This is a genomic window from Escherichia sp. E14S1 (genome assembly GCF_004211995.1).
Lineage (GTDB): Bacteria > Pseudomonadota > Gammaproteobacteria > Enterobacterales > Enterobacteriaceae > Escherichia.
Genome location: NZ_RHJQ01000032.1, coordinates 1 through 56,047 on the forward strand (window position 1 = coordinate 1; position 56,047 = coordinate 56,047).

Here is a 56,047-nt window from a genome sequence, read left to right on the forward strand (position 1 = left end):
CGAGTTCTCTTAAACCAAGGTTTAAGATTAAAAGGATGATGCCGGAAACTTTTTATAAAGCGTGGATACAGCAACATCATAGATAATTGCAATCTGCTTACGTGAGATGCCATTTTCCAGTAAACGGCGCATTTGCTGCCATGTTTCCTCTGGATATTTAGGCCGACGGCCTCCTATTCGGCCCTCTGCGCGAGCTGCATCAAGCCCGGCGCGAGTGCGCTCAATGATTAGTTCGCGCTCCATTTCAGCCAAGGCACCCATAACATGGAAGAAAAAACGCCCCATTGGTGTGCTGGTATCGATGGAATCAGTGAGACTACGGAAATTAATGCCTCTGTCACGCAACTCTTCAACCAGCACAACCAGGTGGCGCATACTGCGCCCAAGCCTATCCAGCTTCCAGACAACCAAAGTATCTCCTTCCGATAGTGTGCGTAGAACCTTTTTTAAACCAGGTCGATCGGCATTTTTCCCACTCGCCTTGTCCTCGAAAATTAGCTCACATCCTGCGCATTCAAGCGCATTTCTCTGTAAGGCGGTGTTTTGGTCATTTGTTGATACGCGGATGTAACCAATAAGCATGTGCCTCCCCTTATATATGAACGGCATTTTAGTTGGGAAATAACAAACTGGATAAGTTTAAGCGGCGTTAAACGTCATTTCTGGAGGGGTATGTTTGCAGATTATGAAAATCTGGCTGTAGCAGTCATAACATCCCTGCTAAGTGGAACCGGTGTATTCCTTCTCGGGGTTAGGGACGGACGTATTTCTGCGTCACTGCTCAATCTCGCGAGTGAATTGTTTACTGCGGTGACTGCCGGGCTTGCGGGGTTTTGGGTGGCGGATAGCTATGAATGGCCTGAAGGCATCATTTACTGCGTTGTTCTGATTGCCAGTAACAACGGTAGTGAAATTTTACAGGGCTTGAAGTCCAGAGCTAGCAACGTTTTGAATCTCTTAAGCGTAATAGCGAATGGGGGAAAAGGTGGAGAGAAATAATGGGTAACTTTGGGAATTATTTCATTTTTATCATGGCGTTTGTTGCCATCATTGACCGTTTCATTTTTCGTCGCAAGAGTGTTGAAATTTTGAGTATTGGTGACGCTGTAGTGAAAGAATCTGCTATCGCATTTCCTGTTTCGCTACGTGTTAAGCGAAGCTGGGTTAGCAATGCTCAAATCGAATATTGGCTGCAAGACCTGAAAAATCCATCTGTGGTTATTTCAGGGAAAACGCGACCAGTTGACGCTTCAAAACGCGGGGAGAGAGAAGAGTATTTGCTCATTGATACGAAATATCTTGAGCCAACGAAGTGGGATCTGAAAGTCACATTGACTAACGGTAACTGCCGACTGAATCCGCTTTATCGCATTTTCCCTATCAATGACTGCATAGAGCGCCAGTTTACGATCGAAAAACGTGAAGGAGACTGGAATGTCGAATAAGGCTAATTATGTTCTTCTTAATTATGATGAGTTAAACGAAAAGGGACTGGCAAAACTCGTCAAAGAAATCAGCAAAGGTGGTTACAAGATAGCGAGGGTGATCCCTGCCAGCAATGGCAGGAAGAAAGATGGGATCATGACACGCACGTTTACCCTTGTTGGTATTGATGAACAGACAATGGAAGTCCAGGTTAACGATACCGGAGATATATCTGGGATAAAACTGAACGGTAAAACAGTACCGTTCAAGCCAGTAAAAACAATGGCGGCTTTGGGGCAGTCTCTCGCGGCTTTATTTAATCGCGGAGCAACATCTTTCCAGAAATCATTAGCTCGAAAACTTGCTCGTGCAGCAAAAAATATTGATGAAGGAAATAAGAAGCGACAAGGGGTTAAATCCAACGCTCAGAAGTTAGCTGAAGCGAAAGAATCACGTGATGCGCTTCGTGAAGATATCGCTAATGCTAACGACAAACTGGCTAAGATCCAAAGCAAGTCAGACAAGGCAATGCAAGATGCGGATAACGTTAAAGCGGCATTGTCTCAGGAACAAGCTAAGACGCGTGCGCTTAAAGAAGAAATCGCGCGTCTGGAGGATGAAGCATGATTAAGAATCCCATACGGATCAATATTCAATCTACTTTCGCTGATACGATTCCCGGTTATACACCGAGCCGCTGGTCTTCGGAGGATTTAAGTGAAGATGATCTGATTTTTGAAGCGGCTACATTAGAAGATATCGAGCTTGCCTATATGGGCAATGAAATTCTTGTTGTGTCCGACGAAGCTATGTTTGAGGCCATTACTACGACCAGAATTAGGCTTGCACAAACAATGCGGGCTTTCGTGCGTGCGCTAAATCGTGGCTTGAATGGAACGAATATATCAGCAGGAACTGATGAAGCCGGGGCGGATGAAAATGGTCGGAATTGTATTGGCGGAGCAATTATCGGGCGTGTTCGTCGCGTAGCTAATATTCCTGTTTTAACAGCACAGATACCACTGACTGATGGGCAAAGCACAAGTATCATCTTCCACTCTCCAACCGCCGATGGCGCGAAAATCAAGAGTAATGATGAACTGGTTGCATTTCAGTTTTTACTTAATAAGCGTAACGTAACTCACGTTGTTGCCCCGATCGGCGGGAGAGATGTTTCTTTAAGCCAGGTTTGCCAGGCGCTTTCTAATTTGATTGAGCGTAACAGCGCAAAATTCAAGAAGGCAAAAGAGCGACAGGACAAAATGAAGGCGGATATTGAGAGTTATCTCAATGAAGCTGATAAGCTGGCTGAAGAACGGTCAATGATGATTGAGCGGGTGGAAGTAGCGCAGCGTGGACTGACAGAAAAGCGCAATGCCCTCGCGGAAATGCAGAAACAACTTGATGCACAGAAAGTCCTTAACGCAGAGTTGCAGGAAAAACGAGATAAGTTGCTGTCTTATAAAAAGAATAAAGCAAAAGAAAGAACTTTTAATGACCAACTTCGACACGTAAAACATAACCTTGCCACTGATGGTAAAACTACGCTGGATAACGGCGCTGTTGTAAATTATGTGACGTTAGATGGTGATAGCTTCGTTACGATCGCGGCACCAGAAGGTAATTTCAGTATTGATGTCGGTGACGTCAAAGGTGGCAGCCTGGCAGACGCGGCAACCAAACTACTTAAAGCCTATCGAGAACATAATGCTGATAAATACAAAGTAGATGTGTTGCCAGGACAGCCGGAGCCAACTGTTCAGTCACAGCCAGAATTACAACAAGATTCTGATCCACAACCAGCATCTCCGCAAGATACTCAGCATGTAGGCAAATACCGCTATGCTCTTCAATCGCGCCCGGCGGGGGTTGGTGCGGTGCCGGATGGAAATACAGCCGTGCTTGACCGTCCCGACCAGGCTGACCCGTATTACGAGTATGCTCGTTACGGGATCATTACGTATGACCGTAAACTGACAGATGAAGAAGTCAGTCAGTATGAATTACGCTATCTACCTGATGACGATGAACTGAAAAATATGGCGGGGGAACTGGTTGCGTCCAGCATGGCAAAACACATTGATGGCTATGTAGACCTGTTTGGCAGTGACTTGAAAACATTCAAGGCGCAAGTAAAAATTCTTTTCCGCAAAGAGTTTCCGAACGTGGCTTATCCGCTTGGTGATGGGGAGAACCTTTTCATTATGGACGTATATAACGCCCTTCAAAATCATTCAAACGAAGCAACGCCAGAGCCTGAATTAGCACCTGTAGTTGAGCCAGAATCACACCCACAAACAGAACCAGAGCAACAGCCAACGCCGGAAGATGCTGGAGAAGCGGCAACTGAAGCTGATCAGGAAGCAGATAAAGCGTTGGAGTACCTTAAATCCGTCCCGGTGCAGTTTACATCCCGCGATCTGACGGTAATCAGTGCCGAACTTGACCATGTGCAGGAAGCTGCAAACGCTCTTATCAGTGCTGGTCGATACGACGAGAACGAATCAACGGTTGGCGCAGCAGTTGACTACCTGATCAACATTCTGGCTGAAATTCAGCAGGGAGGTGCTTAATGACTATCTCTGTTTTAGACCGTCTGAAATTGGGTAAAGAGCTATCAGATTTAATGCAGGCGCAGAAAACCGCGCCAGTATTACAACGCGTCGCAATTGGTAAGCAGATTGTTGATCTGATGCTTAAGCTGGGGCTGGGTGCTGCCGCTCAACCGATATCGGAACCGCAACCACAGTCTGATCCTGTTGCAGATGAAGTTCCTAAGATAGTGACTGACTTCTTGGGCGGTGTGTTCACAAAGTCGACACAAATGGAATTTATTGATGCGCTGCGTGGGATCTCAAACTATGTTGGCGAGTTCCTTACGTTGGAGCAGGCTAAAGAGCAGACCATCGGTTGGGTTAAAGCCAACGGATATGCCGGGTAATCAAAAGGGGCTGAAATGCCCCTTTCACTTATCTGTTCTCACATAAATCACACACTTTTTACACTTCCAGCTTTCTCTATAGGGGGAGTGTATTTTGAACAAGTCAGTTACTTCTGCGCTTTCCGAGGCCGCAGACATTAACAGCGTCATTGCTCTGGTTTCTTCATTAGAGAGGAAGGAAACACGCCTGGGGCGAAGTAGCTACGTAGTCACCAGCAAAGGCGCAGAGGTAAAGACAGCTTTTAAGGTTGTTGATGCCAGTAGCCTAATCATTTCGAATAACCTTGACGGTACGATTAACACTGCATTCCCGGAAGAACTCCAGCCACGTGATCGTACACGTCTATCTAGCAAACTTCAGGTTAACCGTATTGCCTCCAATTTACGCCCAGCACAATTAACGGATTCAGGAATGAGTAGCCACGGAGCGCCAATAGTTGGGCCTGACAACGTTGTTGAATCTGGTAATGGAAGGAGTATGGGGATCTGGCGCGCCTATGAGCAAGGACAGGCAGATGAATATCGCCAGTACCTGATCGACCATGCGAAAGAGTTTGGTCTGAATCCTGACGAAATTTCGCAAATGTCTATGCCCGTACTGGTGCGTGAAAGACTCACTGATGTAGATCGTGCGCAGTTCGCTCGCGATTCCAACATAAGTGATCTGCAAGAGATGGCGGCGAGTGAGAAAGCGTATGCTGATGCGCAATTCCTCACTGAGAGCGTCATGGCGCTATTTAATCCTTCAGAAGATGGAAATCTACTGGCGCGGTCCAATGATGCTTTTATTCGTGCGTTTTTGCGCGAAATAGGCGATACCGCGACGGCGGGTTTGCTTACTGCCGATGGGCGCCCTACGAAACAGCTGATCGACCGCATCCAGAATGCGATTTTTGCCAAAGCCTACAAAGATGAGCGACTGGTCCGGTTGGTGGCGGAAGAGCCAGATCCGGAAATGCGTAACATCCTGACCGCACTCAATACGGCAGCCAGCGATTTTGCGCAAATGCAGTCGCTGTCTGGCGACGTTCACCATGACGCCGTAACTGGTTTAGTGGACGGTATAGAGCAGGTTAACGGTCTGGATACACAGGCAATTGCGGCACTCCAGGAAGCAATCAATCTTGTTCGTGAAGCCAAAGACAACGGTCAGGCCGTTGAAGAAGTGATCGCCCAAAGGGGGTTATTCGGCGACAGCACGCCAGAAGCAGAGGCGTTGGCGCTATTCATCGTAGCAAATAATCGTAGCGCGAAGCGTATGGGGGCAGCATTCAAAAAAATGGCGCAAAAAATCAACGACGAGCTGATTCATAAACAACAGGCGCTTGGCGATATGTTCGGTGGTGAAGAAGTCGATTTGCGCAGTATTTTGTCTGTTGTTTCTGATGAAATTGAGGCTGAGTTTGGTGAAGGGAAAGGTCTGAACTTTGCTATGTTCGAAAATTCTACAGCCCTAAATAATTGCAGTACGGAAAACTAAACCAACCGCTGAAATCACATACTGATTATGCTGCCGCGAAACTGGAAACAATTCGCGGTGATTCATGGCAACGAAAGACAAAAACAAAGGTTTTCTGTCGGCATTGAAGAAAGCCTTCAACGGTGGTGATGTTACGCCCGCCGATCCGGTCGTTTTTACGAGCGGGCATAGTGTCGTTGCTCGTTCCGGCCTGTCCGCTTTACGTCCAGGCATCCTGGGGGGCAACAGCGATGGCATGACGAGTGCAGCAGATTCAATTTCTTTATCCGCTGAACTGCCCGGCGAGCGCCTGCAAAAGTACAACATCCTGGAAACGATGGCTAAAAGCCCGACTATCTCGACGGCTTTAAACATTCACATTGCACATGCGCTTGCGCCTTCAAAAAAAACCGGGCTGGCATTCACGCTTTCGCCAAAAGATGGTTCCGATGCCGAGGCGGTAAGTAGATGTGAAGAGTTAACCGCAGATTTAGGGGCGATGATTAATGACGGTCTGCCTTCATGGGCCATGATTATGGCGATCTTTGGGGTGTCTTATGTCCGACCTTATGCTGAACAGGGCAGAGGGATAACTGGCATTGAATCCAGTTATTACACTCTTCCACACTTCGTCCAGGAATTTTATCGCGGTAGCCAGCTGGTCGGTTTCAGTGGTGATTACATTCTGGATACGCATAGTTTGCGCAGGGTAATAACCGAACCGTGGAATCTTGTTTCCATGAAAAACCCGTATTGGACGCCGCAGCATAAGGTTATTCCGGTTAGCTACGGTACAAAAGGGTATTCACTGTTAAGTGATCAGGCTGATAAGCCGTTAATGGAGACGCAGAATTACGGAACTTCATTCCTGGAATACAGTTATGAACCCTACCTGAATTTATGTGCTGCGCTCGCCGCGCTGAAATCAACTCGAAATAATGCAGCCAAAATTGACCGTCTGATTGCTCTTACGACGAACACACTGGACCCAGTTAATGCGGCTAACTATACGCGTGGCGTCAGCCAGGCATTGAAGCGTCATAGTGACCTGGTGGCACAAAGATCGATTAATGCCAACGCTATTCCTACGGTGCTTAACCATCTGATACCAGTTATGGGCGATGGGAAGAACGGCATCACTATTGATACGCAGTCTATACCCGCAGATATCAGCGGAATTGAAGACGTTATGTTTCATCTTCGTCAGTTAGCGGCCAGTTTAGGCATTGACGCCACGATGCTCGGTTGGGCAGATCAAATGAGTGGCGGGCTTGGAGAGGGAGGATGGCAACAAACTGCTATCCAAGCTGCATTACGTGCGAACTGGATCAGACAGGCCGCCCAGCGAACTATTTATCGGCTTCATGACATTCACCTCGCCTACAAATACGGGAAGGTTTACACCGAAACAAACCGCCCGTATGACGTGCAATTCAACTCAATGAACACGGCTATCCAGGAGGAAGAAAACCGAGAACTGGATGCGCGCGCCAACTTTGTAGCTGTCATCTCGCAAATTATGGACCAGGTCCAGAACAACCCGAAACTGGCTGGTAGCGACGCGTTTATGCGCTATCTGTTCACCGAACAGCTGCACATCGACGATGACACTCTCAATACCATGATCAAAGAGTTTAAGGCGAATGAATCAGAGCAAAACAACGAGCATGGCATGTACGAATCCGCGCCGTTGTCGTCAGGCGACAATCCAGAAAACTGGACGCTAGAGCAGTTAATCAACTTTGCAAAATTTGTGATGAGCAATTAACCGGAGGGAAATAATGCAATCACTGAACACTGTTACGGATCGCTTCTCCCTGGTAGAGAAAATCCGCAAACACACACCGCAGAACAATCGAAATTACGTTATTCAGTCGGTGCGAGACACATTCAACTCCCCAGAAACAAAAGAGCGTATCGCACTTGGTGAGATGTATGGCTATTACGGACATGGTCGCCGGGCGATGCACTATAACAAAACGAAAAGCCTGAACCTGCCGGAAGTCTCTGTTGTGATGGTTGATGGGAAACCTGTTGTATTGGAGAACGTGCCATCAAACAGGACTATCGACATTTCGATTGACGACAACGGCATTGTTACCCATACGCAGGAAATACTGGATACAGACACCGGGCGTATTGTACAGGGAATGATTAATTCTGGTGCGGGTGGTTGGTCGTGGGCTACATCTGGCCCAGATTCATCTGTATCTCTGGTAAAGTCTTTTCACGGCTTTGATTACGTAACTGTGCCTAACTATATCAGTCTGGACAAGAAAAGCCTGATGCTGGAATCAGCAGAAGAGCGCGACGCGGCTATTCATGCGGCACTTATCGAACAAGGTTTTACCGATAACGCGGCTACGGATCTTGTTCACCACTTTTCAGCAATGAAGAATCAGCAGGCTATTTTCGAGTCAGCACAGCGTGAAGCCCTTGAGTCAGAATTGATGCTCCTTGAAGTGGAAAATATGCAACTTCGCGACAAATTACGCAACCAGGCCGAAATGATGGAAAGCCAAGGCGAAGATGCGAAGAAATGCCGTAGGATTTTGCGTGATGCTATCCAGGAAATGCCTGTTTTTATCAGCGCAGAACAGCGCCGGGCGCTCTGCCGTATGCAGTCTGAAGATGATGCTCGCATAGTGGCTGCGATGCTTGAATCTCTGGGGGCAAATGCGACTTATGGCTTGCCGATATCAGGCAAGAAAGAGCCGGAGTTATCGCCGAAGGAGAGCAAAAATACTACCCCATTACTCTTCGTTTCGCGACGGGCATAACTGCCATATGAAATTAAATTTCTAACATAGTGTATTTATATACACTGTTGATCCTGTCCGATGTGATCGAGTAGGATCGCGGTCACTGCTCCGGTAGCGACTGCCAAAAAAAAGCAAAAGCCGCTGAGAAGCGGCTTTTTGGTGTATAAATCTACGGACATAGATTTATACGGTAGATAGATTTTTCACGGAACTATCTGGTGAATATTTTAAATTCAGTTTCAGTAACTTTCAACACTTCTGAGTATAAAAACAACACTGAATACCACAAAAAAATCAAAGGTCATCAGTTGAGTTTTTTTGCTCGCCACTGTGGTTTTCTTTCCCCTTCACATAGCGCCATTATTGCCGAGTTCGCCAACCTGGCAGGGGCTACCGATGAATACATGATCCGTCGCTCATATGCCGATATGTCAGATATTACGGGACGCAGTATTTCAACTGTACGCCGGGCATTTGCTGAAGCGACGAAGTGTGGAATGCTTGTTAAACAACACCAGGTGGCGAATAACAATGCCCAGGTTTGTAACGTATATCGGTTTACAACACAATTTCTCCACTTCATTCATGTTGCAATGGAGATCGGGGGTAAGCAGGGCATTAAATTTGCCAACGCAACAAAACTGGTTAAGCAGTTGATTTCAAAGGTTCGTTATTTTTTTGAAACTGGGAACCCCCTGTTCAAATTGAACAAGTCCCCCCATGTTCAAAATGAACAGCCAATAGAAAATAAGAGTAAACCCATAACCAAAAGAAGAGAAAGATCATGCGCGGTTCAGCCGAAGGCTTCACCAGCAGATAGTTCTCAAGCGGGTAATGGCTTACTGGATAAAAAACCAGTGATTAGAGAAGAGCATGTCAACCACAGCCTGGCTGCGGCAAAAGCGAGAGCTGCAAAGCGTCGTTCAGACGAGGGCTATGCAAAACAACAGGCTCTGTATCGTACCGCTGAAAAGCTGGCAAAAAAATTTGCATGGATACGTAATGCAGCTGCCGCAGTGAATAAGCCCAAACCATCCAGTGCTCTGGATTTCTCTATGGATTATTCTGGCTATCAGGGATGTAAAACAGTTGCTGAAGCCTTTGAACTGATGAAACAGCGTGGCTATCAGTCTGAATTTGACCGTGAAGATTGGTCAGTTCCAGCGGGCTTCAGAGGATGACTCGCGAGTGCCTACAAAATATCCCAATGACCGGAAAATGTTCGCTCGGAAATTTGTGTTAGAAAATTAATTTGCTGTTGCTAAATCGCAATGTATGATCTGCATCATCGACTGAAATCATCCATTGCTGAAATTTTTAGTTGATCTTCCTAATGTTCAGGCTTATATTCACGTCGTCGTAGCAAATTCTGCGACCAGGTTTGACAGCCTGAATGTTAGTGCGGACAACCGCAGATTTCCGATATTGCGGTATTTTTGTGTCCGTAAACCGCGTTACGCCCGAATTATGGTGGGGCGTGATGGGGAGGCTTCGGCCTGCTGGTTTCACTAACGCCAGTCTGTCAACCCTGTCACGTCCTGCCACCTGTTTGACAGCGGGTAGCAGGTTGTTAAACCTGTTAGTGAGGCCGTAACTATGGTTAATGCCAATCCTTGCTCACGTCCAGAATTCATCTGGCGTTTCCACTCCCTGCAAAAACACTGCGATCACTTCGCAATTGCCGCAACCGAAAAAGAAGCCCGTTCTCTGATCCCTGATCAGTATGGTGTTCTTACTGGTCGTTTCTCTACTTCCCAACAACCAAACACTAATCCCTGGTATCGCAATATTACCAATCCCGGCATTGCGGAGGCACACTGATGGATATCTGCATTCTTGAAAAGCCATCAATGACCAGCATTGAGATCGCGGAGCTGGTGGGAAGTCGTCCAGATAACGTAAAAATATCAATAGAGCGCCTGGCTAAATCTGGAGTTATTCAACTTCCTGCATTGCAGGTTTTCGAAAAAATCAATAACTTAGGACTACGCCGTAGTGTCGAGGCTTACGTCTTCGAAGGCGAGCAAGGCAAACGAGACAGCATTATTGTCGTTGCGCAGCTCTCTCCCGAATTCACCGCCCGGCTGGTGGACCGCTGGCGCGAACTGGAAGAACAAGCACGCCAGCCGTTGACCGAAATAGAGATGATCGCCGCAATGGCTGCAAATGCAGTTCAGCAACAAAAGCGGCTTCATGTTGTTGAGTCAAAGGTTAGCCAGGTGGTAGAAACCGTCGAGCAAATCAAGAAGGGCAACATGCCAGATGGTTACATTGGCTACCGCCAGCTGGCGGCGAAATGTGGCCTGACCGAAGCCAAATGTCGCAACCTGGTTAACGCTTACCGGATTCCCACCGATACGCATGAGTTTTTAACGCCAGAGGGGATATTGTCGCGTCGTTCTATTGTGGCCTTATTTCCCTTTATGAACGCTTTTACCCTGATGATGTCGGAGGCCGAGCGCCGCGGGAAACGCTGGTATCACCCAAGAATGGGCCAATTCCAGGTGATCGGTTGGGGAGGTGAGTGATGGACATCATGCAGGCGGTAAAAAATATCAGGGAAGGACGGGCTGAAGTGTGCCGCCGCAAAGCATGGAATATTGGTGTATGGGCATGGCCTGATAATTGCTCTACAACCGGATGGTTTTGTATTAACGGACACCAGATCCGGGAAGTTGATTTATCGACGGCTGATATAGTCGGTAATGATTGGATCGCGACTTGAAGCGTGATGCCCCGGCCTGGCCGGGGCTTTTTTCATGCCTCATTGGTTGAGGTTGCTGCATCTCCGACTGGTAACAGAGCTGTATTGCGTGGCTCGCCAGCAGGCCAGCGATAGCCCGACACTCTTGATGTCGGGAATGCACGAATATTCACCGCATCCCCCTGGTTCCCACCCAGGACAAGCAGATCGCCATTGGCGCGGCGTCCGACGATGAAGCCTACATGCCCACCGCCTACGCGGGTAAATACAACGATACATCCGTATGCTGGTGTATCCAGTTTCTCGCCCCAATCCAGATAGGATTTTGCCGACTCAAATCTTGTTGAGCGGATACCCACACGCTCTAACATTGCGCCAACAAATGCTGCGCACCACGGAGTTTCATCGTCTTTAATTCCGCCGCGTTTAATATCCCTCCAGAACTGGACGATTTCTGGATTGTGTTTAGCCCCTTTGATTTCAGTCAGGCCAATATGTTTACGGGCTTCCATCAGCCAACGAGGATCGGAACTTACCATAACTACCCCTCTGATTAACAAACGAACATAAACTATGGGGAGTATGTGATTTTCATGGCAGCAATTTTCTTATCCCGGTACGCCCATAAGCCTTCCTTGTCCGTGGCATGTTGAGTGTTAACCGTATACTGAATGTTTGAGCTTTCTCATTAATTAACTATATGATTTAAATCATAAATGTTGTTACGTTTCTTATTGTAGGATAGAACTGTCCCACAATAAGAGATTGCAAACATGAGACTGACAAGAAGAAAAAAAGAGATACTCAGCTACTTTGAACCGGATAACCGTGAGTGGGTGACAATGGAGATTGGATCGCCTCCGTTTGATGTGTCCGGGGTGGCTTACTTGCTGCATAGTACGGATGCAATCGACAAACAGTATTATCTCGAATCAACAAGGCGAACACTTGAGGCTATGGTGCGTGATGGCCTGCTTGAACGGGTAAAATCGTATGAGAGGCGACAGAACAGGACTCAGAGCGGTTGTGGCGATGGTGTTCGTTGTATGGTTGTTCGTTATGGCCTTCCAGGTCAGTGTGCTGTTATGCGAGATGATGCCGGGGGTGAACACGCAATAGACGGTGAGTTCGTTCGTATCGCCTGACCTTTTCCGCTCTTATTCTTCCAAATTAACACACTCCATACCCTTTCAAACCGTACCGCTACAGGCGGATTTAACGGTTTTGAGGGGGCTTCCTTTGGACAAAATAATTGATTCAATTAGCCAGGCCACCAGCATTGGGGCGCTGATTGAAATTGTTAGTCGGTTGCATAAACCGCGATCTGTTGCGACCTTTGGCGTTAAGAAAGTCGATGGTGTCAGCATTCAAAAAACACGGCGGGCAGCAAACAACGCCGCAGTAGAGCTTCTTAATTCCCTTCCGCCCGGATTCGATGGGGCGAAATTAACTGAAGAACAGCGTCAGATTCTCGCCGGGTATACAGGTGAAGGCGGCCTTACTGACGGCGAGGGCAGCCAATACGAATACTACACACCACAGTTTATGGCTGAAGGTATATGGGATCTGTTTGCTGACTACGGTATTGATGGGGGTCATGTACTGGAACCATCAGCTGGCACGGGTATTTTCCAGGAGACAAAACGGCAGGGAATGATAATGACCAGCGCCGAGCTGTCTCCGATCTCCGGTCGAATCAACCAGCTGTTGCACCCGGAAGACGATGTGAACATTGGGGCGTTCGAGGCTCTGGCGGCGAAAGACGCAATGTATGACCACGCTGTTGGTAACGTACCGTTTGGCGAAGGCCGTTCCGGCGTTGCAGGGCTTGATCCGGCATATGCAAACGAGAAGAACGTTGGCAATTACTTTGTGCTGCGCACGATCGACAAGGTTAAACCTGGTGGGCTTATCGTATTGGTGGTGCCGAATGGCATGACTGATGGTACGAAATACAAAAAATTGCGCGATAAAGTCAGCCGTAAAGCGGAATTTTTGGGCGCGCATCGTATGCCTTCCGGTACGTTCAGTGAATCAGGTACAGATACCGTGGTGGACGTATGGGTATTGCGTAAACATCCAGAAGCCTTCCTGGAGATGATCCCCGATACGGACGATTCGACGCTCAAATCGGCAAACGTCCTTTGGGATACCTTTCTCAAAGGGAAATGGTTCACTACGGAAGGAAAACGCTTTGTTTACGGCGATATGGAGCGTACCAGCTTCCGCAATACCCTGGTGGTGAAAAAGGACGGTCGTGTATCCAATGAGTCGATGAAAACCGCGCTATCTCGTCGCTTTGATAGTCGCATCAATTGGGATTTGCTCGGCGTAACTACTCAGGCATGGCAGGGCGCGAAAGTGGGCGATAAACGCCTTGTAGGCGGCATCTGGCATGAGTTTGATGGCCTGAAATGGGTCAAGGACACGACAACCAAATCCTCCGCGCTTGATGTAAGCCGATATGGTGTTTCGACGTTTGGCGATCTGCAGATCGCGTTTCAGTCAACAAATGGCATTCTGGCGTTGTCATGGGACCAGATATCGGCGATCGCGTCCGACTATCCATCGGTTATCAGTGATGAAGTAGCTGCAATGATTCGCTTTGCAGGCAAGCAGCGAGAAAAAGACAGAGAGCGCGTTATGCGCGGCGCACTGATAGGGCAGTTGATCAACAAGGCGCTTGATTTGCGTAACCTGGGGGTGAATGTTGATGACAAACTGGCAGATGCATCCCGCCTGGCGGCAGCAGAAGTTGCGAAGTATGGACCACCGCACGCGATTAAGCTGAATGGGATTGTTGAAGCTGGCGCTAAAAACTGGATGACGTTCACTGGGAACGTGAAACAGGATGGCTCTACTTCGGACCTTCTTGCCGGACGACTTGATGTAACTAATGGCGCATCAGGTATCGACTTTGCTCGCCCGGAACAGGTTGTTACACACCTTTTCAGCGATGTGGCCCTTAATCCGATAACACTGGACGATTTCCGTGAGGCGTTTACTGGCGAACTGCCAGAAGACGACGATGCCGCTCTGGAATACCTGGCTAAATTTGAAGATATCGCTATTGATGGGTATGGCTGCCTGCTACCAATGGACCGCGCCACCAGCGGCGACATTGCAACCAAAACAGCATTGCTGGTGGGCTGGCGTGATGCAGCAACAGGTGAGCAGAAAGCGAACTTTGAGCGCCAGTTGGCGAAAATCGAAGAGAAACGCATTTTCACGCCACTAAATAAAGTCACCGTTAATCTGAATGCCCGCTGGCTGGACCGCCGCTTGATAAAAGAGTTCCTGGCAGAACAGGGCTATGACGAGTTTAAGTACACAGAACCTGATCTGAAGGTCGTCGATGGCATTCTGGTATCCCCGGACGATTACGAAGGTAAGGACGGGGTATTTACTGGCTATCAGCTACGAACCGTAAACGGCAAAAACGGGAATGAGTTCAAGAAGGCCAACAATAAAGACGGCTTCCTGAACCAGTTAGAAAACTACCTGAACGGCGTCAAACCGCGAGGGCAGAACGCTAACGAGTACCTGGATAAGATTGCTCAACTTGAAGTTAGCTTTAACGACTGGTTACGCACTCACCCGCAGGCTGATCAGATAGCCCGCGACTATAACGACGCATTCAATGGCTTCATCCCGTTTACACATTCTGACGCACCGCTTGGCCTGGAAGGGATTAGTGGGAAGCGCATTCCTCTGACTTATCAGAATGAGGAAGTTCGTCGCTTGTCAGAAGATGGGCGCGGCATCATGGGATTTGGCACCGGGCTTGGTAAAACCACGACTGCGCTTGCACTTGAGGCGTATAACTTCGAAACAGGCCGAACTAAACGCACCTGTATTGTTGTCCCGAAAGCGGTTTATCAGAACTGGTATCACGAGGCTCAGAGCTTCTACAGTCCAGAAGCCTTCTCAAATATGATGTTTATCGGGCTTGATGAAGTTCGTGATGACGGCGGCAATATTCTTACCGCGCCAGTGCTTGATGAAAATGGTGAACCACGTCTGGACAGAAACGGTCAGCCTCTTACCCGCAATGTGGTGAAAGAGTCCTCCAGTGCCGTTATCGTTCAGCGCATGAACATGATCCCGTCGTCAAATTGGCGAACGGTCATCATGACAAAAGAACAATTCGCGTCTATCCCGCTACGAGAAAAAACCATCGAGGAGAACTCACAGCAAGCTGTCTTTAATGCTGTTGAAATGGGGCGTCTTGACCTGGCGTCTGGCAAGCACCGTGACGCGCAGAAGAAGAACAAGATTAAGGACCAGGCCGCAAATACCGGGACCACGAAGAAGCAGAATATCCCGTACTTTGAGGATATGAACTTCGATAGCGTGATTGCCGACGAAGGGCATAACTACCGCAACTCATTTAATGCCGGGCGTGAAGCGGGGCAGATGGCATATTTGCCTAACCCGGCAGTATCCAAAATGGCCCGCGACATGGCTGTAAAAGCTGCGTACATGATGAAACGCAACAACGGGCGCGGAGTAGTTATGCTGACGGCAACACCGCTGGTGAACAGTCCGATTGATGCTTTCAACATGCTGTCTACTGTTATTCCGCAGGAAGAGTGGATGCGCATGGGCATTATTACGCCGGATGATTTCGTTCGTGTGTTTGGCAAAACTGCCACCGTTCAGGTCCAGAAAATTTCCGGGGAAGTGGAAGAGAAGCAGGGGCTGGTGGGCTTCCAGAACCTTGATGGTCTGCGTGGTATTTTCCACCGTTGGACCACTCTGAAGACTGCTGCGGATGTTGGAGCGACGGTCAAAATCCCCGACATCATCGAGAATACCTTGCAGATCCCGATGACAGGGGAGCAGGAGGCTGCTTATGAAGAGCTTCGCAAGCGTGCACAAGAATTAAGTCGTAAAGATGCGCTGACAGTCGATGAAAGCGGGCATATCACAAGCGAAAAGCCGGATGACTTCATCTTCTCCATCATCCGCGACATGGATAAGGTTGCTATAGATCCGGATCTGTATGCCAGTGCGATTACATTCCAGTTCCCCGTTGAGCTTGCAGACAAGGTAAAAGCTATTGCTGATGGCCTGCCAAAAGTAGCTGGCGGTAAAGTGGCAGATGATGCAGACGAGGCCGAGGAAGACGGCGCTGGCGGGCTGGTTAGTACGCGTACCAGCAAGGTAGTGAAGACCACCTTTAGTGAACATCCGGCGCATGTTGAAATACGTGCCAGCATTGAACTGGAGGCTGAAATACTGAAGGCCATTGCTGCCGCCGGGATTGATATGCAGCAGGTATCACACCCCATCCCGCCGAAGTATGCCGCGCTGATCGAAAACCTTCGTGAAGGCCTGAAGAACGGTAAACAAATCGTCTTCATTGATGAAAAAGCCCAGCACCAGAAGCTGCGCCGTATTATCGCCAGTGCACTGCAAATGCCGGAGCAGGAGATAGGCATTATCAATGCGACGACCGTTAGCCAGGCTGGCGGCATCAAGCTGAAGAAGGTGAATAAGCCGACCGAACCTACTCCGAATAAAAACGGTGAATACAAAGAAGGGGCATGGGAAACCTACTACAGCAAACTTGCCCAATATGAGGATTATCTCTCAGCTAAAAATGATGCTGGCCTTGAGGGTATGGAAGGCATTGCCGCCGACTATAACGAAGGTCGCACGCGCATCATTATCTGTAACAAGAAGGCTGAAGTAGGTATTAACCTGCATATCGGGACAACCGATATCCACCACCTGACACTACCCTGGACACCAGCCAGTATCGACCAACGAAATGGGCGCGGTGCGCGCGTAGGTTCACCGCAAGAGAAGGTCAATGTTCACTACTATTGTGGCAAAGGCACATTCGACGACTTCCGTCTGGATACGCTGAAACGTAAGAAAGACTGGATCAAGATGGTGATGACCTCCGACATGTCAGAGATCGCCAATGGTGATGCGGATGATGCTGATGAACGCGCCATTATGCTGGCGGCAAACCCGGAAGAACGCCGCGCAATCATGGCTCGCCAGGCGCAAGAGCGTGAAGAACGTCTGAAACTGAAAGCACAGCGCGAGGCCAACAATGCTCTCGATATCTACCTGAAAGCGGCAAACGCCGCCGGAAAAGATATCGGCATGATGGAGACAGAACTGAAAAGCGCGATGGAACAGATAGAGTATTACCAGCGAAATCTTGACGACCTGATAAAAGCGGGTACGAACAGGAATGGGCAAAAATACGCGCTTGAGCAGTTGAGTAGCTACAGAAAACGTGCGCGGGTGCTGCGGTTTGCGATCACCAGGGCAAAAGACGCGGATACCATAATGAAACGCTCTCGTGGTGATGTGGAGCGCGCTATTAAGTCTGGTGTGCTGGATATCAGTATCGATGTTATTCAGAACCCACAGGAATATATGCGCACTGACAAGAATATCCTGTTGCATAAAGGTAGTTATTACCGTGCAGTCATTGATGATCGCGAAACAACAGCGATTGTCCGGGTGGAAAAAATTGACGGTGAAAAAGCACAATACCTCTGCCGTATCGCCTGGCTGGATAGAGCAAGTCGTTACGCTCGATCACCGGGGTCTATCGTTACATTGCCGTTTGACTCTGTGATTGAAGCGGTAACTTTTGAAGAGGGGGTAGCTGAATCGCGCGCAACGGCTGCGCGTGGTGTTCAGTGCCACCAGCTATCAACAATACTTACTCGCGATCAGTTCTATGATGCTATTCGCAATGGGGTAATGAATGTTATTGCTGGTAAACCTGGTAATGCATGGGGCGGTGGGTCAGCTATTAAATACTGGGCATATCGCACAGATGATGGTCAGATCGCGCTGTCATCGGCCTATGATGGCGTGATAGGCCAAAAAATCGGGCGAGCATCGGATATAGCACCTGAGCGATGGATATATCCTGATGGCAACGACGAGGCGCTGAAGCGTGAAGTGGCAAAAATACAAGCCAGTGATAACCCGCTGAATATCGTGGACGGCGAGGGATTCCTCCAGGCATTGTATGGGTATGATTACATCCAGGGAATGCAGGCATGGGGCGCACAGGCAACGATGGATGATGTTGCCCAGGAGTTCGAAAACTGGATGGCTGGGCGTGGTCTGTCAGGTCGCTCGCTTAATAAAGTCACTTCTGAAGATATTCTTAGCTTGTTCCGCAAACCGTCCGGAGAAGGTCTGGAATCATTCTGGAGGACCGTGCTGGCATACCGTTTATTCAAGGGCAGGATGAAAGCCTTTAGCAATATCGATGATATTGAACGGATGTTTAATCAGGTCAAGATCGCGAAAATTAAGACGAAGATCGAAAAGACACGTTCTGCGCTGGTGGCCTGGCGCGATGCATTGTTTGAGCAATATAAATCACTCAGTGATGCAGATGGATGGGCGGCACTGGAACAGTTGGCGAATAATGGGGTAGATGGAGCGAAACTCGCCATAGTCCAGGCTGATAACCCCCTGGAATCACCGGCAGCACAGTGGATTAAGGTGGGTGCTGTCATCAATGCCTTTGATGAAAAACACATCAGTAAGGACGATTTTGCTGATGCTGTTTCCCTTAATCGCCTGGTAGAAATGGCTGTCCGCCGCGCTCGTGAGTTGAAAGACGGTGACTATGTGAATGAGTTGCCAGATGCGCTCAAATCGGCAACGTGGCAAGACTATGTATCGCTGAAAAACGGCGGGGCCACTGAATCAGAGATCGCGGAAAGGCTTGAGCAGGCTGAAAGCAAAAGAGAAGAGCAGGCGGCAGAGGCTGAAGCCAGGGCTGATGAAGCGGCGAATGATGACTATATCATTGTGGTTAATGATAAGCCGATTCGCGCTAAGGCACGTGTTCGCGGGCGCTGGTGGAGTGTCAGCGAGGACGTTGGCGCGGTTTATCTCATTGCCGATCAGCCAGGTTCCTCGACAATACGGAACGCCAAAGACGCCATTAAGAAGATTGGCGGGCGTTTCTGGAATTTTGAAGCAAACCCGGTTGCTGATGTGAACTTTGACCGTCCGGCATGGATGGTATCTACGCGTTACTCGGTAGATGAACTGCGTAAAATAATAACCAACGCGGCCTAACTAATAAGGAGCGGCCCCGGTTGGGGCCGAATTAAAATGACGACATTAATCGATACCGTTAAACCGACAGAATCTTACCTTGAAGAAATTTTGCCGCAGGCGCTCAATGGCAGGAGTGAAGACGAGTTCCTGACAGTATATCTTGCTGGGATGGTTGAAAGGCTAAAGAAAGATCCACAGCTTTATCACCTTTATGGTCCGTGGTGGCCTGCGCTTAAAACGATATTGCTGGAGCGCGGCGACACATCATTTGGACAGGTTGTAGATAGCGATGTGGCAGAGATCTACAGAATGAGTCGCCCGGCGCTTACGGTTTTAGCCGGGCATCTGTATTCGAGCGAGCGCCTGGAAAATGACGCGGTATACAATCCAGTTCATGCTCTGGAAGTTGCACCTTATGCTGATGATACAGAGCCATACGTATACACTAGTTACGACGAGTCTATAGAGAAATATCGAATTATGGGGTAGTCATGCGAAAGAACCGTCGGTTTACGCTCGAAGACCTAAAGGAATATTCCATATCGAAGGGGTATGTCCTTGAGTTCCACCGTTACAAGAAGGTTTTTACGCTGCGAAAAGCAGAAAAACCAGCGAGCTGGAGCTGGGTATACTTCCCTCATACAGAAGACAAACTGGTAGAGCTTGTTGACGATTTGACCTATGAAGGTTGGCTAATCGCAATCGACAAGACAATCACAGAAATATCCGAACCGGATAAAATAAATCTTTAAAAATAACAGGTTGGGTAAATGCCATGCGATTTACCCGCCTTGTTGATTAAGGTCACTCTTTACTCTAAAAGCAAATCCGACCTGTTGCATATAGCCCAGCCTTGAGTAGTATCTCTCTTGTTTTACAAATCTAACGTAGTTGTTATTATTTCGCTTATTTACTATCAATGGGTGTGTTAGAAAAATAGCGCGAAAAAGAAGGCGTCGCAGTGAATATTCTGAAACATCCCCACATGCCGCAGCTCTCAGAGAACTGGAGAAAAACCCAGATCTAATCAAAAGGAACCATGAGCATTACGAGCAGGTTCGCGTCCTGGACTGGTTGTATCGCAATATGCGCTATGTGTATGAGCATACTCACGCCACTCCAAACGGCGGTCTGCGAGGCATAAGGACGGCAATAAAGATGGTGGCAGAAGGCCAAAAGAAGGGATATCCCGATCTTTCTATAGACCTTGCTTGCGGGGGATACCACGGAATGCGCATTGAGATGAAACATGGGAGAAATCGCCTGACTCCCGAACAACTCGTCTGGATGACTCGCCTCACTGAAGCAGGTTACTACTGCTTTGAGGCGCGCAGTGCCGCTGAAGCCATAAAAGCTATCACGGAATATGTTTGTCTTGATTAAACGGAGAAATCGTTTTGCGTTTACTTAACGTGGCTGAACTTATCCCTGCTGGTGCTAACGTTGTTGCTCGCCGTCGGTCCTGGCAGCAACCATTGTGTGTTGAGTTGTCGAAACACAGCAATGGAACAATAGAGGCTCGCAATATTGTTACTGGTGATAAGGTTCACATTACCCCGGAAAGTACAGGCGCTGATGATTGGGAGTTTGTACATTGAGCAAAAAACATTATGTGAACCTGACGTTTGCTGATGACGCCGGGAGAACGCGGAGCATAACGCTCAACACTGCCCGCAAGGTGGTAACCGCGCCGTTAATCCGTGAAGCCCTCAGGGAGCTGGATATGGGTGAGAACTCGGCCCTGTTGTCGGTTAGCTGGCTAGGGAAAATGTCAGAGAAAGAATACGTAGACGGACTTACTCCAATAACAGCTATGAGACTGCTTTCATTGTTGCAATGGGCTATCGTGCCTTTATGCATCGTGTATTTTATCTACCAGGCAATGACACAATAACCGCTCAAAAACCCGCCGACTAGCGGGTTTTTTGTTTATCACATCTTTCGCTCTTGTTCTCATGCTAATAAAATGTGTTAGAAAACTAATTTTGCAAAAGTAATGGGAACTGCAATGAGTCAACAAACTGATACTTCTAATCTGGAAATCATCTCAGCCGCGATTGAAACGCTGCGGACACAGATCGCCCTTATTCAAAAGCGGAATCCGGGGGATGACCTGTCTAGGCGACTACATGAGAGCGTCATTGCCACTACTGATAACCTGGTCGCGGAGATCAACCAGCTACTTGAGGAAGGGACGGTTGATTACAACAAGCTGGTGGATCAGTTTGAGGAATATCAGCAAGCTGTTAATGATGGCCTGATTCGTTTTTCACAAGTCACAGGCGTATCAGCGACAGTTGAAAGCCTGGGCGATGCAGTTAATCAATTTGCCGCTAATATGCGTAGTGAGATCGGCAATCTGGAAGCGCGTCTTGAACAGGCAAATACACTGCGCAAATCTGCTGAAGCCGATTTGAGCCGTTACAAAAAAGACTATCCGCCCAGCCTGTCAAAACGTCTGGATGTTGCGGAGAAGGATAACCGCGCACTGAAAAGAGAGCGCCGGGAGCTGAAAGAGCGTTTAACAGAGCTGAATCAGCAATGTATTAAGTATCAAGGTGAAGGCGTCACTCTGCGTAAGAAGTTAGCAGCTGCGCAGAACATTATTGAAACTCTGAAACGAGAGTGCTCACAGCTTGGGCATGATCTGAATCGCGCTTGTGGCATGGGGCAAAGACCAGAGACATTTCCGCTTATGTATGATGGGAGGGAAGCTATTGCCTATATCCATGAGTTTCCGCATGGCCTGGTCGCGGAGACTGGGCAGCGAGGAGAAGCATTACTGACGGCTAATTACCATCAGCAAATCAGAACTAGCCGCCTGCTGACTATGGATGTGATCCCATCTGTATGGGGAACGCCGCTTTACTATCGCCTCCCCGGCTTCGAAAAGGACTGGAACAACGACATAGACGAATGTCTGGCAGATAAAATAATGGCGTACCTGGAGACTGATTTCCCACGCCTGCATCGCCGGATTATGGACTCTAAGGACGCGCCGATCGATGAATTGAAAATGCGCCCAGAGACGCTGGAGGCAATCAAGCAGACGGAGTTTGACACTGTATTCAGTGTGGCCTGCATTCCAAGCTGTTTCCATGAAAGTATCCCGTTCATGCAAGGCGATCGTCGTCAGGAAATCATTGATGCTTGTCGCGTATGGGCGAACGAATGGGACAAGAAGAATGGGGGAGTAGAAGATCTTTACGGGAAATAATGTGTTAGAAATTTAATTTCAACATACGAACATGTTGATTGTAGGTGTAACATAACATAGAATTTTCCTTGCTGGTGGAGCGTTGCCACATTTCGCTTGCTGGGCTTGATAGTCACTTATTGGTTGTTGTTCGCCCACCAGCAAATAACAAATTAAAGTGTTAGAAAATTACAGGTATACAGGGACTCGCTTTGGCACCGAGCAAGCCAAAGTTCGGCAGGTTTAGTGCGTAAAGTGGTTTCAGAGAGAGCACTTTACGGAGTAAACGACAAGACATGTTGAGCCACGGAAGGTCTTTTTAAGATGTTCATTGATGATGGTCCGGAAGAGAGTAACGGGACTCACCGCATCGAATCATCATCAATGCACATCCTCAACATTAAGGAGGCGCAGGGTTGGTTTTGTGCTCGCTTTTTTACTGACTCTGAGTCTCCTTAATGTTGCGGTAATGCACCTATGCGGATGCGGCCTTGCATTGTGTCTTGAAAGAATGGGGTAAGGCCGGGGATATCCCCAGGGGGAGGCACCCCCGCCGCAACGAACAGCCATAGACGGCAGTCGAGTGATGAAAACGTGAAAAGACTTTAAACCTCGTTACGGCTGGCGTGGCAAACGCGACAACCGGGATAGGACGGTGACGGGCGGAGAGAGTGCCGCATCAAGAAAGAAGCCGACTTGTGATTACTTTCTGCGGGCCTTTGAAAGTGAATCCAGCTCAGGCAGTCGGCTTCTTTCTTGTGTGAGATGTAGTAGCGTGTTTGCCCATCTTCGGGTGGGCTTTTTTAGGGTTTTCGTCATTGTTAGCGACTTTGCGGCTGTTTATAAACTGACCATTAAAGTAAATGCAAACGATGATCTGATGATGGTAGCGGCCTAATAAGCCTGACGCCACGGGGTATGAGTCGTCCCCCGTCAAAAAATCGACCACAGAGTGTCCCCGTCTGTGTATTAGGGAACGGGGAGGCATAACAGGCAAGGGCGCTGGTGTGATTAACCAGATGAATGAGAAGGGTCAGGTCTTTCTGGTCAGCGCCCTTACCTGTTACGTCCCTCCCGCGTAACAGCCATTGCTTGATGGTATAGGGGAAAGTTTGTTGGTTACGGGTATATCCCGTCATGCTGAAGGCGCTAATCACGCTGGAAGCCAGGGTTATGCATCCCCTGTTACCGAATTGCAGCCAGGGCGCGTTGCGCCGAAAAGCATACGGAGGTGGAAGCCCTCGCCGGAGACGTACCCGGCACAATGGTGGTGTAGCTCAGTAGGATAGAGCAGCAGCCTTCTAAGCTGTCGGTCGGTGGTTCGAATCCACTCACCATCGCCAAATTGCCGATTTAGCTCAGTTGGTAGAGCAGTCGCTTTGTAAGCGAATGGTCAGCGGTTCGATCCCGTTAATCGGCACCAACACAACAGGTAAGGGCATTCTCCCTTATGGGGCTTGGCTTAAATGCATCGAGTGCTCTTACCGTTGTGATGAAGTGCAGCTCTTTGAAGCAACCAGAAGATAAGCATCTGGCTTCACAACATAAACCGCAGGAACGACCAATAAACGGTAGTCCGTATGGCGAACACCCCGTTGAGGAAGAGGCCTGGCCGGAACCGTAACCGGCACTACAACGTTGAGAGCATTGGCGTAACGGGGTCATATCCCAATCTATGAATAAATGTTGCGTTGCAGCGTGACAACCAGTGTTTTCAACATTGTGGTGAATGCACAGGCTGATGTGCCGCAACTACAGTAGTGCGCGCTTTGCGGGGCTTGCTACAACCCTGTGTCGGAGTTCAGCGCCGACCATCACAATTTATTTAGAAACTGTCATCCATGAGCGCGAGAACAGTAATTATGCAGAAAGAGCAGTTTGTTATTTCTCTAGTGGTTAGCACCAGTTATCAGGTCGATAAAGTTTCGAAAGAAAGCGTACCTGAAATTGATGTTGTCGATGTGTTCGGCAATGAACTCAAAATACCACTTCGTGAATTTAATGAAATAGCAGCTCCGTTGGGCAAAATTGAAGGCCTGGAAGAATACCACAAGCGGATGATTATCGAGCGCGCCCAACTATGCCAGCGCATAAATAAGCTGGTTAGATTTATCGGAACAGATAACTTTCTCGCCATCGGCTTGGACAGTCAGTTGGAATTACAAAATCAGCTCGAAAGCATGATTGAGTATCGAAAAGCTCTTGATTCGCGGTTGATTAAATTAACCGAATATGACCCATCAGTAAGCGGTTAATTATAAATTTGGGGCGGATGGTTAGTCCGCCGTTAACTCCATGAAACGGAGTACGCAACAGGTAAGAGCATTCTCCTGTAACGGGTTCATATCCCAATCTACAGGTCCACCAAGAATGCTCTTTCCGTTGCGGTGAATGCGGCTAAGCGCACGCGGAACAGTTAAAACAATCTTCCTTAATGTTTAAGTCAAACATCCCGGCGTTAATTGTTAACTGGTTAACGTCACCTGGAGGCACCAGGCACCGCAATCTAATAAAGTTTCAAGCAATGGAGTTTTTGTTGTCAGACTACAGATATAGATGGTTGTGGAAGAATATCCTGTCCATATTCAAGTTTTTTCTTCCGCTATTTGTCTGCTTTGTCATGCTTCCTGAGCTGAAATACGCAATTTCAGACACCTTAAGCACTATCGTTACTTTTGTGTTTTATCTTTACTTTGATTACTTATTGAGCACTAAAATCTATGAATTATCCGATGAAATGCAAGGTGGCTGTAAGTGATGAATTTTTGGGCGTTTGCCGATAAGAACCCTGGTTGGACATTTTTATTTCTGCTGGTGGTTGCATATGGGGTCGAGCAAGCGGCAAAAGCCTTACGCGGTTCTGGCAAAAAGCGTAAGCGGAATTGACAGTAATCTGGCCCCTTAGCTCAGTGGTTAGAGCTGGCGACTCATAATCGCACGGCCATCGGTTCAAATCCGGTAGGGGCCACCATATTTGGTTGTAACACGGCGTCTGGCACATGCGTCGTTAGCGGTCTGGTGACGTTAAAGGGATTCCCTCCCTCGCTTAGGCAAACAAATCAGGTAGCCGGAATGTGCAAGCCACCGTTTAGTTCTTTCTCGGATAAAGGGGCTCACCACCCTGGCGACGCGGTGTGACAGCCGGAAGAGCACGGCGCACAACAGGAAAAGGCGTTTAATTAGCGTGAGCGCCGTTTCCGTTGTGGTAATTGCGGCTATGCGCTCGTGACGAAGCCATTTTCATTCATTGCGGTTCTGATAAGTGTCGTCGCCGGGCGTGGCTGACCTGGCAGGTGGAGGCACCACCGCCACAACTCCTTTCAATTCATCATATAGCCGCTCAGGCTGTAACCCTTAATTAATACGAAGTTTCGACATCTCTATCGGTTTAACCGAGGGATGGTCGCGCGTGTAAAAAGGAGACGTTATGTTAACGGCGAACGATAACGCGTATGCAGAAGCAGATCTCATATTGAGTGACTTCATCGGTCAGCGGGAACGCTGGACACAAAAGCGAGAGGAACTTTATGCCTCGTTAGTTCGCAAAGGTGTCAACATTGAAACCGCTCAAAGCGGCGATATGACGGTAGTCAGTGTTGGATTACATGGTGTGAGCGTGTCCGCAGCCAATCATGAGCCATACGTAGCGTTATCCGAGTCGATGGCAAGGCTAATTAAGTTTCTGAAGCAAACAGAAGCCAATAATGTTTTCATCGCCAAAAAGAACATCAATTTTTCTGCCGCCGTGTTCTGGATGATGAAGGGGCTTGACGCCCGCCGGGCATCATGGCCTAAAGGGAGCTATATGTCGATGTTCCGTGGCAGTATTGGCAGTAAAGAAAAGCTCGTCGAATTCCTGCCGGAAGAAGCATTCGATATTGTGGAAGGGTGCGATGTGATGGTTATGCCTCGCCTGGTAATGATGAATGGAGATTTACAGGCACAGACAGACTGGTTCGCCACTGGCGTGGATATTATCGCGACTGACTGGGAGGCATTCTGATGTACGAGACTACAAAATTAAGCATTCATGAAGCCACCAATATGGAGTGGAATATCGTCACCTGTAAGATTGTATCGTGTAATGCTGCGCGTACTGATGCAGGCCATAAGAGCACGATAACAGGCTACATGGTAATGGCTTATAGGGGATTGAGAGTTCGCTTTATCTGGAAAGCTCGGCAATTGACACCATTCAGAGAGCCGTCAATGCCATTAGAGGTAGAACAGGATTATTTAAGCCTGCCGGAAATAGACGGTGCAACGCTGGTGGATTCTGATGGTCGTAAGGCTGATTTTGAAGTCAGCTTAAAGGTGGCGCAGGCCGTAATTAATAACTCACGTGGTAAGTGGATCGCTAAGGTAAAACACGTCGTTCGCTTATCTCGCTGGTAATGTTAGATAAATGGAATTAATTTTCTAATATAGCTAACTTTTTGCCAGTCTATACAGAAATAACATTCTCATTATCATCCCCTCGGTCATTTCCTGCCTGGGGGATTAATGGAGCATATCAGCAGCGCAGAAATTGCGGATATCATGATTAGGGCTGACTGCTATCTGACAGTCACCGAAATCACCACTCTCGCTAAAGAAAAATATCCTCACCTTCATGTTTCACGCGTAAGTGTAACCAACATCATTCGGCATTTTGTGCGGTCAAGCCGAGCTATTTGTGAGCTTGATGATCGTGTTTACCCACGGAAATACTGGTTGCATGGCCTGAACGGATATCAGTTCAAGGTGCGCGGGCGTACCCCTGAATACGGCAGTTTGCTGGTTAAAAACTGTAGCAGGAAGTCTGCCGAACTGGCGCGACAAGAGCAGCGCGAGCTGGTGGACATGGCTAATAAGCTGTGGAATGCCGCAGTTAAAAAGCGTGGTGTTGCTTTATGAGCCTGGTTAATTGGGAAGAGCACCGCGCCAAATTTATAGCGTTGCGTGAAGAAAAAGGGATCACCGTAAAGGAATACTGCGAGCAACACGACCTTAGCTTCAATACCGCCAGAAAGCATCTCAATATGAAAAAAAATGAGGTGCGGTCGCAGGTGAAGACTACAAAAAAAAGCACCAAATCACCTGAAAAAAAACGGGCAGGAAGAGCAAAAAAAAGGCCAGAAGAGGGTACAGAAACAACAAAATTTACAGAAACTGACAATTCACAGAGCGGAAGTTCTTTCCGGAGCATGCCGAGAAAGAAAACTTCGGATCATAAAAATAACGACAATAATAACAATGAGATAAAAGAATCTGTCAGGAGATCATTGCGCGAAAAAATGGCGAAAATGATCCCCGCCGAAGATAAATGCGCCTCAAAAACCGAGGGATCTTCAGCAATGATCCCTGGCGGTGCTGTGCAGCGTGCCACGTTGCCCACTACGAGTGTGGCTCGCGACATGATGAAGAACGGCGCAGAAGAGCACCTGCGGTTAGCAATTCAAATGGCGCAAGAACGCGCACTTCAGTACCAAAGCATTGTTGATCAGGAGGCCGAACGCCTACAGGCGGAGATAGACGCCCTGGGTGATGAACAGCCAGAAGGAATGCACCCTGGGCAGCGACTTCTCGGTCTAATCAGTGACGCGGCCTACTACATGAACGATTTTATCAGTAGGTTGGCAGCGATATATCAGTCCGAACAAAAGCTGCGACAGGGTGATGAAAAACTTCGTCAGGGTGCTCGCCAGCAAGCATTCAGAGAGGCCGAGGCCAGAGAAAAACTCGAATTAGCACGCCTACAGGCCGAACAGCGCGGCAAAGAGATTGAATATCGAATTGGCGCTGACGCACGCGCAGCCAGAGTTATCGCCGCCGCTATACGTATGCGTGAGCGCGAGGAACTGGACGATATCGGTGTTGCTGAATACATCGAGCGTCAGGGTGTCAGTGTCCCGGCTATCCTCGCGGCGCGCGCGGCAAAAGCTATCGATCTTCTCGAACCGCCAGTTTCTGACATCAATGATGTTGATGATGAACAGCTGGACAAAGAGGCAAGGGAGTATGCATTGCTTCAGGCAAACCATTCTCAATGGCTGGCAGAGCGCCGGGCAGATGTGGCTACCATTGTTGAAGACCTGGGGTGCGGAGATTACGACAGCAATGGCGAGCGTAAGGCTGGGGAATTCGAGGCCAACGACGAAGAGTTAGATATTGACCCTTCGGCAACGGCTGAAATTTACGGTGATTATGATGCATCAGACGTAGGGTATGACGCCGGAGATGATGATATCGCGATAGAACCTCCGGAGGACGATTAATGGCTGGCGGGCGCAAGATTAAATGCGTCACCAGCGATCCACGCTGGCGCGATTGGGTAATCAAATACCGCTACAACTTTACCAAGGCTGTTATTGATATTTTTGGATTGTTTCCCTCACCTCAGCAGCAGGAGATTATCCAGTCCGTACAGCAAAAAGGGAGCAGAACCACTGTTACCTCTGGTCACGGTACAGGGAAATCGTCGTTAACGGCTATGTTGTTGCTGATTTATTTGATTCTGTTCCCCGATGCCCGTGTCATCATTGTTGCTAACAAGATAGGCCAGGTTAAAACAGGCGTATTCAAATACGTTAAACAGTATTGGGCGAATGCAGTTAAGCGTCACGGGTGGTTACAGACCTATTTTGTCCTGTCTGACACCATGTTTTATGAACGTTCCCGCAAAGGGATCTGGGAAGTTCTCTGCAAAGGTTATCGACTCGGTAACGAAGAAGCACTGGCGGGGGAGCACGCGGCACATTTGCTTCTAATTCTGGATGAAGCATCAGGTATATCTGATAAAGCGATCGGCGTAATGACTGGCGCTCTGACTGAAGAAGATAACCGAATGTTGATGCTATCCCAGCCAACAAGGCCAAGTGGTTATTTCTACGATTCGCACCATTCTCAAGCTAAAACCCCAGACAACCCGAAAGGGATCTGGACAGCAATTGTTCTTAACTCAGAAGAATCACCGTTCGTCACACCACAATTCATCAGGCAGAAACTCCTGGAATATGGCGGTCGCGATTCTATTGAGTACATGGTTAAGGTGCTTGGTCAGTTCCCTCGGGAGATTAACGGCTATTTGCTTGGTCGTGATGAATGCGATCGCGCAGCGCGGCGCAAGGTGTTGTTGGAGAAAAACTGGGGATGGGTGGCAACAGCTGACGTTGGTAACGGGCGAGACAAGTCAGTTCTTAATATCTGTAAAGTGTCTGGTCACCGGGAAAAGCGGCGTGTTGTTAACTTTAAGATAATGGAAATGCCAGGGACTATGGACCCGCTGGCTTTTGCTGACTTTATATACAACGAATGCACGCCGGATAAATACCCGAATATTACAATCGCGGTTGACGCTGATGGTTTTGGTTCAGATACCTGTGCGCAGTTGGTGCGCCGTGGTGCTAATCCGGTACGTATTCGGTGGGGGAAACCCATGTTTTCGAACAAAGACAAGGAGCGTTTTGTTAACCAGCGTGCCTACGCAAATATTATGGCTCGTGATGCCATAAAGTCAGGCCGTATGCGTATAGACAGTGACCCTAAAACGGCAGAGCAAGCGTCAAAAATCCCTTTTTTACTGAATGAAGAAGGGAAGATGGCGATGATGCGCAAAGAGCACATGCGGCAAAAGCTAAACATCAAATCGCCTGACCGATGGGATACCTACTGCTTCACTATGCTGGTGGACTATGTGCCTGCAAATGAAGATATCGGTGCGGAAATGGCTACCTTCCGCGACCAGGTTCTTGCAGACATAGAAATGCCGGATCTGGATATATAAAGCCCCGGCGATGCGGGGCTTGTGATTACCAGAGTTTGGCGGCGCGCTGTGTTTGGGAGAAAGTGAACCCGTAACGTTCTTCTATGGTTTTACCGTATCTTTTACGGGCATCTGTCAGTTTTATGCCCGTAAGGTCATCTCCGGACATCATCATTACGTCTATTAACTCCAGATCCATTTTATTCAGTCTCGCCATTGCTTCGCGCGCAGTTTGTATTTTACGCTCAATGATATGGCGAATAGCCGGATCGGCTTCTTCAAGCATTTTGGTCGATTTGTTCTTTAAGCTCTCACTGCGGATATCGATGTTCCGCAAGATGTATGACTTCGCAACATAGCTTGGTTGGTGCTTCTCCAGATCGCGAACGCGATAAAGACTAAAATCACCAATCAGGCCACAAGGTATCGACTCGACCCCAGAATAAATAGTAATGCTGCGACGTTCGCCGACATTATTAACAACGGGTACTGTGGTATCCGGAAGTTTTGCGAAAACTAAGGCGCCATGTGCGCCGACCCTGAATCGTGACAGAGTATTGCTGTCTTCGATGTTTGTTGTCAGCACGACATCTGTATATCCCTCTTTGCGCGCCCGGTAAATTTCACCTTCAGGTTCCGCCGCAAAAAAGCGGCGCTCTTCTTCAAGCGCCCCAACAATTTGTGAAAAAATCTTGTTTTTCAGGCTCTTCTTAATAATTGCGTCATACTTTTTGAGCAAATTTTCGCGTGTAAATGAGCGAGTAGTAGTCGCGCTTTGCACAACAATATGCGTGCTTTGATTCGTGTCCTCTATGATGATTGGGATCGGAGAATATACAGACTCAACAATGTTAGACGCTTTGCCGTCGGCATTACGGCACAAGTCAACAAAGGCTTTCCATTCTGCGAGGCACTTTTCAGCTTCTTCTAGTACATTCTGGTCATGCGTTAGTGCAACGTGGCGGAATTCCTCGCCAGCATAACTGGTATCATGGAAAACAGAGTTTGCGACCACCAGCTCTTTCCACCGTTCAGCGGTTTGCAGGAACCGTTTGTACTCTTTCTCGATCGACTTCTTACTCATTATTCCTACTCGATTTAGTTTTCTAACATAAAATTACTATGACAAATCTATGTCGAATAACAGGGTGAGTAAAGGATCAAGATGCGTTTTTTTATCATCAAATTTAGAAAATTCTGCTTAAAAACTGCCAGGCATAACTTAAAGCCCACGCCAGCAATGCATTGCCCATCTACGCGGGAAGGAAAAAAATTCCTAATTTTCTAACTTTAGATAATTGGCATTATTTAAAGTTAGTATATAATAATGATCAAACGATCAGTATTGACAGACTCAAAAAGTCATGGTTCGAATCAAGGGCTTAAATTTTAAATTCTCACGGATAACTAGCCTGTCATTTTTTGTTTTTTCGCGTAGCGACACCAATTTATAGAGGTGAAATGATTACATGAGTAAACTTATTATCTCCGGTAATCCTGGCATGTTTCTTCGTGATATTGGTGCTGAGTACCAGGAAGCCGCCAAAAATTTCATGCAGTTCCTTAATGACCAGGGCGCTTACTCACCTAATACACTGCGCGATCTGCGCCTGGTCTTTCACTCCTGGGCGCGTTGGTGCCACGCTCGTGGTCTTGCGTGGTTTCCGATCTCCCCGGAAGCTGCCCGCGAATACCTGCTTCAACTGCATGATGCGGATCTGGCTTCAACCACCATTGAAAAGCATTACGCCATGCTCAATATGCTGTTGTCACAATGCGGACTGCCGCAACTCTCTGATGACAAAAGCGTATCCCTGGCGATGCGGCGCATCCGGCGCGAAGCTGCAACCGAAAAAGGCGAACGCACAGGCCAGGCTATACCGTTGCGGTGGAATGATCTGAAATGGCTCGACGTGTTGCTGTCCCGTTCCGAGCGGCTGGTGGACCTGCGCAACCGGGCGTTTCTCTTCGTGGCATACAATACCCTGTTGCGTATGGCTGAAATGTCCCGCGTGCGTGTTCGCGATCTGGAACAGACTGGTGACACTGTAACGCTTCACGTATCCCACACCAAAACCATCACGACCGCCGCCGGACTTGATAAGGTGCTCTCCCTCCGGACAACTGCGGTTCTCAATGACTGGCTGGACGAGTCCGGACTACGTGATCACCCGGATGCGATACTTTTCCCGCCAGTACACCGGAGCAACAAAGCGCGGATCACCACCACGCCACTAACCGCGCCCGCGATGGAGAAGATTTTCAGTGACGCCTGGGCGCTGCTGGGTAAGAGTGATGCCACCCCAAATAAAGGCCGTTACCGGACGTGGACAGGCCACAGTGCGCGTGTTGGTGCCGCCATAGATATGGCTGAAAAACAGGTGTCTTTGGTTGAAATTATGCAGGAAGGTACATGGAAGAAGCCCGAAACACTGATGCGTTATCTTCGTCGTGGCGGTGTGACAGCAGGTGCCAATAGCCGCCTCATGGATTCATGAGATTAAATTTCTAACACACCTTTTTAGATTGTTATCTTTGCTGTAAAGTACCCTCTCCTATTTCGGAGGGTGCTTTGCAGAGTCAAATCACGGAATCAAGACGCTTTAAGGTTGATGGTTACACCGTAACCTTCGCCGCTGGTGTTAAGAACAGTCATGCTGTCGTTGTATTTGGCATCATGACCGGACTTGAGGCCGTCCCTGTGTTTACCCTCGAAAAAAACTGGCGAAATCTGGAGGAAGCGGAAAGCTACGTCCGGAGAGTAACCATCGCTGCCGCCGAAAAACTCCTGTCCCACTATCAGGAAAATTATCGCACTATGGTCGAGAAGATTAATCTCGCTTTCACTCGCCCCACTACAGGCTTTATCGCCCCGGAGACTAATGCAGGTCGCTATCCTGCAAGGGGGCGTCGGTGAAAAATTATTACCCATCTCTGAATTGTTACCCGTCTTCGTATCCGGAATTGTCCGGGAAGCTGTTAGCTCTATTGGCTAAATCACCAACTGAATGGTTTAGGCCAGTCGTTATCAATCCGCACTTCCTGGATTACGGATCTGTTCGCACTCGTAACGAACTCAAAAACCTGCTGGCGCATGGATTCATTCGACATCGCGCCGGGAAAGGCTATCAGTTAGCGATTGCGCCAGAAGAGGCCGTGCGGCTATTCGCATATCGTGACAGCCAGACAAAAGCGCGGGTAATAGCTCAAATACTTCATAACGGCAGCACCTATGCCCGCCAGTTTGGCGGCGACACGTCGCAGTTCTTGCGGGCTGTGCGATCGCTGGAAGAACAAGGAGTTATTGAAAGTTCCTGTCTTCCTGTTCCTACCGTTCCACATATCAAACGTCGGGTTTACACCTTCACGCAGAGAGCAAAAAAACAATGATTTACGTAAAAGTGAAACGCCTACATCCGGCAGCGAAACTTCCAGCTTATGCCACTGCCGGATCGGCGGCGATGGATTTTGAGGCTGTTGAAATAACACCGTGCGTCGATAGCAATGGTGCAATTTCCTCAAGCTGGTGGGTGCATACCGGGCTGGCTATGGAGATCCCGCCCGGCTGGTGTCTGAAACTCTATCCGCGTTCCGGATTGGGCTGCAAAAAACATACTCGCCTGGCTAACTGTGTAGGAATTATCGACTCCGATTATCGCGGTGAAATCATGGCAAAACTGATTACTGATCCCGGCGGTGAAGGCGTTTGCCTCAAGCCAGGAATGGCGGTCATGCAAGGCATTTTTGAGCGTGTTGAACAAGTCTCTCTTGTCGAAGTTGAGGAACTCAACGAAACGGAACGTGGTGCTGGTGGCTTTGGTAGCACATCAGAAGGCCGCTTTGAAATTAAGCGTTCACCGCTTCAGTACGAAAAGTTATAAGCAGAGGGACAACTATGAAGGAAAAGCTTTTGAAGACGCTCCCTGAGTACAAATACCACGGAACCATTCGCGCATCGAAAATCAAAAAGATCAAGCCTATTGGCGGATTAATTCCTCTCTGGGGTGATATTGAGGTCACCGAACCAAAAGGGGTAACGATTCGTGTTGATTTAATGTTTTTACAAAAATACCGACCACAAATTGGCGGGTATTTGGTCGTTCATGAGGACGGATATTTGTCCTATTTATCAGAAAAAACATTTAAAGAGGGCTTTAGTCGAATTGATGACATCTCAGAAAATGAAACAACAGTCATCATTGCCGATGACAAAGGCATGATGATTAATCTTGCCGGGATCGTATCTATTTATGCTGATGACATCACTAACCAACAAGAAGAAATCGACCTTGAGGCAGCCGACTTTTCTGACGCGCTGATGTGGCTGAAGGATGGCAAGAAAGTTGCTCGACGCGGGTGGAACGGCGAAAACCAATTCTGCTGGCTGGTTCCTGACAAACAGGGCGCTTCAAGACTAACCCCTATAAAACATGCCGCAAGCGGAGAGCTTGAAATCAATTTCGGCTCGCCCCTTGCTCCTTATGGAGAGCATTTCACTTTGAAAAATGCACAAGGTGTCTTTCTTCCGTGGCTACCTTCTGTCGGCGACCTGCTGGCATGTGACTGGTTTGTAGTGGAGTGATTTGACATGGAAAGCACCAAAACAACTCAATACCGCTTGCGTAATGGCCTGCTGGTGGCTGTTAACGCCGACATGTCACTGCCGTTTGACACGATAGAACGCACTATCATGACGTATCTCGGCTTTAATGAAGAGCTGAATGAAGAGCATGGCGTAGCTATATGGAGTGATGCAGACAGCGGCGTTCGTCGTTACATCACTGCCAGAGGCAAAGACTACTCTCTGGAAGAACTGTTTACCCTTGCGCAGTCTTTCGAATGTGTAGCATTGGACCTGTTTAATGATCCTGCTATAGCGCAACGACTTATCCGCGAGCTTGGGCTGTCGGTTACCCCAATTATCTTTAAAAATGGCAGCCTGACTGGCACATGGCGCGTAGAGCGCATCTCAAACTACCTTCCATATAACCGCCAGTTAAACGGGGTAATTTCCGGCGTCAATCAGCCTGTAGCGTGTGAAAACGCAAACCTGGTTGTCGCTGTTTTGGCAACTGCATGTCGCGTTATTGGTTTGACTAAACAGGCATTTATCCATTTTCCCAATGGTGCAGAAGGTGGCGTAGAAATTATCGCGTGTGATTTCGAATTTACCTGGATGCTTCGTGAATATCTGGACCGAACAGTGTTCCGCGCCGAAGAACTGGATCTGTATATCACGTCAACGATTCCTGATGATGTGCGAGCTGAAGCAATCGCTACAGCCAGAGCGAAATGCCGTGCGTCGATTGCAGAACAAGCCAAAGAAGAAGTTACAGTTAAGGAAGTGGCAGATGGTAACTAAGAGCAATATTTATAAAGATCCGCGCTGGCTGTCGCTGGTGGAGAAATATAAAGACAATTGGGTACTGGCAGCAAAAGAATTGTTTGATATTGATTTAAGCCACCAGCAACAACAAATTGTTGAAGCTATACAGCCCAATAATGCAAAAGCTACTGTCACCACTCCGCATGGGATCGGACGACCGCAAGTGCTTGCTGTTATTAGTACCCTTTATACGATTATGTATCCTGATTCCCGGACAGTAATTGTTTATCCAAAATCAAATGCTTGCAAAAGAGGAATTGTTGCATATGTGTGGCAATGTTGGGAGGCATTGCTGAAAAAACAACCTTTTATCATTGAGTATTTTAAGGTCGGTGATAGCGGTCTGATGTTCAATGAATTTTGGGGAATGTGCTTTTGTAACTACCGCCTTAACTATGAAGATAGCATTGCAGGTCACTACGCCGACCATCTTTTATTCATTATTGTGGATTCCGCACATATCAGCGATCGGGCATACAGTATTGTGTGGGCAAGCATGACTAGTGGTGATTCACGCATATTGCTCACTTCAATTCCGTCACCAGAGGAAATAGGCTTTTTTTATGATTCACATCATGGACGTGCTTTAGCTGAAGATAATCCGAGTGGTGTCTATAAAGCCATTAAGCTGAGTGCTGAGGATTCACCATTTATTACCCAAGAATATCTTGATCATTTTGCCGAAAGGTATGGCGGGCGAAATAGTGATGACTATCGTCGTATGATTCTTGGTGAGTTCCCTGGTATTAGGGAGGCTGTTCTTGAATCAGATATGCCGAAGACAATGCGCTTTTCGATGCCTGATGGTAGTGAATGGACAATGCCATTACGAGTGATAGCCCGGCATCATGCGCAGCACCACGCCAAAAAACATAGCGTCACGACATTAGAATGGTTGAAATCGCACACTATTCCACTCTTCACTGCAGATCACAATGCTATCGTTGAGTGGGCCAAAACAATTCCGTGGGAGCATGTCGCTGAATACGCTCACATGCTAAAACCGCCGAAAGACAGACACGAAATTAGCTGGCTGACAGCCGAAAAAATCATTGAATGATATCAACAAAAAGCCCGCCTGGTCTGGCGGGCTTCTTTTCATAACACAGGGCAATCGTCAAATTCCCCACTCCGGGCATCATTGATGATGTGGGTGATCACGCCAAACACAGCATTGCTGCCTGTATATCCATCGTCATCCTTCGGCAACGCTTCCTTCTTGCCGGATCTTAAATCCTCCAGGTGCTGATGCGGATGCTTCCGGTATCTCTTTACGCGATATTCCCCCTCTATAGCACATACAAGCAGCGAACCATCAACTGGAGTGAGTGAGGAATCGACCACAAGCAACGCTCCTTGCAATATGCCTTCGCGGTAATGGCTGTCAGCCGCCCGCATGAAGTAGGTGGCTGATGGATGCCTGATTAGGTGCTGATCAAGAGATATGCGGCGTTCAGCGTAATCCGCCGCAGGAGAAGGGAAGCCCATAGCGTTTTCACCTCTAAATACTGTTTATATATACAGTATACATTAAAGAGGCTTGAAGTGTGCAATAGAGCGATGCTTTGCGCTCGCCTGGTGGCGCGTTATTTTTTGGCTATATCATCTTTCTGATATACCGGATCGTTCCCTTTTGGCAGCTGGAGGCTTAACTGCCGGTAGTGCCGTAGCCGTTCCATGAAATAGGTGCGCAGGTTCTCCGGCTGCTCACGGGCTACCTGTTCCGCTATGACGGGTATGTTCAATCGCTCTTTGTAGGCTACGCCGCTGGCAGCAAGATCTACGTTTACCTTGTCTCGCTCTTCCTGATTTTTAGCCGCAATATTCCAGTCTGACATAAAATAGCCCTAATTTATTGATTAGTGTTCATCCCAGGGAGACATATCCGGAAGGGTATCAACAATACGGAATTTACCGGGATAACGGTATCTACAGCCCGCCTGAGTCCATACAGTAACGACAAATCCCCCGCCCTGTTCATCTTCAGGTAGCAGGCGATCTGCTTGCTCGGAAACCATGTGGACCACAAAAGGAGCATCACTACCGTCTTCGAATAGCACCTCAAGGGCGTCCCGGCCTTCCAGGCTACCTCTGCTGATGATGACATATTCTGCACCGCGCATTTCTTTCAACAAATGCTTTGCGGAGTCAGGCACAAGCAACCTGGCTGCGCCAGCGTTCCACGAGAGATACACATATCCAGCTCGTGCATTTTCTGACTTCCAGTAGTCAGTTTCCTTTAACGCCTGACCTTCGTTCTTAATGAAAAACATAAAAACTCCCTTTTCAAATTTTCGAGTAAACAACTTAGCGCGGAATCAGTATTCGCCCCAAGATGTAAAAAGTCCACCAGCGTTATGGTTCGCATTTCCATATGGTGTTCTGAACGCCAGTACCGGGCGCGAGATGGGGGTTAGCGTTCGCGCTATGCTGATATACGGCTTTAGACTTTCCATATTGCTGACAGGCTTTATCTGCGGTTTTTTGCAGGCTATCCAGCCCATACCAGCCATCTGACTGAATGCTTACCTTTTCACCGTCGTTGTATTGCACCATCGCACACCCGGACATAGCCAACATCGCACCGACAATAACGCTTTTCCATAAAACTCTATGCAACATATACAAAAATCCCCTCTGTGAATTAAGGGGATTTTAACATGGTGATCGGATATCAGCTTTATCCGGAATTTAATCAGCCTCCAGTGGCAATAACGCCTTAGCCATTTCATGAATCAGCATGGCATCAATGACGCCTAGCGTATGGCCCGGCTTAATCTTTAATGCGGCCTCAAGATAGCCTCTTTCCAGAGTGGTTTTTACGCTTTTCCTGGGCGCTTGTTGGGGACTATCCGGAAGATCCGGATGGTTGCCAGCCTCATAAGCTACCCGCAACCAGTGCATGAATGTTTCCGCAGACACACAACCACAGTCCACATCGATTTTCCCGCGTTGCTGTTCCAGCCATTGCTCAAAATCTAACTTGCAAGCCTTACTTTCAAGTTCATCACCATTGAACTCGACTTTCTGCGACGCTATGAGAGCGGCTTCGTACTGTTCGCGAGAGACAACTGACTGGTATTCATCGCTATCAAGGTCACGAATTGGAAGCTCAATCTCACGACAAAAATTCCGCCCATAGAACTGGTCTTTTTTGTGGTCTGAGCCAAAAGCAAAAGTCGCGCATGGCGCCATTAAATTGACACTGAGTATGTGACAATAACTCATGCCATCAGGCCATCCGCCGCACTTAGGCAACTCCTTCACTAATAAGTCGATCAGCTTCATTGTTTTACCATCTTTGCAAGTCGCCAAAGCCATTTGAGCAAGCGCCAATACTTCATCTGCCGTATATCCAGCACCGTGACCATACATTTCTATTCGGGAAATAATCTCTGATATACGCTCTTTATTGATTCTGATCATAGTTCTATTTCCTTGCATGGTTCGCCTTTACGGCACACAGTAGCGCGATCATTTCTCACATTAACCACTGTCACCGTCCCATCATCACATTGAGTAACAATGAAAGGGTATTCGCTCTCTTTTATGCAATGTTGCTGTTCTCCAGCCGTTACAACAAAGGGGATTAATAAAGTCAAAAGCACTGCTAATTTACTAAATGTAGCCATAGCGATCGTTACCATAACTTTCCTCCTGACTCAAAGTCAGCTATAAGCCAGGCTGCAAAAAGCGGAAACCCGCTCCAAAAACCACACGCCTCCGTACCCCATGTCACACCACCAGCCAACAAAACAAATAAACCGCAAAAGCATACAAACAAAAAAGTAATCCAAATTTCTTTCTGTTTTTCATTATGGTTGACTCCAGTTATCTTCAATAACAATACTTAACCTCTGAAGCCATTCAGCTAATTTCAACATGGCTTCTCTTTCGCTTAAACCACGCGGAAAATCATCAAGCGAAATTGCTGGCTTGATGATCCCCGAATTATCCATTTCAACGGTCAGATTTTGCTCCAGCACGGTATTCCTTACGCGGCTATTGTGCCGAAGCAAATATACTGAACGTGATTTATTGGTTTTGTGGTCGAACGTATATTCGGTAAGTATCATCTGGCTTCCGCCATGATTATTACCGCGCCACATAATTACTCCGTGTTAATAAGAGAAATAGACCGTTGCAACACTGTTATATTGGTCGAACGAAATAGCATTTACTTCATAGCTGGTGGGCAGCTTCTTACCAAGAATGTAGCCTGGCCATGAGTTCCACGGAATTTCTGCACGGTCGTCGTCTTGCCACATTACGCAACCAAGAGAGCCAACCATTTCACCATATCGCTTGCCACAAGTAACAAAGCCGATATTCGGCTTTTCTTGTGTTACTGATACCGTGGTGGTATTGGCAGATGCATTGATTGCAGTACGCCGCGCTTGCTCGCTAGCGATAGAAGCATTTACTGCCGCCGTGGTCGCTGCTGTTGCCGCCGCTCCAGCGGCAATAACTGACGCGTGGGATAAATGACTGGCTGATAACATAGCCAGAAAAATAATAGCTCTTTGAAATTTAGCCATTGATATTCACCTTTATTGCGTACACCTTTACCGGATTCTCTCCAAAGTGCGGATGTGTAATTGTCTTTATTTCATACCCTTCATACGGGACGTCTATTCTGCGACTGGAGTCGTCGCGCTTCGGATATCCCCTTGTGATAATCAGGCGGTCATACTCCCGGAACATAATTCGCTTATTCCAGTAGTCATTACACAGGCGATACTCTTCCGTTTTCTCTCCGCGAATGATGGCATCGAAGTATTCACCTTTAACGGCAAGTTGCAGGTTAGCCACGGTTAACTCCTTGCTGTGTGGCGTCGAGTAATAAATCCCACAACCGCTGAGAGCAATTTCCGCATGTACAGCGTTGACCCACAACGTTTATCGCGTTGCTGATTTCCGGCGTTACCTGTTTAGGAACCATAACCCAACCATCCGGAGTTACCGGAGAGTTGCGCATTGCGACCTTTAATGCCTCATAGAAGCAACTTTTCAGATTGTTGAACTGACGCCCATTTAGAGGGCCGTGTTCAGTCAGCATGTTGTGTAATTTCCATGCCGCGTCGTTTACTTCGTTGGATGACAGGGGAGGCAGCTTGTAAGCCTGGCTTACAGGCTCGTCACCATTAAGCATGGCAGCGCGGAGTTTCTGTATCTCCCGTGCCATTATTGCGTCCTGACGAGGAGTGAACATATCACCTGCAATAATTCTGTTTAGTTCCTCGTCAGTGAACTCATAATCATCAGGAACATTGTTAACCTCAGCATAAAGAGGCTTTTTGGTAGAAATGGTCATCGTAAAACACCCTCCACACTTACCAGTCCGTTCCGCAAAAGATAATCCATCGCCCTATCTGGTAATTTGCAATCAGGTTTTGCTTTTTTCAGTTGGCTGACCAATTGTTTAACCAGCATTGTTAATTCGATAACCTGGTAGCGCGGCAATGGTGAATTATCGGATTTGTCCTGACTGTCTGCGCTGCATGAATGCCCTTCCAGCCAAGCCAATGCTTGTCGCATGAAATACGCAATATGTTTGCCGTGGTAATCGTCTTCATCGATGTGAAAAGCGATACTGCGGATGTATTCAATTGCGTTTTCAATGGCCTCCGGCGTTATCGGCGCTGACATATTTTGATTTTGGAATGCCAAGACGCGGCTGGCATCCTCAACACCTTTAACTGCATCTGCGCAGTAGTTATAGCGATTGCATTCCACTAACTTCTGCTTGAGATTTTCAATTGCTTGCGCGATTTTATCCGGCACTGGCGGTTCTGCCCGGCCTTTCCAGCCTTCCCACATGGCAGCCATCATCACGAACCAGGTGTTTCCACAGCCATCTTTTTTGTTATCAAAGAACCAGTCAGCGAACTCTAGGCTCATGCCATTTTGTTCTGCTATTTCATATCGATTATCCATTGTTCATCTCCTTGTTTAGCATGGCGGCGCGGCGTATAGCTTACGGGTCTGAACGCCTTCCCCAAGGCGTTTCTCTCCCTCGGCAAACCATTCGAAAGCACATTCCCCGCAATCTTCCCATTCCCCCCATTCATCATTTTCTGCATCCCACTGGCGATACTGATATGCCACAGGCTCTGCTCCCAGCGATGCCAGCGCAATTTCATAAGCACGGCGCTCAATATTGTCTCTAACGTCCAGGCTACCGATTCGCTCTTTGATTTCTTTAATCAGTTCTTTGTCTGTAAAAGTGTTCATAGGTTATCCTCTAAGTGCCACAACGCGCACTTCCGGGTCAAAGGATGATGAATTTTCATCTGTAATATCAGCGACATGGACTACGAAATCGTTATAGTCACCCTCTGATTGGTCATAGCCCTGCCAGACCACGACAGCCTCAGGAGGCATTTTTCTGAGCTTGCTGATTAACTGCCTCACTGTCAGTGACATATCACTCTCCTTTGATGCGAATGCCAGCGGCGCGGATAGATTTCCATTGTTCCCACATTCGGTTGAAGTCTGTGCCTGATAAGGTTGCGTTACGGTATCCAGTTTCGGTACGCAATCCTTCAAGCGTCGATTTGGAGATACAAATTGAATGCATTACCCATGATTCAAACAAATCACGCTCCCGAGCTTCGCAACTTTGCTTACTCATATATTCGATACGATCAGCCATCGCAGCGCACTCTTCAAAGTTGCTAAATGCCTTTCGCTCCCATTCAGCGCATTGTTTTCTAAGCTCTGCAATCAGCTTGTCTTTGCCTTCCAGCTCAACGCGCAGCTTCCCTACCGTTAGCGCAATATCCTCATTCTCCTGATCGCGGTGTTTGATGTATTGCTGGTTTCTTTCCCGTTCATCCAGAAGCGCTAGCACAATGTGTGGCGTTATCAAGGACTCAAATTCGGTAACAGCTTGCTCACCTCGCTTGTAATTCTTAATCCCACCTAAATTTTTCGCGTTCTGTGCCGCCTCACGCAGTGCCTGGTAATTAATTTCGCTCACTGGCTGCCTCCTTTGCGAAGCTCTGCGGCAAAGTCAGTGGCATGTTCACCGAGTAGTTTCCAGTTATCGCGTATATCAGATGCAAGCGACTGTTCGGATTTTGAGTTACATTTCTGTGCAAACATCTCCACCCCCTGCGCCCGCACTTCAGCCAGGAAAGCGCCAGTAGCAGGAGTGTCAATGCAAACACTGTCACGAAGGATGAAGAACGCATTAAGCATTCCTCTTTCTGGTACATCGTCCTGGCATTCCTCATATGCAGCCAATGCATCCATCATTTTCTGACCGAATTGCGGAGGTTGTGCAGATTTCAGTGCTATATTCTCCGCCGCCAGCGTCGCGCGATTGCTCTCCAGTTCTGCAATGCGCTGTTTTGCGGCATCAAGTTCAATCGACAATTTTTCCAACTGCTCTTTATGCTTTTTGTATGCCTGATATGCGTGCCAGGACTGTCCTTTGCGCACACTTTCAGTAATATCAGAAATCTGTTCTGGTGTTAGCGTGGTCAGTGGCTGCGCCGGGAAAATCAGCACTTTCCCGGCATCCCAATCAAAACCCGCCTGAATTGACTGAACCTCAACTGATGGTGTTGAACCAATGCTACCTGGTGAATGGATAACAATCGCCATGTCCATATCACGATGCTGGCAGTGTTTGTTGGACAAGATACGATTCACCAACTCAGAAAATTTGGAAAATTTCATGCTGATTCCCTTTGCTCTTCTTGGATAATGTTGTTGCAATCTTTCACGCACTCGTCACAGATGAAAACGTTGTCCCCGGCAATTAACTTTTTGACGGTGTGCTGGGATTTATTGCAGAAGCTGCAATAAAGCGTTGGACTGGCTGATACGGATGGTGCTCCGGATGTCAGCCGCGCGATGTCGTCCTTGCGGCGCAACATCACACGGCAGCACTCAGCAAGTTTCTCCGGGGAGATTCCTTCCTCCGTGGCGAGTGCCTCCAGTCGTTCAAGCACGTGGAAGGCTTTTTCCTGGGTAAATGCAGAATGTGATATGGCCATCATCTCTCCCCTTCAAAGTTCGGGCGCAGGCAGGATTGTCCTTTACGAAGCAGGGCTGCGAACCTGTCAGCCGCATCCGCGCAAGCAGAAGCAACGGAATCAAAAAATGGATCATCTCCGGTATCGCGCATCGTCAAAGCGAATGCCTCCAATCCCTGAGCCTGTATTTCTACAAGATAAGCCTCAGATATAGTGCTTTTCGCTTCACCTAACTCGTTATGAGCTATGTTCGCTACACATGCGATGTCTATATCTGGATGATTAATTGGGAGATGGCTAAGAATTGCCTCAAGTGCTGCTTTTTTGTTTTGGCATTCCGCCACCAGCGCCCCGCTATTGCTTTCCAGCTCTGCAATACACTTTTTAGCGGCCTCCAGCTCAACACGCAGCTTCTCAAGCGTTAGGGCCATCTCCACTTTCTCGTCCAGCAGTTCAATCACATCAGGATCGCTACCATCAACTACTGATATGCGCGAATTTTTGTAATGCTCGTCAGCATAAGTTCGTCCAGTTTTGAAGCGTCCGTCAGCCTCCATGCCGGAACAGGCATAAACAACATGTGATCCAGATATGCGTTCCATTGACATTTCCTCGCCACAAACAGAGCATTTAGGCGCTGGTTTCGGTGAATAACGTTCACGTAACGGATAGTAAAGCTCGATCTCCGCCAGTTGCTCTGGCGTTAAACCTTCAGACTTCATGCACTCTCCTTTCGAAATAAACGTACTGATTAATCATGCCCAGGGGCATTTCGAGTTTTTCCGCGATCTCACGGCGGGGAACGCCACACTGATGAAGCTGCCGCGCCAGCTCTATATCGCTCTGCCGATATTTGGCTGACTGGTGAAAGTCACCTTTCAGAATCATTCTGATCCCCAGTTCCCGCGCTTTAGTCCTGACAGCATCTCCGGTACGCCCGATCAGCCTCCCGATACTCTCGACTGTCATAGTTCCGGCGCACTGGCGGAGTATCATGATTTCTGCCCTTCTCCATCCCCGCCATCTCACGCTGACATCCTCTGAGACATAAACTCCACAAAACGAACTGCATCTTCAGAAACAACGCCGCATGACTTCAGATAATTCATTGCGTCATTAGGTAGCGGATTAGTTGGTTCGGCATTTGCCAGGGGTTGAGATAAACGCGTGATTAATTTGACCATTCTCCGCTGCCGGAGGTTGTATCCTTCAGCTAAAGACAGGTAACTGGAAAGGGTATTGCTTAAGCGGGCGCGAAGCTGATCCGTGCCGTGACATTCAATAGCAACATCACGTAACGCATCGACCAGTTCACGGTAAATATGCGCAGCCATTCTGCAATCTGAGTCAGACGGCGCTTCATAAATTACCGTCAGCTCCAGTTTTTCAGCCAGGGCGTGTTCTGCTCGTGCTCCTGCGGACGCTTCCCAGCCATTAAGCAGATAGATAGCATCAGCAGAACGCACCATTGCCAGGCAAATATCCATGTATTCGCTCTGACAAAGGCCACCAGGTAATACCGCCGGATTAAGAACGATATGCCCTTCAGCCATCAGCTCGCTCGCTTTCGCATTAAACGCCGCGCGGTTGTAATCTGGATAACCAGTCATCGGACCCGCGATGTAAATTTTCAAAACACGTTTCACCATCAAAATTTCCCCAGCATCGTGACGCAAAACATAAGCACTGCAAAAAGCTCAATACCAAGCTCAAGTAGCGCCAACGCGCCGAAAAACAGCACATAAAACAGGCCGATCTCATTCACAGGTGGCTGGTGGATCGCACTTAAGGCTATAAGCATCATGTCCTCCAAACAGTAAACAGCGACTGATATTAATGTTTTGTGTTAGAAAATCAATTTTGAATATCTAACAAATATGATCAATCATAAAAAAATCGCTGATAAGTAAGAGGCAGCCAACATGCAGAGACAGAGTTATTGGGAGAAACAGAGACAAAAAGCCATGCAAAAACTGGCTGATCCGGAATGGCGGGAAGAGCAAAGGGCAAAACGTCTTCAGCAGGCTCAACGCCAGCAGCAACGCGCAAGGGAAAAAGCCGCATCGCCTGAATATCGTCAAAAGAAACTTGAAAAAGTGAGGCAAAGTGAACAGCGCAGAAGAGAGAGGGCGGCGTCAGCCCTCCCCAAAAAAACGCGCCCGTCACGCGGATTAAAAGGGAGATCACTCACAGCAGAAGAGCGCCGGATACAGGAGGCTATAGGCAAACTCCCCTGTATTGCCTGCCATCTTCACGGGAAGCATAGCCCTGTCGTATCTCTCCACCACATATTTGGCAGAACGGCTAAAGATGCCCATAAATACGTTCTCCCTTTGTGTAAATGGCACCACCAGCACGCAGCGCCAGCAGAGATCCGCGAACAATATCCCTGGTTGGTTCCTGTTCATGCTGATGGAAAAATAGGCGGGAAAGCAGATTTTATACGGCACAATGCCGAAGAGATGACGCTCTATCAGACGGTGCAAGAAATGGTGAATTAATTTTCTAACATTTTATGTTGAGTTTGAAATTTACTGATTGTACATTTTGATTAGATTGGTTCACCGCTCGACGCAACGAGACAAATCCTCAAGGATTTCGTATGATTGCCAATGTCATAGTTATGGCAGCGCAATACAGGTGGCTAAAAGCCCCCGTTGACTCACGGTGTTCCAACCTGTATTGCGCCGCCACCAGACCGTGGAACAGTCTGTGACGGCTTCGAAAGCAAGGAGTCACTATGAACAATTACAAACTTTTCCCATCACTCACCGTCTACTCACGCAATAACCTGCGTTCTTTGCTCCCATCAAAACTGGAGGGAGTATCAAAATGACCGTTCGCTACCTGAATTATCAAATCCAGAACATCACTGGCGGTTGCTATGACTGGTTTGTCACTCTTGGTAAAGAAGTGATCACCGGGAAGCTGGATGAAGTGAAAGCTAAAGCAATGGCCTACGCCTGCAAGCAAGCCCAAAAGAAGAAAAGAAAAGCATAAGAAAACACACTGTTGCGCCCTGGCATTATCGTGGGGTATATTTCTACGGCACCTTAGAAAAACGGGTGCCGGGATTGGTCTCCCGGTAATGTCAAAGGCGACACATAGACGCCGCAAGCGTCTTTTTTGTTGTCGGCGCACTCGCACACCTATCAATGGTGGGCTGTGTGGTGGCTTCCTCGGAAGCGCCGGTTCCCTTTGACGCCGGTAAGACCAACTCCACACAGTCCACCGCCAGTAAGATTGGTCTCTTCGGCGGTGGTATCGTTCACTGTCAAAGGAGGCTGCCAATATGGCTACTACCCCTACCCCAACTCATTCTGAATTTATCTGGCGTTTCTATTCCTGCCAAAAACACCTGTATATCTGCGTAATGGCTGCTACCGAAGCAGAAGCTCGCTCATACCTTCCTGATACTCCCTGCATTTTTGCTGCCCGCTTCACTCTTGATGCGATGGAGATCCTCAATTACTGGAATCTGCCGATGAACTGCGTGGAGGTGCACTGATGAATCTGTCCATCTCTCAAAAAGCGACAATGACCAGCATTGAGATCGCGGAGCTGGTAGGTAAGCGTCCTGATAACGTTAAACGCACCATTGAACACCTAGCGGAACGGGGCGTAATATCTTTTCCTCAAATTGAGGAAAAGCCCACCGCAGGGCGCCCGGCGAGCTATTACGTCTTCGAAGGCGAGCAAGGCAAGCGCGACAGCATTATTGTCGTCGCACAGCTTTCTCCTGAATTTACCGCCCGGCTGGTGGACCGCTGGCGCGAACTGGAGAATGCCAGGGGACCGTTAAAAACAAAGGCCGAAATTCTGGCTGAAATGGCGCAAATGCATCTTGAGCATGAACGCAGGATCAACGCCGTAAATGCCCAGGTAGCCGAAGTTTCGGCACAAGTGTCCAGGGTCGCTGAAACCGTCGAGCAAATAAAGAAAGGCAATATGCCGGAAGGTTACATTGGCTACCGCCAGCTGGCGGCGAAATGTGGCTTGACTGAAGCCAAATGTCGCAACCTGGTCAACGCTTACCGTATCCCCACCGATACGCATGAGTTTTTAACGCCCGATGGTTTGCTTGCCCGACGCTCCATTGTGGCCCTGGCCCCCTTCCGGAAAGCCTTTAAGCAGGTTATGTCGGAGGCCGAACCACGTAATAAACGCTGGTATCATCCAAAAATGGGCCTCTTTCAGGCAATCCACCATCCTTTACCGAAAATCCCAAAAGATAATCTGTCACTGCATACAGCCAGAGAGAAGATCAGAAGTGGATATGCAACGGTATGCCGTCGTGCCTCATGGTCTGAAGGTGTATGGGTATGGCCCGAAGGCGGATCAAGGAAGCACTGGCGCACTATCCGAGATGGTAAAATTCATGCTATTGATTTAGCGCCAGAGGATATGGTTGCTATGGACTGGATTGTTAGTTAATTACTGTTGCCCCGGCCTGTCCGGGGCTTTAACTGCTAAATAATCGGATTCTCCGCACGATGAAGAAAATAGATTTCACTTACTCTGCCGCCACAGTCCAGCGACGTTTCAGTCTCATAAGGGAAGTGGAACTATCAAAAACCGGGTATCAGGTTCTGTTGGATGAAGAGTTATCACTGATGGTAATAGCAGAAAAATTGGCTATGCCGAATGATCGGCACAAAGTCATTGCAAGCCTTGACCTGGTAACAAACAGATACTGGGAAGCAGAGGGACCACATGGAGATGGTGTAATACGCGAAATGATTGAACAAGCGACGCCCCTACGCTATCGGATACGAAATGAAGTCACCATAATTGAAAGGTCTTAACGATAGTCTGCCACGAATAGTAACTTCCACTGCCTTAAGTTATTTAATTGCATTACAAAGTGTAAATTAGTAATATTAGAGTCTCACACAGCACTATAACTATATGTTTTTTATGTAAAAGGACGATAATTTTGGCTACTAAAGTTAAACTAGAAAATCCGCAAACTGGCGAGTCAATAACAGGTTTTTATGGCTTTTCCTGGACTACATTCTTGTTTGGCGCTTTTCCAGCTTTGTTCAGGAAAGACTTTATAACTTTTGTTGGGGTATTCGTTGTGATGCTGATACTGGCATGCCTCACATTCGGAATTGGCCCTTGGATAGCCTCGTTTATCTGGGCGTTCATGTACAATAAATATTTCACCGTAAATAAGATAAAACAAGGATTCGTATTTGCTAGTTCTCACACAGAAAATGAGTTAGCCGCCAGCAAACTTGGATTAGCCTTAAATCAAAACAACTGCAAAACTATTACCGCGTGAAACCAAAAAAGCAGGCTTATTTTAAGCCTGCTTTTTCGATTACTAGTCCTGCTGACAATTAAGGAACATAAACGCACGTTTGTCCGTTAAATCAGTAACATAATATTCACGAATACCATTCGGTTTTATGCGGCGAGCATACACAAACTTATGAACTGGCTGGTCGCTGCCATAACTAACCTCAGTGCGAAATTCATCGACCGTGCTACCATCCTTTTCTGTCTCTTTGCGTATCAGTTTATTGTTCAGATCTGGCTGAGTCTCATCCATTCCGCTAAATGCATCTTGCCCGGTACTATTACCCCGGTTGCCACGTGGTAAATCCCACGAAAAATAAGTCCCATAGTCTGTAATTACCTGATCCCACGCCCCGGTTTCATCCATATAATGACTACGCTTCCCTTGGTATGTTACGTCAACCTTACAGGAAAACGTTGGCGCGCTATTACTTGCAGCTGAGGCCGTTGAAGATTGTGTAACACTGCCATTGTTGGCATTTCCATAGTTCCAGCCATCATGCAACGCTTTAACCCACAGATTAGTCAGGGATAGCGTAACATCATTCCCCAACGCCTGGCTGATTCGAAGCCTCTGTATCCGGCGTAACCCATACTCATAGGCTTCATCGTCATTAATCACTCGCCCACGTTGAGCGGCTACCACCCCAGATTGCCACGCACGATTAATTTCACGAATAAGATACACTTGTGGATCAACGCCGTATCTGTTGTATTCATAGTAAAGGCTCATTGCGCCGTGTTGGCTCTGGTATTCATTAGCCCATGATATAACCGCGTTTCTTCCATAATCCGCGAGCGCAGAATGACTTGACAGAAGAAGAGCAACGCCAACAGTCTTCAGTAATTTGAATCGGCACAACTTTTTAATAATACGATTGGGAAATGTTTTTTTGCTCACTTTTCAACCTTTTGCCACAAATCCAGACCAACTACCTAATAATAATAACTAACCACTCTGTTTTTTTGATAAGCACCAAATCGTTTACAAAAAAAATAGCAAATGACTATTGACACTATTCTGGAAATCACAAACTGCACATAATCCATCGCGCTAACGGCTCCCGTTGAAGGTTCTTTTGACGATTAACTTTCAGCCGAAGCGCGGTAGGGAGTCATAACGCCAAAGCAGGCCGCCATGTGCGGCCTTTTTTTGTATCCGTCATCCGTGGAGGAAGGACAATGGAAAAGATCGCAATATTCAGCCTGACCACCAGCAAACCGCAAATGCTCACTGCAATACTGAAAGACGGCGCTCTCGTGATTAACGAAGTAAAACCCCTTCCCGCGTCAGCATTGGAACAAAAGCAAAAAATTCCTCCAGCTATAGCAGCCCTGCGGAAAAGCAAATTTAAGGTGCTGGTTGACGAAATTACGCCAACGATCTCCGCTGGCACCGGAGCAAGCCAGGTAACACTCAAGACACGTCATGCCGACGGCAGAGCTGCGATCATCGTAGGGATGGAAAGATACAGAGAGCTAAAACTCCAGAAGCTATTATCCCTGCCGCAAAATAACAAAGGAGCTTTCGAAATCCCCGACTCCATCGTTGACACCGAATACAACGGTAACGGAGAAGAAGTCTACCGAGTGAACTGGCAGGATATCAGGCCGGAACATATTCTGATGATCCTGTGTTGCTACGCGACCGTATACCACAACGTTGCCAGCGCGGATTACGTGGAACAGATGACAGGCACAGTCGAGAAAGAGCACAAAACAGGCATCCTCGCTTCGTTCCTGTCCATTATTGGGCATGAAAAGGTTAAAGCAGGCACCTCCCAGCCAAAGTCACTGGCTGGGAAAGAAGTTGATGAAGATACCGTGATACTTTGATCACATCAGTAGCTTTGTTAACTCCCTCAATACCAGGTAGAAGAGTAACAAAAATACTGACGCCAGTATTTGCGTGGTCAATGAAGCGTTCATAAACAGATCAATTAGCATTATTAATTCGAAAATAACATCCATGTCATTCGCTCAGTTTAATTTTTAATCTACTGCCAGTAAGTAATGAAGCTGGCCCCGCATAAAGATTAATGAAAGTCACTTGTCACCAGTGAGGGGATTTATGAATCACATCTCCCTGAGCTGGTGGCCTGTCTGTTTCTCGCATTTCACACCCTGCATACAGTTTCCCCAGGTTATGACTGAGGATTTTTGTTATGGGCTATAGCAGACTCGACGATCGATACATTGAAGACGATATTCTGCGCGCACTGTTCCACCAGGAGATGATTAAACGGGTATCGGAATATCACCCGGATAACTTCCAGTACACGATAAAAATTGATGAAGTCTATCGTTCAGACCTGGCTGCCTACCGGGCGTATGGGAACGCAGATTTACGCTGGGTATTCAGAGTGCTGGTGGGGCATGAATCAGAAATGGAAGAAATGCCCGCCGGGACCACGTTAACTCTCCCTGATGTGGCATGGCTGAGAAACAAGATCCGTGATTATGCTGGCGCTGAACCGGAGATAAAAAATGCCTGATTTCCTGAAAAACCAGGACGGGCGCTATATCACTGACGGCCTGTCCTCTAAGGACTTCACGCGTATATTCGACCTTATCAGGAAAGAACAAACCCGTAAGCGCCGACAAGCTCACCGAACGCTTACACCTGGCAGACTGAGGAACAAATCCGCCGAAGATATTCTCAAGTTAGGGAAGAAGAAAGGCGGCACGTTCTTTACGCGAGACGATCTGAAAGGTTTCGAAAAGCTACGGAGTAAAACGCGCGAAAAATATGACAGCAAGACGGCTGGCATTACATACGCCCAGCTGGTGGCGTCCAGCCAGGCTATCGATATTAAGCGTGCAAATAACGCCGTAGACGACGGTTCCGGTATCAAAAGAGCTACGCCCGTATCTCTTCGCCACAACGTGATTAATATCCGCGTAGAAGCATCAGATATATCCGTCCACCAGCATCATATCGTCCGGATACGCTTTGAAGAATGGGATCAGATGGTCGATGACATCGCAGAAGACGATAAATCAGCCCTGAAAGTCACTAAATCACTGTGTGCTGGGCGGGTATCTTTCGATTGTGACTGTGGTCGTCATCAATACTGGTATCGTTACATCGCCACTGCGGGTAACTTTGCCCTGGCACCGCCAAAAGAATACGCCTATCCAAAAGTTCGCAACCCGAAGCTGCAAGGCGTCGCCTGTAAACACGTGATCCACTCAATGACGCGGTTACAGTCCGCCAGTTGGCAAATGAGTATTGCTCGTGCGCTACAAAAGGCTGCAACGCAAATTGCATTTGGTGACGATCGCCGCCGTACAACCAAACACTTCTCAAAAGAAGACGAGAAGGAGTTTAATCGCAATCGTAGCAGTAAAACGAACGTTGAAGCCGCCAAACGCGAATGGAGGCTCTATCAGAAACGCCAGGCCGCTTTAAGCACAAAACTGGCAAAGGACAACGGCAAGATTGACATGCTACGTGACCAGCTGACCAGGGCCAGAAAGTTGTCAGACGCACAGAAAAAACGAGCGGCAGCAAAAGAAGCGGCCTTGCAACGCGAGAAACAGAAAAACAAGGAGCTTCAGCAACGCCTTGCCGATCAGTTCGCACTGAAGAAGCAGGCGTTCATTGATGCGCTTGTCATGGCAGGAACGTCACCTGAGCAAGCTGAAAAAATGTTTATGGAGTATGTGAAGAAAGGTTCTTAATTTACAACAAAGGCGGTTATCCCGCCTTTTATATTACTTGTCCTTTGATGTCGATTGAGACTCATATATTGCCTCTACGTCATCTATTAGTTTATTAATACCCCACAATCCAGTGTCTTTATAAAAATCGCTTTCTTCAATTGCTTTTAATAAATCGGCAAAATCTTCTTGGGTGGAAATTCTTTTCTTTTTTGCTTTATATACATCGACAATTACTTTTATGCCGTGATACAGAGCCACTCTGGCACTCTCAATCTCTCTCTTCTTCTCTTCAATTGCAGACAATAATTTATATTGATCTTCTGTTTGCTTTTCTAGACTTAAAAGCTTGTTCTCTTTTTGCTTCAGGTTGATCTGCAATTCTTTTATTCTTGCTCTCTCTTCTAAATCAAACTCATAGTCAATGTATCTGATTCTTGCATAGTTCCTCCCTGTTGCTTTTGATATACACATTGTTATATAAGGCATTACCACTGACGCAGTGGTTCCATATATAAATGGCATAACAAAATGAGCCACAAACGGAGATACAACGATGGGACCAATATAAGGAAAGTGATATTTCTCGCCAACCCATACTATAGACAATGTTGTATATATATCGTACTTTGATTTAAATAAAATAATAATATCCTGCCAGTTAACGACAAAAAAAGAAACCACAACATATGCAAACAACTTATTAAATAACTTGTCTCTTATGGCTTCTTCGATTGTGTTCTTGACTGTGACATTTTCATCTTTATTTTCTAGTGATGAATCTTTGCTCATATAAACAATCAAACCTTCTTATCTTTATTTTTGGTAAAGGCGGTCATCCAGACCGCCAAACTCAAACACCAACCAGGCTTTCAAGAGGAATACCAAACTGGGAATGTAAACGACGAATCATAGGTAACGTCAAATTTCGTGTCCCATTAAGCACTTCGTAAACACGGTTTGACTTACCAATTGCCGGTTCCAGATCCTTCACTGTCAGCCCTTGCTGTTCCATACGAAACTTAATGGCTTCAATAGGTGATGGTGGCTCTATTGGGTAATGCTTTTTCTCGTACTCTTCAATGAGCAGGCACATTACTTCAAAGAAATCGCCTTCCGGTGTGTTCATTTCCGGTTCGTTATCGAACATCGGTTCGACCGCACGCAGTGCGGCCTCATAATCTTGTTCTGTACGGATAGGTTTAATGTTCATGATTTACTCCAGTTCTATTGTATCCGCTTCAATGGCATCGTATTCCTTATGTGTTCCAATAAACTTAACGAACATCCATCCTCGCTGATAAGCAATTGCGACAATTAACCTGTAATCATTTCCCTTAATATTGAACACCACGCGCCTGTTTTTAAGGATGCTGGCTGTCCGGTACTGTTCTTTGATCTCAGCCGGATTTTTCCAGTCAGCCTTTGTTGCTTCATCAACCCATGCCTTTAATGGCTGTTCTGCATCGGGATTCTTCGCCCAGAAATCCCTTAGTGTTTTTACCGAAATTATTTTCATCACAGATTCCTTCTCTCTGAAAGCAGAGTAGTCCCAATATGGGACAATGTAAAGCACTTTAGTCCCATGCTGGGATATGAATTGAAATCACAATCTCCAGACAATGCACCTTCGATACCTGATACATCGACCTTTGAGGATGCTTATGGGCCGTTTTGACGAATGGTTTGCTGACGATGCAAACCTGGTAAGTAAGGAGTCAGAACATGACAGCACGCAGAGAGAAACGCCAGCGCCGATTGAAGAGGATGCAGGAGGCGCGCCGGAACATGGCAATACCGGATCGGATTCATTCAGCATTCTGGAAGAGCAATCCACCGCCGAAGCTGATCGCCATGATAATTTCCCTGGTAGCGGCGGTAGTTTTACTCCGGACACTGGAGAACCTGATATAGCCATTCTGCCATCTTCCCTGGCAGGCAGAGAACCAACTCCACAGCTAAAAACACGCTATAACGGGCATAAAGCCTTTAACGACCAGATCCGTGCTGACTGGATGTTAATTATTGAATCCAGCCCAGACGCGTTCCAGGCGCTCTTATACCGACCTGATGTCGGCACATATGGCGTGGTCAGCGACGAAACTGGAGAAGAGTCATTCACTGAACTGGATAACAACCAGCGCGAACTGACTTACCAGGAACCTGAAATCGTTTATGTGCTGGATAACCCTGATGGGCGTGACTCTTTCCATGCTCTTGACTCAGACGGTGAGCAGGACGGTCTGACTGATGACGTCCTTATTCTGCGAATCGCCGCAAATAACGTACCCGTCGGCTCAATTCTTGAGTGGAATGAAGAGATGGCAAATGGTGTAGCTCGCCGCTGGTGGTATGTACACCGTATTTTCAGTTACGGCACACAGCATGTCGGCTCGCTTTACTACTGCATACCCGCAAGAAACTTTGATACGACTCAGAATGGGGTGATCGAGTAATGTCAAACAATACCCTCCTGGCGCGGATCGGCGAATGGCAGACAACACGCACAGGGAAATTCCAGACTACTGGCCTTGAGAGCGTGGATAACGCGTTCGCTTCGCTCATTAGCAACATTTTTTCAGATATCTTGCTGGTGGAACCTACGCGAGAAGAAAAGCGTTTTGCATCGTTTCTGAATCGCCCACCAGCCGAACGTGTTTACGTGGCTCGTTTCGATAATGCTATTGAGTTTCTTAAAGCCGTGCGCCGCGCAAATGCCGGGCAAGGAAGAAAACCGGAAAACCAGAACATTAATCGCGATGCCTTGCCGTTGATCAACATCTCCCGGTCTATGGATATCAGCTATATCAATGATGATCAGCAGATAGACCGCAGGCAAACTGCCAGTTTTTGCAACCCGGATACTGGAATGCCTTTAGCGACTCTGGAATACACCCAGGCTATCCTGACTTATGACGTTACGTTAATGGCTACTGATAAAGCAACCATGAGTCTGATGTGTAATTCGCTGGGCGCGCGGCTCCGCCTGATGACCGGAACACAATTTGAGGCAAACACTAACCTGGTGCGTGTTCCTGTTCCTCTGATTTGCTCCATTCAGGATGCTAAAGACGTTGGATTTACGGATGTTTCGGCACCCGTGGGAGAAGAGAGGATTTATGCTACTCAGGCACCTGTAAGCGTCATTGCGGATGTAATCACAGCCTGGGAATTGGACGCGAAACGCGTTGTTACTGAAACCTCGCTGGCTATGGGGTAATCAATGTCCCAGGAGTTACAACAATACTTCCTCCAGTCAGTCACAATTAACGATAACAAAGTGCCACGAGACTGGATTTTTACCGCAGTGTACGTGGAAAAGAGCAGCCTTAAAGCGCCGTTATTGAAGCTGGAAATTCATGACATGACAGGCACCATAATTGATGACTGGAAAGCTAAATACGGTGCATCGCTGGTGGC

The 56,047-nt window shown here is 47.7% G+C and carries 67 protein-coding genes, 3 tRNA genes and 4 pseudogenes (1 of these 74 cut by a window edge); 47 read left to right on the forward strand and 27 right to left on the reverse strand.

Annotated elements, in window-relative coordinates:
- Positions 1-27: 27 nt before the first annotated feature.
- A complete protein-coding gene (locus D9734_RS21840) occupies positions 28-582 on the reverse strand; it encodes a recombinase family protein (RefSeq protein ID WP_130210525.1) in 555 nt (184 codons plus the stop codon).
- Between the two features lie 90 nt (positions 583-672).
- On the opposite strand from D9734_RS21840, the gene D9734_RS21845 reads away from it, so the two are divergent.
- The 11 genes from D9734_RS21845 (at position 673) to D9734_RS21900 (ending at position 11,115) form a co-directional block, all read left to right on the forward strand.
- Entirely contained in the window at positions 673-999 is a 327-nt protein-coding gene (locus tag D9734_RS21845) for a holin (protein ID WP_130210527.1), read from the forward strand.
- Complete coding sequence (locus tag D9734_RS21850) at positions 999-1,445, forward strand: lysis protein (RefSeq protein ID WP_110459104.1); 447 nt, start codon at positions 999-1,001, stop codon at positions 1,443-1,445. Before D9734_RS21845 ends, D9734_RS21850 begins: the two co-directional genes overlap by 1 nt.
- Positions 1,435-2,052, forward strand: coding sequence for a hypothetical protein (locus D9734_RS21855; RefSeq protein WP_130210529.1), 618 nt, complete (start codon positions 1,435-1,437; stop codon positions 2,050-2,052). Before D9734_RS21850 ends, D9734_RS21855 begins: the two co-directional genes overlap by 11 nt.
- Complete coding sequence (locus tag D9734_RS21860; protein WP_130210531.1) at positions 2,049-3,998, forward strand: head protein; 1,950 nt, start codon at positions 2,049-2,051, stop codon at positions 3,996-3,998. Before D9734_RS21855 ends, D9734_RS21860 begins: the two co-directional genes overlap by 4 nt.
- Positions 3,998-4,366, forward strand: coding sequence for a hypothetical protein (locus D9734_RS21865; RefSeq protein ID WP_097290487.1), 369 nt, complete (start codon positions 3,998-4,000; stop codon positions 4,364-4,366). Before D9734_RS21860 ends, D9734_RS21865 begins: the two co-directional genes overlap by 1 nt.
- A 94-nt stretch (positions 4,367-4,460) precedes the next feature.
- Positions 4,461-5,846: a hypothetical protein gene (locus D9734_RS21870; RefSeq protein ID WP_130210533.1), complete on the forward strand. Its 1,386-nt coding sequence runs from the start codon at positions 4,461-4,463 to the stop codon at positions 5,844-5,846.
- A 64-nt stretch (positions 5,847-5,910) separates the two neighbouring features.
- Positions 5,911-7,593: a portal protein gene (locus D9734_RS21880; RefSeq protein ID WP_205712828.1), complete on the forward strand. Its 1,683-nt coding sequence runs from the start codon at positions 5,911-5,913 to the stop codon at positions 7,591-7,593.
- Between the two features lie 13 nt (positions 7,594-7,606).
- On the forward strand, positions 7,607-8,605 hold the full coding sequence (locus tag D9734_RS21885) for a head processing protein (protein WP_130210537.1): 999 nt from the start codon (positions 7,607-7,609) through the stop codon (positions 8,603-8,605).
- Between the two features lie 200 nt (positions 8,606-8,805).
- Positions 8,806-9,768 (forward strand): lytic replication protein, encoded by a 963-nt coding sequence (locus tag D9734_RS21890; protein ID WP_130210539.1) that lies wholly within the window; start codon positions 8,806-8,808, stop codon positions 9,766-9,768.
- A gap of 415 nt (positions 9,769-10,183) precedes the next feature.
- Complete coding sequence (locus D9734_RS21895) at positions 10,184-10,408, forward strand: host cell division inhibitor Icd-like protein (RefSeq protein ID WP_130210541.1); 225 nt, start codon at positions 10,184-10,186, stop codon at positions 10,406-10,408.
- A complete protein-coding gene (locus tag D9734_RS21900) occupies positions 10,408-11,115 on the forward strand; it encodes a Rha family transcriptional regulator (protein WP_130210543.1) in 708 nt (235 codons plus the stop codon). Before D9734_RS21895 ends, D9734_RS21900 begins: the two co-directional genes overlap by 1 nt.
- A 229-nt stretch (positions 11,116-11,344) precedes the next feature.
- Here D9734_RS21900 and D9734_RS21910 read toward each other — a convergent pair whose 3' ends face one another.
- Positions 11,345-11,830: a TIGR02594 family protein gene (locus D9734_RS21910; RefSeq protein ID WP_130210547.1), complete on the reverse strand. Its 486-nt coding sequence runs from the start codon at positions 11,828-11,830 to the stop codon at positions 11,345-11,347.
- Between the two features lie 234 nt (positions 11,831-12,064).
- Between D9734_RS21910 and D9734_RS21915 the strand changes: the two genes are divergently transcribed.
- The 17 genes from D9734_RS21915 (at position 12,065) to D9734_RS22005 (ending at position 30,310) form a co-directional block, all read left to right on the forward strand.
- Positions 12,065-12,436 (forward strand): hypothetical protein, encoded by a 372-nt coding sequence (locus tag D9734_RS21915; RefSeq protein WP_085452312.1) that lies wholly within the window; start codon positions 12,065-12,067, stop codon positions 12,434-12,436.
- 94 nt (positions 12,437-12,530) lie between these two features.
- Positions 12,531-19,367: an SNF2-related protein gene (locus D9734_RS21920; protein ID WP_130210549.1), complete on the forward strand. Its 6,837-nt coding sequence runs from the start codon at positions 12,531-12,533 to the stop codon at positions 19,365-19,367.
- 36 nt (positions 19,368-19,403) lie between these two features.
- Positions 19,404-19,838 carry an olxA gene (locus D9734_RS21925; RefSeq protein WP_130210551.1) on the forward strand — a complete coding sequence of 145 codons (435 nt, stop codon included), beginning with the start codon at positions 19,404-19,406 and terminating at the stop codon, positions 19,836-19,838.
- A gap of 2 nt (positions 19,839-19,840) precedes the next feature.
- Positions 19,841-20,101 (forward strand): hypothetical protein, encoded by a 261-nt coding sequence (locus D9734_RS21930; protein ID WP_130210553.1) that lies wholly within the window; start codon positions 19,841-19,843, stop codon positions 20,099-20,101.
- A gap of 139 nt (positions 20,102-20,240) precedes the next feature.
- Complete coding sequence (locus D9734_RS23760) at positions 20,241-20,732, forward strand: VRR-NUC domain-containing protein (RefSeq protein ID WP_223231459.1); 492 nt, start codon at positions 20,241-20,243, stop codon at positions 20,730-20,732.
- Between the two features lie 14 nt (positions 20,733-20,746).
- Positions 20,747-20,947 (forward strand): hypothetical protein, encoded by a 201-nt coding sequence (locus D9734_RS21940; protein ID WP_130210555.1) that lies wholly within the window; start codon positions 20,747-20,749, stop codon positions 20,945-20,947.
- A 410-nt stretch (positions 20,948-21,357) separates the two neighbouring features.
- On the forward strand, positions 21,358-22,566 hold the full coding sequence (locus D9734_RS21950) for a hypothetical protein (RefSeq protein WP_130210557.1): 1,209 nt from the start codon (positions 21,358-21,360) through the stop codon (positions 22,564-22,566).
- A gap of 1,245 nt (positions 22,567-23,811) precedes the next feature.
- Positions 23,812-23,888: transfer RNA gene (locus D9734_RS21960), tRNA-Arg, on the forward strand.
- A 4-nt stretch (positions 23,889-23,892) separates the two neighbouring features.
- A tRNA-Thr gene (locus tag D9734_RS21965) sits at positions 23,893-23,968 on the forward strand.
- A 439-nt stretch (positions 23,969-24,407) separates the two neighbouring features.
- Positions 24,408-24,800, forward strand: coding sequence for a hypothetical protein (locus D9734_RS21970; protein ID WP_130210559.1), 393 nt, complete (start codon positions 24,408-24,410; stop codon positions 24,798-24,800).
- A 499-nt stretch (positions 24,801-25,299) separates the two neighbouring features.
- Complete coding sequence (locus D9734_RS23765) at positions 25,300-25,431, forward strand: hypothetical protein (RefSeq protein ID WP_260733251.1); 132 nt, start codon at positions 25,300-25,302, stop codon at positions 25,429-25,431.
- A gap of 9 nt (positions 25,432-25,440) precedes the next feature.
- Positions 25,441-25,516, forward strand: a tRNA-Ile gene (locus tag D9734_RS21980).
- 456 nt (positions 25,517-25,972) lie between these two features.
- Positions 25,973-26,548 carry a hypothetical protein gene (locus D9734_RS23395; protein ID WP_170929448.1) on the forward strand — a complete coding sequence of 192 codons (576 nt, stop codon included), beginning with the start codon at positions 25,973-25,975 and terminating at the stop codon, positions 26,546-26,548.
- Entirely contained in the window at positions 26,548-26,940 is a 393-nt protein-coding gene (locus D9734_RS23400) for a hypothetical protein (protein ID WP_199903410.1), read from the forward strand. The genes D9734_RS23395 and D9734_RS23400 overlap by 1 nt, the downstream gene beginning before the upstream one ends.
- 108 nt (positions 26,941-27,048) lie before the next feature.
- Positions 27,049-27,441, forward strand: coding sequence for a late promoter activating protein (locus D9734_RS21995; protein ID WP_130210563.1), 393 nt, complete (start codon positions 27,049-27,051; stop codon positions 27,439-27,441).
- Positions 27,438-28,802, forward strand: a complete 1,365-nt coding sequence (locus D9734_RS22000) for a DNA pacase A subunit (RefSeq protein WP_240780557.1) — start codon at positions 27,438-27,440, stop codon at positions 28,800-28,802. Before D9734_RS21995 ends, D9734_RS22000 begins: the two co-directional genes overlap by 4 nt.
- Entirely contained in the window at positions 28,802-30,310 is a 1,509-nt protein-coding gene (locus D9734_RS22005; protein WP_130210565.1) for a terminase, read from the forward strand. The genes D9734_RS22000 and D9734_RS22005 overlap by 1 nt, the downstream gene beginning before the upstream one ends.
- Before the next feature lie 25 nt (positions 30,311-30,335).
- Here D9734_RS22005 and D9734_RS22010 read toward each other — a convergent pair whose 3' ends face one another.
- Positions 30,336-31,373, reverse strand: a complete 1,038-nt coding sequence (locus tag D9734_RS22010) for a phage repressor protein (RefSeq protein ID WP_130210567.1) — start codon at positions 31,371-31,373, stop codon at positions 30,336-30,338.
- 385 nt (positions 31,374-31,758) lie between these two features.
- On the opposite strand from D9734_RS22010, the gene D9734_RS22015 reads away from it, so the two are divergent.
- The 7 genes from D9734_RS22015 (at position 31,759) to D9734_RS22045 (ending at position 36,735) form a co-directional block, all read left to right on the forward strand.
- Complete coding sequence (locus D9734_RS22015; RefSeq protein ID WP_130210569.1) at positions 31,759-32,787, forward strand: tyrosine-type recombinase/integrase; 1,029 nt, start codon at positions 31,759-31,761, stop codon at positions 32,785-32,787.
- A gap of 74 nt (positions 32,788-32,861) precedes the next feature.
- Positions 32,862-33,206 (forward strand): hypothetical protein, encoded by a 345-nt coding sequence (locus D9734_RS22020; protein ID WP_110459134.1) that lies wholly within the window; start codon positions 32,862-32,864, stop codon positions 33,204-33,206.
- A complete protein-coding gene (locus tag D9734_RS22025; RefSeq protein ID WP_130210571.1) occupies positions 33,203-33,679 on the forward strand; it encodes a hypothetical protein in 477 nt (158 codons plus the stop codon). Before D9734_RS22020 ends, D9734_RS22025 begins: the two co-directional genes overlap by 4 nt.
- Positions 33,676-34,170, forward strand: coding sequence for a dUTP diphosphatase (dut, locus tag D9734_RS22030; protein WP_130210573.1), 495 nt, complete (start codon positions 33,676-33,678; stop codon positions 34,168-34,170). Before D9734_RS22025 ends, dut begins: the two co-directional genes overlap by 4 nt.
- 14 nt (positions 34,171-34,184) lie before the next feature.
- On the forward strand, positions 34,185-34,871 hold the full coding sequence (locus tag D9734_RS22035) for a DUF2829 domain-containing protein (protein ID WP_130210575.1): 687 nt from the start codon (positions 34,185-34,187) through the stop codon (positions 34,869-34,871).
- A gap of 6 nt (positions 34,872-34,877) precedes the next feature.
- Positions 34,878-35,651, forward strand: a complete 774-nt coding sequence (locus D9734_RS22040) for a hypothetical protein (RefSeq protein WP_130210577.1) — start codon at positions 34,878-34,880, stop codon at positions 35,649-35,651.
- Positions 35,641-36,735, forward strand: coding sequence for a hypothetical protein (locus D9734_RS22045; RefSeq protein ID WP_130210579.1), 1,095 nt, complete (start codon positions 35,641-35,643; stop codon positions 36,733-36,735). The genes D9734_RS22040 and D9734_RS22045 overlap by 11 nt, the downstream gene beginning before the upstream one ends.
- Before the next feature lie 38 nt (positions 36,736-36,773).
- Here the strand turns inward: D9734_RS22045 and D9734_RS22050 are convergent.
- The 20 genes and pseudogenes from D9734_RS22050 to D9734_RS23295 form a co-directional block, all read right to left on the reverse strand.
- Positions 36,774-37,169: pseudogene (locus D9734_RS22050) on the reverse strand (S24 family peptidase); the annotation flags it as partial.
- Positions 37,170-37,261: 92 nt separating this feature from the next.
- Positions 37,262-37,513, reverse strand: coding sequence for a DNA polymerase III subunit theta (locus tag D9734_RS22055; protein WP_130210583.1), 252 nt, complete (start codon positions 37,511-37,513; stop codon positions 37,262-37,264).
- Positions 37,514-37,534: 21 nt separating this feature from the next.
- Complete coding sequence (locus tag D9734_RS22060) at positions 37,535-37,948, reverse strand: hypothetical protein (RefSeq protein ID WP_130210585.1); 414 nt, start codon at positions 37,946-37,948, stop codon at positions 37,535-37,537.
- An 82-nt stretch (positions 37,949-38,030) separates the two neighbouring features.
- A complete protein-coding gene (locus tag D9734_RS22065; protein ID WP_223671585.1) occupies positions 38,031-38,297 on the reverse strand; it encodes a hypothetical protein in 267 nt (88 codons plus the stop codon).
- A gap of 69 nt (positions 38,298-38,366) precedes the next feature.
- Positions 38,367-39,101, reverse strand: coding sequence for a hypothetical protein (locus D9734_RS22070; RefSeq protein WP_130210587.1), 735 nt, complete (start codon positions 39,099-39,101; stop codon positions 38,367-38,369).
- On the reverse strand, positions 39,098-39,322 hold the full coding sequence (locus tag D9734_RS22075; protein WP_240780558.1) for a hypothetical protein: 225 nt from the start codon (positions 39,320-39,322) through the stop codon (positions 39,098-39,100). Before D9734_RS22075 ends, D9734_RS22070 begins: the two co-directional genes overlap by 4 nt.
- A gap of 168 nt (positions 39,323-39,490) precedes the next feature.
- Entirely contained in the window at positions 39,491-39,784 is a 294-nt protein-coding gene (locus D9734_RS22080; protein WP_130210589.1) for a hypothetical protein, read from the reverse strand.
- Between the two features lie 12 nt (positions 39,785-39,796).
- Entirely contained in the window at positions 39,797-40,213 is a 417-nt protein-coding gene (locus D9734_RS22085; RefSeq protein WP_130210591.1) for a hypothetical protein, read from the reverse strand.
- Positions 40,206-40,487 carry an ASCH domain-containing protein gene (locus D9734_RS22090; RefSeq protein WP_130210593.1) on the reverse strand — a complete coding sequence of 94 codons (282 nt, stop codon included), beginning with the start codon at positions 40,485-40,487 and terminating at the stop codon, positions 40,206-40,208. The genes D9734_RS22085 and D9734_RS22090 overlap by 8 nt, the downstream gene beginning before the upstream one ends.
- Positions 40,480-40,836: pseudogene (locus D9734_RS23630) on the reverse strand (hypothetical protein); the annotation flags it as partial. The gene D9734_RS22090 and the pseudogene D9734_RS23630, both read right to left, overlap by 8 nt.
- Positions 40,837-40,985: 149 nt before the next feature.
- Complete coding sequence (locus tag D9734_RS22100; RefSeq protein WP_240780559.1) at positions 40,986-41,612, reverse strand: hypothetical protein; 627 nt, start codon at positions 41,610-41,612, stop codon at positions 40,986-40,988.
- A 165-nt stretch (positions 41,613-41,777) separates the two neighbouring features.
- Positions 41,778-41,909: pseudogene (locus D9734_RS23635) on the reverse strand (hypothetical protein); the annotation flags it as partial.
- Positions 41,910-41,912: 3 nt separating this feature from the next.
- Positions 41,913-42,101, reverse strand: a complete 189-nt coding sequence (locus tag D9734_RS22110; protein ID WP_130210597.1) for a hypothetical protein — start codon at positions 42,099-42,101, stop codon at positions 41,913-41,915.
- A 1-nt stretch (position 42,102) separates the two neighbouring features.
- Positions 42,103-42,657: an ead/Ea22-like family protein gene (locus D9734_RS22115; protein WP_130210599.1), complete on the reverse strand. Its 555-nt coding sequence runs from the start codon at positions 42,655-42,657 to the stop codon at positions 42,103-42,105.
- A complete protein-coding gene (locus D9734_RS22120; RefSeq protein WP_130210601.1) occupies positions 42,654-43,361 on the reverse strand; it encodes a hypothetical protein in 708 nt (235 codons plus the stop codon). Before D9734_RS22120 ends, D9734_RS22115 begins: the two co-directional genes overlap by 4 nt.
- Complete coding sequence (locus D9734_RS22125) at positions 43,358-43,681, reverse strand: ClpX C4-type zinc finger protein (protein WP_130210674.1); 324 nt, start codon at positions 43,679-43,681, stop codon at positions 43,358-43,360. Before D9734_RS22125 ends, D9734_RS22120 begins: the two co-directional genes overlap by 4 nt.
- Complete coding sequence (locus tag D9734_RS22130) at positions 43,681-44,382, reverse strand: ead/Ea22-like family protein (protein WP_130210603.1); 702 nt, start codon at positions 44,380-44,382, stop codon at positions 43,681-43,683. Before D9734_RS22130 ends, D9734_RS22125 begins: the two co-directional genes overlap by 1 nt.
- Positions 44,372-44,656, reverse strand: a complete 285-nt coding sequence (locus tag D9734_RS22135) for a DNA-binding protein (RefSeq protein WP_052118760.1) — start codon at positions 44,654-44,656, stop codon at positions 44,372-44,374. Before D9734_RS22135 ends, D9734_RS22130 begins: the two co-directional genes overlap by 11 nt.
- A 29-nt stretch (positions 44,657-44,685) precedes the next feature.
- On the reverse strand, positions 44,686-45,309 hold the full coding sequence (locus tag D9734_RS22140) for a DUF4406 domain-containing protein (protein WP_130210605.1): 624 nt from the start codon (positions 45,307-45,309) through the stop codon (positions 44,686-44,688).
- Positions 45,309-45,464 carry a hypothetical protein gene (locus D9734_RS23295; RefSeq protein ID WP_154673968.1) on the reverse strand — a complete coding sequence of 52 codons (156 nt, stop codon included), beginning with the start codon at positions 45,462-45,464 and terminating at the stop codon, positions 45,309-45,311. Before D9734_RS23295 ends, D9734_RS22140 begins: the two co-directional genes overlap by 1 nt.
- 118 nt (positions 45,465-45,582) lie before the next feature.
- Between D9734_RS23295 and D9734_RS22145 the strand changes: the two genes are divergently transcribed.
- The 6 genes and pseudogenes from D9734_RS22145 (at position 45,583) to D9734_RS22165 (ending at position 48,947) form a co-directional block, all read left to right on the forward strand.
- Entirely contained in the window at positions 45,583-46,161 is a 579-nt protein-coding gene (locus tag D9734_RS22145; RefSeq protein ID WP_130210607.1) for a Ref family recombination enhancement nuclease, read from the forward strand.
- 331 nt (positions 46,162-46,492) lie between these two features.
- Positions 46,493-46,660 (forward strand): hypothetical protein, encoded by a 168-nt coding sequence (locus tag D9734_RS23300; protein WP_165383303.1) that lies wholly within the window; start codon positions 46,493-46,495, stop codon positions 46,658-46,660.
- A gap of 292 nt (positions 46,661-46,952) precedes the next feature.
- The gene (locus tag D9734_RS22150) at positions 46,953-47,168 is read left to right on the forward strand and encodes a host cell division inhibitor Icd-like protein (protein WP_130210609.1); all 216 of its coding nucleotides are present in this window, start codon (positions 46,953-46,955) and stop codon (positions 47,166-47,168) included.
- Positions 47,168-47,863: pseudogene (locus D9734_RS22155) on the forward strand (Rha family transcriptional regulator); the annotation flags it as partial. The gene D9734_RS22150 and the pseudogene D9734_RS22155, both read left to right, overlap by 1 nt.
- Before the next feature lie 290 nt (positions 47,864-48,153).
- A complete protein-coding gene (locus D9734_RS22160) occupies positions 48,154-48,465 on the forward strand; it encodes a transcriptional regulator (RefSeq protein ID WP_130210613.1) in 312 nt (103 codons plus the stop codon).
- 131 nt (positions 48,466-48,596) lie between these two features.
- Positions 48,597-48,947, forward strand: a complete 351-nt coding sequence (locus D9734_RS22165; RefSeq protein WP_130210615.1) for a hypothetical protein — start codon at positions 48,597-48,599, stop codon at positions 48,945-48,947.
- 42 nt (positions 48,948-48,989) lie between these two features.
- Here D9734_RS22165 and D9734_RS23640 read toward each other — a convergent pair whose 3' ends face one another.
- Entirely contained in the window at positions 48,990-49,865 is an 876-nt protein-coding gene (locus D9734_RS23640) for a hypothetical protein (RefSeq protein ID WP_240780561.1), read from the reverse strand.
- A 281-nt stretch (positions 49,866-50,146) separates the two neighbouring features.
- On the opposite strand from D9734_RS23640, the gene D9734_RS22175 reads away from it, so the two are divergent.
- The 3 genes from D9734_RS22175 to D9734_RS22185 all read left to right on the forward strand — a co-directional run bounded on the left by D9734_RS22175 (position 50,147) and on the right by D9734_RS22185 (position 52,648).
- A complete protein-coding gene (locus D9734_RS22175; RefSeq protein WP_130210617.1) occupies positions 50,147-50,800 on the forward strand; it encodes a maturation control protein in 654 nt (217 codons plus the stop codon).
- A 329-nt stretch (positions 50,801-51,129) separates the two neighbouring features.
- Positions 51,130-51,459, forward strand: a complete 330-nt coding sequence (locus tag D9734_RS22180; protein ID WP_130210619.1) for a baseplate protein — start codon at positions 51,130-51,132, stop codon at positions 51,457-51,459.
- Positions 51,452-52,648, forward strand: a complete 1,197-nt coding sequence (locus D9734_RS22185; protein ID WP_130210621.1) for a phage tail protein — start codon at positions 51,452-51,454, stop codon at positions 52,646-52,648. Before D9734_RS22180 ends, D9734_RS22185 begins: the two co-directional genes overlap by 8 nt.
- 33 nt (positions 52,649-52,681) lie before the next feature.
- Here D9734_RS22185 and D9734_RS23420 read toward each other — a convergent pair whose 3' ends face one another.
- From D9734_RS23420 to D9734_RS22200, 3 genes are all read right to left on the reverse strand, one after another.
- Positions 52,682-53,419, reverse strand: coding sequence for a hypothetical protein (locus D9734_RS23420; RefSeq protein ID WP_205712829.1), 738 nt, complete (start codon positions 53,417-53,419; stop codon positions 52,682-52,684).
- 61 nt (positions 53,420-53,480) lie between these two features.
- The gene (locus D9734_RS22195) at positions 53,481-53,840 is read right to left on the reverse strand and encodes a helix-turn-helix domain-containing protein (protein ID WP_021551809.1); all 360 of its coding nucleotides are present in this window, start codon (positions 53,838-53,840) and stop codon (positions 53,481-53,483) included.
- 3 nt (positions 53,841-53,843) lie between these two features.
- The gene (locus D9734_RS22200; RefSeq protein ID WP_021551810.1) at positions 53,844-54,146 is read right to left on the reverse strand and encodes a type II toxin-antitoxin system HigB family toxin; all 303 of its coding nucleotides are present in this window, start codon (positions 54,144-54,146) and stop codon (positions 53,844-53,846) included.
- 145 nt (positions 54,147-54,291) lie between these two features.
- Here D9734_RS22200 and D9734_RS22205 point away from each other — a divergent pair, with 145 nt between their 5' ends.
- The 3 genes in view from D9734_RS22205 to D9734_RS22215 are tightly spaced (at most 3 nt apart) and all read left to right on the forward strand, a layout consistent with a single transcriptional unit that may run on beyond the window.
- A complete protein-coding gene (locus D9734_RS22205) occupies positions 54,292-55,083 on the forward strand; it encodes a phage tail protein (RefSeq protein WP_130210623.1) in 792 nt (263 codons plus the stop codon).
- Positions 55,083-55,847, forward strand: coding sequence for a baseplate (locus D9734_RS22210; protein ID WP_205712830.1), 765 nt, complete (start codon positions 55,083-55,085; stop codon positions 55,845-55,847). The genes D9734_RS22205 and D9734_RS22210 overlap by 1 nt, the downstream gene beginning before the upstream one ends.
- 3 nt (positions 55,848-55,850) lie before the next feature.
- Positions 55,851-56,047: the beginning of a tail length tape measure protein gene (locus tag D9734_RS22215; protein WP_130210625.1), read on the forward strand. 784 nt of this gene lie beyond the right edge of the window; only the first 197 of its 981 coding nucleotides appear in the window; its start codon is at positions 55,851-55,853; the stop codon falls past the right edge of the window.

Coding starts and splice junctions, on each gene's coding strand:
- D9734_RS21840 (WP_130210525.1), bottom strand. CDS start 582: ATGCTTATTGGTTACATCCGCGTATCAACAAATGACCAAAACACCGCC.
- D9734_RS21845 (WP_130210527.1), top strand. CDS start 673: ATGTTTGCAGATTATGAAAATCTGGCTGTAGCAGTCATAACATCCCTG.
- D9734_RS21850 (WP_110459104.1), top strand. CDS start 999: ATGGGTAACTTTGGGAATTATTTCATTTTTATCATGGCGTTTGTTGCC.
- D9734_RS21855 (WP_130210529.1), top strand. CDS start 1,435: ATGTCGAATAAGGCTAATTATGTTCTTCTTAATTATGATGAGTTAAAC.
- D9734_RS21860 (WP_130210531.1), top strand. CDS start 2,049: ATGATTAAGAATCCCATACGGATCAATATTCAATCTACTTTCGCTGAT.
- D9734_RS21865 (WP_097290487.1), top strand. CDS start 3,998: ATGACTATCTCTGTTTTAGACCGTCTGAAATTGGGTAAAGAGCTATCA.
- D9734_RS21880 (WP_205712828.1), top strand. CDS start 5,911: ATGGCAACGAAAGACAAAAACAAAGGTTTTCTGTCGGCATTGAAGAAA.
- D9734_RS21885 (WP_130210537.1), top strand. CDS start 7,607: ATGCAATCACTGAACACTGTTACGGATCGCTTCTCCCTGGTAGAGAAA.
- D9734_RS21895 (WP_130210541.1), top strand. CDS start 10,184: ATGGTTAATGCCAATCCTTGCTCACGTCCAGAATTCATCTGGCGTTTC.
- D9734_RS21900 (WP_130210543.1), top strand. CDS start 10,408: ATGGATATCTGCATTCTTGAAAAGCCATCAATGACCAGCATTGAGATC.
- D9734_RS21910 (WP_130210547.1), bottom strand. CDS start 11,830: ATGGTAAGTTCCGATCCTCGTTGGCTGATGGAAGCCCGTAAACATATT.
- D9734_RS21915 (WP_085452312.1), top strand. CDS start 12,065: ATGAGACTGACAAGAAGAAAAAAAGAGATACTCAGCTACTTTGAACCG.
- D9734_RS21925 (WP_130210551.1), top strand. CDS start 19,404: ATGACGACATTAATCGATACCGTTAAACCGACAGAATCTTACCTTGAA.
- D9734_RS21930 (WP_130210553.1), top strand. CDS start 19,841: ATGCGAAAGAACCGTCGGTTTACGCTCGAAGACCTAAAGGAATATTCC.
- D9734_RS21950 (WP_130210557.1), top strand. CDS start 21,358: ATGAGTCAACAAACTGATACTTCTAATCTGGAAATCATCTCAGCCGCG.
- D9734_RS21970 (WP_130210559.1), top strand. CDS start 24,408: ATGCAGAAAGAGCAGTTTGTTATTTCTCTAGTGGTTAGCACCAGTTAT.
- D9734_RS23395 (WP_170929448.1), top strand. CDS start 25,973: ATGTTAACGGCGAACGATAACGCGTATGCAGAAGCAGATCTCATATTG.
- D9734_RS23400 (WP_199903410.1), top strand. CDS start 26,548: ATGTACGAGACTACAAAATTAAGCATTCATGAAGCCACCAATATGGAG.
- D9734_RS21995 (WP_130210563.1), top strand. CDS start 27,049: ATGGAGCATATCAGCAGCGCAGAAATTGCGGATATCATGATTAGGGCT.
- D9734_RS22000 (WP_240780557.1), top strand. CDS start 27,438: ATGAGCCTGGTTAATTGGGAAGAGCACCGCGCCAAATTTATAGCGTTG.
- D9734_RS22005 (WP_130210565.1), top strand. CDS start 28,802: ATGGCTGGCGGGCGCAAGATTAAATGCGTCACCAGCGATCCACGCTGG.
- D9734_RS22010 (WP_130210567.1), bottom strand. CDS start 31,373: ATGAGTAAGAAGTCGATCGAGAAAGAGTACAAACGGTTCCTGCAAACC.
- D9734_RS22015 (WP_130210569.1), top strand. CDS start 31,759: ATGAGTAAACTTATTATCTCCGGTAATCCTGGCATGTTTCTTCGTGAT.
- dut (WP_130210573.1), top strand. CDS start 33,676: ATGATTTACGTAAAAGTGAAACGCCTACATCCGGCAGCGAAACTTCCA.
- D9734_RS22035 (WP_130210575.1), top strand. CDS start 34,185: ATGAAGGAAAAGCTTTTGAAGACGCTCCCTGAGTACAAATACCACGGA.
- D9734_RS22040 (WP_130210577.1), top strand. CDS start 34,878: ATGGAAAGCACCAAAACAACTCAATACCGCTTGCGTAATGGCCTGCTG.
- D9734_RS22045 (WP_130210579.1), top strand. CDS start 35,641: ATGGTAACTAAGAGCAATATTTATAAAGATCCGCGCTGGCTGTCGCTG.
- D9734_RS22055 (WP_130210583.1), bottom strand. CDS start 37,513: ATGTCAGACTGGAATATTGCGGCTAAAAATCAGGAAGAGCGAGACAAG.
- D9734_RS22060 (WP_130210585.1), bottom strand. CDS start 37,948: ATGTTTTTCATTAAGAACGAAGGTCAGGCGTTAAAGGAAACTGACTAC.
- D9734_RS22065 (WP_223671585.1), bottom strand. CDS start 38,297: ATGTTGCATAGAGTTTTATGGAAAAGCGTTATTGTCGGTGCGATGTTG.
- D9734_RS22070 (WP_130210587.1), bottom strand. CDS start 39,101: ATGATCAGAATCAATAAAGAGCGTATATCAGAGATTATTTCCCGAATA.
- D9734_RS22075 (WP_240780558.1), bottom strand. CDS start 39,322: ATGGTAACGATCGCTATGGCTACATTTAGTAAATTAGCAGTGCTTTTG.
- D9734_RS22080 (WP_130210589.1), bottom strand. CDS start 39,784: ATGTGGCGCGGTAATAATCATGGCGGAAGCCAGATGATACTTACCGAA.
- D9734_RS22085 (WP_130210591.1), bottom strand. CDS start 40,213: ATGGCTAAATTTCAAAGAGCTATTATTTTTCTGGCTATGTTATCAGCC.
- D9734_RS22100 (WP_240780559.1), bottom strand. CDS start 41,612: ATGGATAATCGATATGAAATAGCAGAACAAAATGGCATGAGCCTAGAG.
- D9734_RS22110 (WP_130210597.1), bottom strand. CDS start 42,101: ATGTCACTGACAGTGAGGCAGTTAATCAGCAAGCTCAGAAAAATGCCT.
- D9734_RS22120 (WP_130210601.1), bottom strand. CDS start 43,361: ATGAAATTTTCCAAATTTTCTGAGTTGGTGAATCGTATCTTGTCCAAC.
- D9734_RS22125 (WP_130210674.1), bottom strand. CDS start 43,681: ATGGCCATATCACATTCTGCATTTACCCAGGAAAAAGCCTTCCACGTG.
- D9734_RS22130 (WP_130210603.1), bottom strand. CDS start 44,382: ATGAAGTCTGAAGGTTTAACGCCAGAGCAACTGGCGGAGATCGAGCTT.
- D9734_RS22135 (WP_052118760.1), bottom strand. CDS start 44,656: ATGATACTCCGCCAGTGCGCCGGAACTATGACAGTCGAGAGTATCGGG.
- D9734_RS22140 (WP_130210605.1), bottom strand. CDS start 45,309: ATGGTGAAACGTGTTTTGAAAATTTACATCGCGGGTCCGATGACTGGT.
- D9734_RS23295 (WP_154673968.1), bottom strand. CDS start 45,464: ATGATGCTTATAGCCTTAAGTGCGATCCACCAGCCACCTGTGAATGAG.
- D9734_RS22145 (WP_130210607.1), top strand. CDS start 45,583: ATGCAGAGACAGAGTTATTGGGAGAAACAGAGACAAAAAGCCATGCAA.
- D9734_RS23300 (WP_165383303.1), top strand. CDS start 46,493: ATGACCGTTCGCTACCTGAATTATCAAATCCAGAACATCACTGGCGGT.
- D9734_RS22150 (WP_130210609.1), top strand. CDS start 46,953: ATGGCTACTACCCCTACCCCAACTCATTCTGAATTTATCTGGCGTTTC.
- D9734_RS22160 (WP_130210613.1), top strand. CDS start 48,154: ATGAAGAAAATAGATTTCACTTACTCTGCCGCCACAGTCCAGCGACGT.
- D9734_RS22175 (WP_130210617.1), top strand. CDS start 50,147: ATGGAAAAGATCGCAATATTCAGCCTGACCACCAGCAAACCGCAAATG.
- D9734_RS22180 (WP_130210619.1), top strand. CDS start 51,130: ATGGGCTATAGCAGACTCGACGATCGATACATTGAAGACGATATTCTG.
- D9734_RS22185 (WP_130210621.1), top strand. CDS start 51,452: ATGCCTGATTTCCTGAAAAACCAGGACGGGCGCTATATCACTGACGGC.
- D9734_RS23420 (WP_205712829.1), bottom strand. CDS start 53,419: ATGAGCAAAGATTCATCACTAGAAAATAAAGATGAAAATGTCACAGTC.
- D9734_RS22195 (WP_021551809.1), bottom strand. CDS start 53,840: ATGAACATTAAACCTATCCGTACAGAACAAGATTATGAGGCCGCACTG.
- D9734_RS22200 (WP_021551810.1), bottom strand. CDS start 54,146: ATGAAAATAATTTCGGTAAAAACACTAAGGGATTTCTGGGCGAAGAAT.
- D9734_RS22205 (WP_130210623.1), top strand. CDS start 54,292: ATGGGCCGTTTTGACGAATGGTTTGCTGACGATGCAAACCTGGTAAGT.
- D9734_RS22210 (WP_205712830.1), top strand. CDS start 55,083: ATGTCAAACAATACCCTCCTGGCGCGGATCGGCGAATGGCAGACAACA.